55 protein-coding genes, 2 tRNA genes, 1 rRNA gene and 2 pseudogenes are annotated in these 49,247 nt (G+C 48.5%); 35 read left to right on the forward strand and 25 right to left on the reverse strand.

Translation table 11 applies throughout. The annotated features are described in order from the left end of the window. Positions 1-33: 33 nt before the first annotated feature. The 3 genes from DXB00_RS12470 to DXB00_RS16715 all read left to right on the forward strand — a co-directional run bounded on the left by DXB00_RS12470 (position 34) and on the right by DXB00_RS16715 (position 660). Positions 34-108 (forward strand) — tRNA-Glu (locus DXB00_RS12470). A 77-nt stretch (positions 109-185) separates the two neighbouring features. After that, positions 186-302 (forward strand): 5S ribosomal RNA (rrf, locus tag DXB00_RS12475). Between the two features lie 133 nt (positions 303-435). Then, positions 436-660: a hypothetical protein gene (locus tag DXB00_RS16715; protein ID WP_188886863.1), complete on the forward strand. Its 225-nt coding sequence runs from the start codon at positions 436-438 to the stop codon at positions 658-660. Here DXB00_RS16715 and DXB00_RS12480 read toward each other — a convergent pair. The 3 genes and pseudogenes from DXB00_RS12480 to DXB00_RS18300 form a co-directional block, all read right to left on the reverse strand. After that, a pseudogene (locus DXB00_RS12480) lies at positions 632-856 on the reverse strand (IS30 family transposase); the annotation flags it as partial. The gene DXB00_RS16715 and the pseudogene DXB00_RS12480 overlap by 29 nt on opposite strands. Positions 857-1,011: 155 nt before the next feature. After that, positions 1,012-1,185 (reverse strand): hypothetical protein, encoded by a 174-nt coding sequence (locus tag DXB00_RS18295; RefSeq protein ID WP_243022737.1) that lies wholly within the window; start codon positions 1,183-1,185, stop codon positions 1,012-1,014. 203 nt (positions 1,186-1,388) lie between these two features. Next, the gene (locus DXB00_RS18300) at positions 1,389-1,994 is read right to left on the reverse strand and encodes a DUF5906 domain-containing protein (RefSeq protein ID WP_243107222.1); all 606 of its coding nucleotides are present in this window, start codon (positions 1,992-1,994) and stop codon (positions 1,389-1,391) included. A 327-nt stretch (positions 1,995-2,321) separates the two neighbouring features. On the opposite strand from DXB00_RS18300, the gene DXB00_RS12490 reads away from it, so the two are divergent. The 5 genes from DXB00_RS12490 to DXB00_RS12510 are packed head-to-tail and all read left to right on the forward strand — an operon-like array spanning position 2,322 to position 5,937. Further along, positions 2,322-2,855, forward strand: a complete 534-nt coding sequence (locus DXB00_RS12490) for an RNA polymerase sigma factor (protein ID WP_158578365.1) — start codon at positions 2,322-2,324, stop codon at positions 2,853-2,855. Beyond that, positions 2,852-3,553 carry a hypothetical protein gene (locus DXB00_RS12495; protein WP_118730088.1) on the forward strand — a complete coding sequence of 234 codons (702 nt, stop codon included), beginning with the start codon at positions 2,852-2,854 and terminating at the stop codon, positions 3,551-3,553. The genes DXB00_RS12490 and DXB00_RS12495 overlap by 4 nt, the downstream gene beginning before the upstream one ends. Then, complete coding sequence (locus DXB00_RS12500) at positions 3,531-4,364, forward strand: hypothetical protein (RefSeq protein ID WP_118730087.1); 834 nt, start codon at positions 3,531-3,533, stop codon at positions 4,362-4,364. Before DXB00_RS12495 ends, DXB00_RS12500 begins: the two co-directional genes overlap by 23 nt. Continuing rightward, entirely contained in the window at positions 4,361-5,080 is a 720-nt protein-coding gene (locus tag DXB00_RS12505; protein ID WP_118730086.1) for a hypothetical protein, read from the forward strand. Before DXB00_RS12500 ends, DXB00_RS12505 begins: the two co-directional genes overlap by 4 nt. Next, positions 5,077-5,937, forward strand: a complete 861-nt coding sequence (locus DXB00_RS12510) for an ABC transporter ATP-binding protein (RefSeq protein ID WP_118730085.1) — start codon at positions 5,077-5,079, stop codon at positions 5,935-5,937. Before DXB00_RS12505 ends, DXB00_RS12510 begins: the two co-directional genes overlap by 4 nt. A 698-nt stretch (positions 5,938-6,635) precedes the next feature. On the opposite strand, the gene DXB00_RS18305 is transcribed toward DXB00_RS12510, so the two are convergent. The 5 genes from DXB00_RS18305 to DXB00_RS17380 all read right to left on the reverse strand — a co-directional run bounded on the left by DXB00_RS18305 (position 6,636) and on the right by DXB00_RS17380 (position 10,065). Continuing rightward, positions 6,636-6,908, reverse strand: a complete 273-nt coding sequence (locus DXB00_RS18305; RefSeq protein WP_118730084.1) for a helix-turn-helix domain-containing protein — start codon at positions 6,906-6,908, stop codon at positions 6,636-6,638. A 585-nt stretch (positions 6,909-7,493) separates the two neighbouring features. Further along, entirely contained in the window at positions 7,494-7,952 is a 459-nt protein-coding gene (locus DXB00_RS17370; RefSeq protein ID WP_243107223.1) for a Fic family protein, read from the reverse strand. Further along, positions 7,952-8,239, reverse strand: a complete 288-nt coding sequence (locus tag DXB00_RS17375) for a hypothetical protein (protein WP_243107224.1) — start codon at positions 8,237-8,239, stop codon at positions 7,952-7,954. The genes DXB00_RS17370 and DXB00_RS17375 overlap by 1 nt, the downstream gene beginning before the upstream one ends. Before the next feature lie 69 nt (positions 8,240-8,308). Continuing rightward, positions 8,309-8,791, reverse strand: a complete 483-nt coding sequence (locus DXB00_RS12525) for a hypothetical protein (RefSeq protein WP_118730071.1) — start codon at positions 8,789-8,791, stop codon at positions 8,309-8,311. Beyond that, positions 8,788-10,065, reverse strand: coding sequence for a glycohydrolase toxin TNT-related protein (locus DXB00_RS17380; RefSeq protein ID WP_243107225.1), 1,278 nt, complete (start codon positions 10,063-10,065; stop codon positions 8,788-8,790). Before DXB00_RS17380 ends, DXB00_RS12525 begins: the two co-directional genes overlap by 4 nt. A 421-nt stretch (positions 10,066-10,486) precedes the next feature. On the opposite strand from DXB00_RS17380, the gene DXB00_RS12535 reads away from it, so the two are divergent. Beyond that, entirely contained in the window at positions 10,487-10,792 is a 306-nt protein-coding gene (locus DXB00_RS12535) for a type II toxin-antitoxin system RelB/DinJ family antitoxin (protein ID WP_118730091.1), read from the forward strand. 53 nt (positions 10,793-10,845) lie between these two features. Here the strand turns inward: DXB00_RS12535 and DXB00_RS16720 are convergent, their stop codons facing one another. The 8 genes from DXB00_RS16720 to DXB00_RS16725 form a co-directional block, all read right to left on the reverse strand. Next, positions 10,846-11,514, reverse strand: a complete 669-nt coding sequence (locus DXB00_RS16720; protein WP_199677308.1) for a DUF4368 domain-containing protein — start codon at positions 11,512-11,514, stop codon at positions 10,846-10,848. 211 nt (positions 11,515-11,725) lie between these two features. Continuing rightward, complete coding sequence (locus DXB00_RS12545) at positions 11,726-14,689, reverse strand: S-layer homology domain-containing protein (protein ID WP_118730070.1); 2,964 nt, start codon at positions 14,687-14,689, stop codon at positions 11,726-11,728. After that, on the reverse strand, positions 14,686-15,039 hold the full coding sequence (locus tag DXB00_RS12550; RefSeq protein ID WP_117488292.1) for a glycosyltransferase: 354 nt from the start codon (positions 15,037-15,039) through the stop codon (positions 14,686-14,688). The genes DXB00_RS12545 and DXB00_RS12550 overlap by 4 nt, the downstream gene beginning before the upstream one ends. Before the next feature lie 159 nt (positions 15,040-15,198). Next, positions 15,199-15,828, reverse strand: coding sequence for a PrsW family glutamic-type intramembrane protease (locus DXB00_RS12555; protein ID WP_242988032.1), 630 nt, complete (start codon positions 15,826-15,828; stop codon positions 15,199-15,201). Then, positions 15,825-16,451: a histidine kinase gene (locus tag DXB00_RS17385; protein ID WP_243022729.1), complete on the reverse strand. Its 627-nt coding sequence runs from the start codon at positions 16,449-16,451 to the stop codon at positions 15,825-15,827. Before DXB00_RS17385 ends, DXB00_RS12555 begins: the two co-directional genes overlap by 4 nt. Beyond that, positions 16,438-16,800 (reverse strand): DUF4179 domain-containing protein, encoded by a 363-nt coding sequence (locus DXB00_RS12560; protein WP_118730069.1) that lies wholly within the window; start codon positions 16,798-16,800, stop codon positions 16,438-16,440. The genes DXB00_RS17385 and DXB00_RS12560 overlap by 14 nt, the downstream gene beginning before the upstream one ends. Further along, positions 16,787-17,335: an RNA polymerase sigma factor gene (locus tag DXB00_RS12565; RefSeq protein WP_243022728.1), complete on the reverse strand. Its 549-nt coding sequence runs from the start codon at positions 17,333-17,335 to the stop codon at positions 16,787-16,789. Before DXB00_RS12565 ends, DXB00_RS12560 begins: the two co-directional genes overlap by 14 nt. A 48-nt stretch (positions 17,336-17,383) precedes the next feature. Then, positions 17,384-17,593: a helix-turn-helix domain-containing protein gene (locus tag DXB00_RS16725; RefSeq protein ID WP_199677307.1), complete on the reverse strand. Its 210-nt coding sequence runs from the start codon at positions 17,591-17,593 to the stop codon at positions 17,384-17,386. A 316-nt stretch (positions 17,594-17,909) separates the two neighbouring features. On the opposite strand from DXB00_RS16725, the gene DXB00_RS16475 reads away from it, so the two are divergent. The 10 genes from DXB00_RS16475 (at position 17,910) to DXB00_RS12610 (ending at position 26,020) form a co-directional block, all read left to right on the forward strand. Then, on the forward strand, positions 17,910-18,056 hold the full coding sequence (locus DXB00_RS16475; protein ID WP_158578364.1) for a hypothetical protein: 147 nt from the start codon (positions 17,910-17,912) through the stop codon (positions 18,054-18,056). 700 nt (positions 18,057-18,756) lie between these two features. Further along, a complete protein-coding gene (locus tag DXB00_RS12575; protein ID WP_118730068.1) occupies positions 18,757-18,966 on the forward strand; it encodes a helix-turn-helix domain-containing protein in 210 nt (69 codons plus the stop codon). Between the two features lie 13 nt (positions 18,967-18,979). After that, entirely contained in the window at positions 18,980-19,867 is an 888-nt protein-coding gene (locus tag DXB00_RS12580; RefSeq protein WP_199697291.1) for a DNA cytosine methyltransferase, read from the forward strand. 11 nt (positions 19,868-19,878) lie between these two features. Next, positions 19,879-20,175, forward strand: a complete 297-nt coding sequence (locus tag DXB00_RS16730) for a DNA cytosine methyltransferase (protein WP_199697293.1) — start codon at positions 19,879-19,881, stop codon at positions 20,173-20,175. Then, on the forward strand, positions 20,162-20,896 hold the full coding sequence (locus tag DXB00_RS12585; RefSeq protein ID WP_118730066.1) for a PmeII family type II restriction endonuclease: 735 nt from the start codon (positions 20,162-20,164) through the stop codon (positions 20,894-20,896). The genes DXB00_RS16730 and DXB00_RS12585 overlap by 14 nt, the downstream gene beginning before the upstream one ends. A 17-nt stretch (positions 20,897-20,913) precedes the next feature. Next, complete coding sequence (locus tag DXB00_RS12590; RefSeq protein ID WP_118730065.1) at positions 20,914-21,819, forward strand: HamA C-terminal domain-containing protein; 906 nt, start codon at positions 20,914-20,916, stop codon at positions 21,817-21,819. Beyond that, positions 21,789-24,092, forward strand: a complete 2,304-nt coding sequence (locus DXB00_RS12595) for a DEAD/DEAH box helicase family protein (RefSeq protein WP_118730064.1) — start codon at positions 21,789-21,791, stop codon at positions 24,090-24,092. Before DXB00_RS12590 ends, DXB00_RS12595 begins: the two co-directional genes overlap by 31 nt. 460 nt (positions 24,093-24,552) lie before the next feature. Further along, positions 24,553-24,798, forward strand: a complete 246-nt coding sequence (locus DXB00_RS12600; protein ID WP_119215012.1) for a hypothetical protein — start codon at positions 24,553-24,555, stop codon at positions 24,796-24,798. A gap of 35 nt (positions 24,799-24,833) precedes the next feature. Then, a complete protein-coding gene (locus DXB00_RS12605) occupies positions 24,834-25,712 on the forward strand; it encodes a hypothetical protein (RefSeq protein ID WP_119215013.1) in 879 nt (292 codons plus the stop codon). 134 nt (positions 25,713-25,846) lie between these two features. Next, positions 25,847-26,020 carry a helix-turn-helix domain-containing protein gene (locus DXB00_RS12610; protein WP_199677306.1) on the forward strand — a complete coding sequence of 58 codons (174 nt, stop codon included), beginning with the start codon at positions 25,847-25,849 and terminating at the stop codon, positions 26,018-26,020. An 11-nt stretch (positions 26,021-26,031) separates the two neighbouring features. On the opposite strand, the gene DXB00_RS12615 is transcribed toward DXB00_RS12610, so the two are convergent. Then, a complete protein-coding gene (locus tag DXB00_RS12615) occupies positions 26,032-26,265 on the reverse strand; it encodes a helix-turn-helix domain-containing protein (protein WP_118730061.1) in 234 nt (77 codons plus the stop codon). A 192-nt stretch (positions 26,266-26,457) separates the two neighbouring features. Here DXB00_RS12615 and DXB00_RS12620 point away from each other — a divergent pair, with 192 nt between their 5' ends. The 9 genes from DXB00_RS12620 to DXB00_RS12660 all read left to right on the forward strand — a co-directional run bounded on the left by DXB00_RS12620 (position 26,458) and on the right by DXB00_RS12660 (position 35,085). Beyond that, positions 26,458-27,402 carry a helix-turn-helix transcriptional regulator gene (locus tag DXB00_RS12620; protein ID WP_118730060.1) on the forward strand — a complete coding sequence of 315 codons (945 nt, stop codon included), beginning with the start codon at positions 26,458-26,460 and terminating at the stop codon, positions 27,400-27,402. A gap of 23 nt (positions 27,403-27,425) precedes the next feature. Further along, a complete protein-coding gene (locus tag DXB00_RS12625) occupies positions 27,426-28,784 on the forward strand; it encodes an HNH endonuclease (protein WP_118730059.1) in 1,359 nt (452 codons plus the stop codon). 13 nt (positions 28,785-28,797) lie between these two features. After that, on the forward strand, positions 28,798-29,601 hold the full coding sequence (locus DXB00_RS12630; protein ID WP_118730058.1) for a hypothetical protein: 804 nt from the start codon (positions 28,798-28,800) through the stop codon (positions 29,599-29,601). After that, the gene (locus tag DXB00_RS12635) at positions 29,598-30,671 is read left to right on the forward strand and encodes a hypothetical protein (RefSeq protein ID WP_118730057.1); all 1,074 of its coding nucleotides are present in this window, start codon (positions 29,598-29,600) and stop codon (positions 30,669-30,671) included. Before DXB00_RS12630 ends, DXB00_RS12635 begins: the two co-directional genes overlap by 4 nt. A 4-nt stretch (positions 30,672-30,675) precedes the next feature. Beyond that, positions 30,676-31,833, forward strand: a complete 1,158-nt coding sequence (locus tag DXB00_RS12640; protein ID WP_118730056.1) for a hypothetical protein — start codon at positions 30,676-30,678, stop codon at positions 31,831-31,833. A 116-nt stretch (positions 31,834-31,949) separates the two neighbouring features. Then, positions 31,950-32,237, forward strand: coding sequence for a DUF960 family protein (locus tag DXB00_RS12645; protein WP_158578363.1), 288 nt, complete (start codon positions 31,950-31,952; stop codon positions 32,235-32,237). A 30-nt stretch (positions 32,238-32,267) separates the two neighbouring features. Next, a complete protein-coding gene (locus tag DXB00_RS12650) occupies positions 32,268-33,362 on the forward strand; it encodes an amidoligase family protein (RefSeq protein WP_118730054.1) in 1,095 nt (364 codons plus the stop codon). Positions 33,363-33,365: 3 nt separating this feature from the next. Continuing rightward, positions 33,366-34,304 carry a class II glutamine amidotransferase gene (locus DXB00_RS12655; RefSeq protein ID WP_118730053.1) on the forward strand — a complete coding sequence of 313 codons (939 nt, stop codon included), beginning with the start codon at positions 33,366-33,368 and terminating at the stop codon, positions 34,302-34,304. A gap of 226 nt (positions 34,305-34,530) precedes the next feature. Then, a complete protein-coding gene (locus tag DXB00_RS12660; RefSeq protein WP_118730052.1) occupies positions 34,531-35,085 on the forward strand; it encodes a recombinase family protein in 555 nt (184 codons plus the stop codon). Between the two features lie 42 nt (positions 35,086-35,127). On the opposite strand, the gene DXB00_RS12665 is transcribed toward DXB00_RS12660, so the two are convergent. After that, a complete protein-coding gene (locus DXB00_RS12665) occupies positions 35,128-36,726 on the reverse strand; it encodes a hypothetical protein (protein ID WP_118730051.1) in 1,599 nt (532 codons plus the stop codon). A gap of 235 nt (positions 36,727-36,961) precedes the next feature. Here DXB00_RS12665 and DXB00_RS12670 point away from each other — a divergent pair, with 235 nt between their 5' ends. The 5 genes from DXB00_RS12670 (at position 36,962) to DXB00_RS12690 (ending at position 41,122) form a co-directional block, all read left to right on the forward strand. Continuing rightward, entirely contained in the window at positions 36,962-37,354 is a 393-nt protein-coding gene (locus tag DXB00_RS12670) for a hypothetical protein (protein WP_118730050.1), read from the forward strand. 251 nt (positions 37,355-37,605) lie between these two features. After that, positions 37,606-38,976, forward strand: coding sequence for a hypothetical protein (locus DXB00_RS12675; RefSeq protein ID WP_147359219.1), 1,371 nt, complete (start codon positions 37,606-37,608; stop codon positions 38,974-38,976). 41 nt (positions 38,977-39,017) lie between these two features. Beyond that, positions 39,018-39,293: a hypothetical protein gene (locus DXB00_RS12680; protein WP_118730048.1), complete on the forward strand. Its 276-nt coding sequence runs from the start codon at positions 39,018-39,020 to the stop codon at positions 39,291-39,293. A 63-nt stretch (positions 39,294-39,356) separates the two neighbouring features. Then, entirely contained in the window at positions 39,357-40,769 is a 1,413-nt protein-coding gene (locus DXB00_RS12685; protein WP_118730047.1) for a tyrosine-type recombinase/integrase, read from the forward strand. A 47-nt stretch (positions 40,770-40,816) separates the two neighbouring features. Beyond that, positions 40,817-41,122, forward strand: coding sequence for a type II toxin-antitoxin system RelB/DinJ family antitoxin (locus DXB00_RS12690; RefSeq protein WP_118285876.1), 306 nt, complete (start codon positions 40,817-40,819; stop codon positions 41,120-41,122). Between the two features lie 327 nt (positions 41,123-41,449). Here the strand turns inward: DXB00_RS12690 and DXB00_RS12695 are convergent. The 5 genes and pseudogenes from DXB00_RS12695 to DXB00_RS12710 form a co-directional block, all read right to left on the reverse strand. After that, positions 41,450-41,526 (reverse strand) — tRNA-Arg (locus DXB00_RS12695). Positions 41,527-41,623: 97 nt separating this feature from the next. After that, entirely contained in the window at positions 41,624-41,986 is a 363-nt protein-coding gene (locus DXB00_RS18005; RefSeq protein WP_330427932.1) for an epoxyqueuosine reductase QueH, read from the reverse strand. A gap of 74 nt (positions 41,987-42,060) precedes the next feature. Further along, positions 42,061-42,189 (reverse strand): annotated as a pseudogene (locus DXB00_RS18010) (epoxyqueuosine reductase QueH); the annotation flags it as partial. A 35-nt stretch (positions 42,190-42,224) separates the two neighbouring features. Next, a complete protein-coding gene (locus DXB00_RS12705) occupies positions 42,225-42,857 on the reverse strand; it encodes a GyrI-like domain-containing protein (RefSeq protein WP_118730046.1) in 633 nt (210 codons plus the stop codon). A gap of 11 nt (positions 42,858-42,868) precedes the next feature. Then, positions 42,869-43,309: a zinc ribbon domain-containing protein gene (locus DXB00_RS12710; RefSeq protein ID WP_118481159.1), complete on the reverse strand. Its 441-nt coding sequence runs from the start codon at positions 43,307-43,309 to the stop codon at positions 42,869-42,871. A gap of 203 nt (positions 43,310-43,512) precedes the next feature. Between DXB00_RS12710 and DXB00_RS12715 the strand changes: the two genes are divergently transcribed. Together DXB00_RS12715 and DXB00_RS12720 are read left to right on the forward strand one after the other, a co-directional pair. Continuing rightward, a complete protein-coding gene (locus DXB00_RS12715; RefSeq protein WP_118361674.1) occupies positions 43,513-44,358 on the forward strand; it encodes an aminotransferase class IV in 846 nt (281 codons plus the stop codon). Positions 44,359-44,456: 98 nt separating this feature from the next. Further along, positions 44,457-45,314 carry an NAD(P)/FAD-dependent oxidoreductase gene (locus tag DXB00_RS12720; RefSeq protein WP_118730045.1) on the forward strand — a complete coding sequence of 286 codons (858 nt, stop codon included), beginning with the start codon at positions 44,457-44,459 and terminating at the stop codon, positions 45,312-45,314. A 57-nt stretch (positions 45,315-45,371) separates the two neighbouring features. Here the strand turns inward: DXB00_RS12720 and DXB00_RS12725 are convergent, their stop codons facing one another. Next, the gene (locus tag DXB00_RS12725; RefSeq protein WP_110435528.1) at positions 45,372-46,115 is read right to left on the reverse strand and encodes a YebC/PmpR family DNA-binding transcriptional regulator; all 744 of its coding nucleotides are present in this window, start codon (positions 46,113-46,115) and stop codon (positions 45,372-45,374) included. A gap of 700 nt (positions 46,116-46,815) precedes the next feature. After that, on the reverse strand, positions 46,816-48,660 hold the full coding sequence (gene recQ / locus DXB00_RS12730) for a DNA helicase RecQ (RefSeq protein ID WP_118730044.1): 1,845 nt from the start codon (positions 48,658-48,660) through the stop codon (positions 46,816-46,818). Positions 48,661-49,247 lie beyond the last annotated feature (587 nt).

The following is a 49,247-nucleotide window of genomic DNA, read 5'->3' on the forward strand; positions in this document are numbered from 1 at the left end:
GGAACCGAGAAATACCGGAAGTCTAACTGTTATGGCCCGTTGGTCAAGCGGCTAAGACGGCGGCCTCTCACGCCGCAAACGGGAGTTCGATTCTCCCACGGGTCACCAAATTTCTTCAAGAAAGATGTTGACAGTAGGCTGATGGTATGGTATAATAAAGCTGCACAGGAATGTGCAACGAAATAGTAGGTGTTAATGGTGACGAGGGTACACCTGTTCCCATTCCGAACACAGTAGTTAAGCTCGTTTACGGTGACAATACTTGGCTGGCGACGGCCCGGGAAGATAACTCAACGCCTACATCTAAAGCAGCAACGAAAGTTGCTGCTTTTTTGTTTTAATTATTTTTCTTGTGAGCTTGAAGTGAAGTTGGGTGTGCGTGGCAGCGTCTGTACCGGTATGCTTTTCGTAGTAATCAGCACGGGAGGCTTCGCCATGCAGTACATTCATTTGCCCTCTGGCCTAAGGCAATACCGCACAATTAAAGCAGCGGCGATTTGGCCGCGTCAAGTAAAGTTCGCAAAAGCCGCAAATTACAATATCAAGTTGAGCATTTCATCTGTTAGAATCAGTCTGGTGGCGGAAGACGATTCGCCCATAGCTCCACAGCCAGAATGTCATCATCGCTCTAATCTGAAATCCGCTTTCCCTTTGGTATAAAGCGTCGGATCAGGCCATTGTGGTTTTCTATTGCCCCTTTCTCACAGGATGTATACGGATGGGTAAAGTACACTTTCGTATTCGTTCCTGTTTCCAACTCTGCCAGCCGGGCAAACTCAGGATCGTTATCCGTTGTGATGGTACGGAATACCTTGCTGAAGTAATCCCCCAGTTCAGATTGCATCTTCTGAAAAGCAGCAGATTGATCACCTCAAGGCCCATAAATCCCCGAACCTGCTTGCCGCCGACATGGACATTGTTGGTGGCCTCCACGTTGTAAAGACGTTCGTTCTGAGCTAGCTCCGAGCTGAGCCGGTTTGCCGACATGGGCTTCTGTACGTTATCGTCGCATCATCTCGTATAGGCTTCATAGATTGCCTTGGAGCTGGCCTCGCTGTCGGCCTTGAAACGAATATAGCCCTCAGATTGCAGAAACTCGATCACATTGTTGCTACTGCGCTTGACCGTCTCCATATTCTCTCTGGCCTTGCCCGAAATGCTGAACTGATAGTTGTTCCCAATCAACCGGTGCAGACCCTCCAGACACCAGAGAAAATGCCCTCCTTTTCCTGCAATAGCTTATCCACCAGAAATGGATCATCCGCTCGGCCTGCGGGCCGGCCTTTGGTAGTCAGCATGATTTGGCGTCGGAAGAAGCCATCGGATTTGTCGTGCAGGGCGTTCAGCGCACCGTTTCCGAAGCAGAGGAAGCGCACATACAGCTGGCTCTAGTAGCTCTGGACGCCCTTGCGCGCCATGTCCATCTTGCACTCGGAGGTCACGATAGATTTGATATAGTTGGTCTTGGGCAATGCGCTCATGTCCATATCGTCATCCACCATCAGGAGCTTGTTTTCCAAATCCGCACGGCTGAACCGATTGCTCTCCACCTTCTGGATGCTGGTGGTATTCATGCTGTCCCCCAGCGGGGAGCGCATGACAAGACCGATGCGGCTTTTGCCCGCGCCGCCCTTGCCGATGAGCATGAGCATCTTCTGCCACTTGGTGGTGGGCAGCAGACAGTAGCCGAGAAACTCCTGCAAGGCGGGAATGTCCTCTGCTTGGAGCAACTCAGATAAGAATTTCAGCCAACGCTTCGACGCAGGTACGCTGGGATCGTAGGAGACGGTCAGGCGGTTGTTGCAGTAGCTATTGTCGGCACTGAAGCTGCCGTCCGTGAAAAACGTCCCGTTGGCAACATGGATGCGGTCCGTCTCAATGGGCAGCGGCGGCGAATAGGCTTGCAGCTTGATGCTGGCAAGTAAATTCGCAACCGTCTTGGAGAGATTGGCGGTCAGCACGCCGGAGATTGTCAAACTGGCAGATTGGGACACGGTGAAGTCAAACGTTTTTGCAAAAGCCGCGATACAATATGTGAGGTATCTTTTAAGGAAGGCATCCGCGAAGCAAGTTATCGTCTTGTATGTTAAATAGGTCACGACTTGCAGGGCGGTTGCTTTTTGCGTGAACTCCAGATAAAGCCTATTCTTTGGTTCCTAATGCGCAGTTTTGGCGCTCCGGTGTTAAAATATAAAAGCGCTCAAATAATGCAGTTGGAAACACACGCAAGGACCTGTTAAAATTTTTATAAAATATCTTTTGTATCTTTCATCCCTTTAGGTGCTCTCGTTCGTTATACTGACAGAAAAGGCGGTGAGGCGGTGGAATATAGCGATCATGAACTGGTGCGCGGGATCAAAGGCGGAGATAAGAGCGCACTGGAGCTTTTGGTTCGCCGCTGGTATCCGCGAATTTACGGATATGTTTTCAAATTGACCGGGCATGAGCAGGACGCTTATGACTTGACGCAGGATGTTTTTATCGCAATGATGCAGAGCATCGGCAGTTATACGCCGTGGCGGAAATTTGACAGCTGGCTGTTTACGATCGCGCATAACAAATGTATGGACTACTTTCGCTTTCGACAGAAAATCGTTCAGGTGGAAGACACCGTGTTCGACCGACCCGATCCGGCTGCCTCGTTTGAAGATATGGCAGCGGTCTCCATGTCCGTAAAAGCCGCGCTGGAGAAGCTGCCTGCCGCACAGCGGGAGGCAGTGATCTTACATTATTTCCATCAATTTACCGCAAAGGAGATCGCACAAATGACGAACACACCGCTGCCGACGGTCAAATCACGGCTTCGTGCCGCCAGAAATACACTCTCAGATAAACTGCGGGAGGACTTCGAATGAACGATCGAATGGAACAGGAAATCCGCCGCACCATTTTGCGGCTGCAAGCGTCCATGCCGGAGCCAAGGGACCGGCAGACGCCGGTCTTCACGCTGCTGCGGATCGCCGCAGGTGAAATAAACGGGGGCCTGCTGCTTGGGCTTTTCGCGGGTGCATTGATTTTCGGTCTGCTCAGCGTCAGGGCTTTGTCTATGCCGATGCTGACGATCTTCTGCACCGCGCCCATGCCGATGCTCCTGCTGTTCCACCGGTATGTGCTCGCCAGTAACCAGAACATGCGTGAATTGGAGGCTACATTTCCGTATTCCTATCCGGAGATGCTGGCTGCGCGGTCTGTCGTGATCTCATGCTGCATGTTCGGCGCTCTGGTGCTCCTTTCCGTGATGCTGCACGTTTCTGCGAGTGAGGCGTTTTTGCGGCTGGCGCTCTGCGGCGCGGTACCGAGCATTTATCTCTGCGCGCTGCTCCTGTTTTTGTCTGCTTCGCTCCGCAATTCGGAAGGGCTGTCCCTGCTTGCACTCGTCTTTTGGGCGGCGCTCTGCTTCCTCGTGACGGTACTGCCGTTTGACCGGCTTTTGCAGCTCTGCTCCACCGCTGCCTACGCTGTGCTGGCGGCTATCGGACTGATTTTATACGGCATTCTTGTATACAATGTTCAACGAAGGAGGGAGCATTATGACATGGCTCATATCGGATGAAGCCAGAAAGCATCGGGCGTTCCGCGAGGTCTGGGTCGCGTATCTCCTTGGCGGGTTGTACCTGCTGCTGGGGCTATACACGGAAATTTCGGAACAGAATTACAGCGTGCTCTATGATGCACGGCAAAAGTGGAATTTTGTTCAGCAGAATATCTATTCCTATGGCGCGACGCTGACGGCGTTTCTGCTTGCGGTCGGATTGCCACGGCTGGTCTGCTGCGAAAAGGAATACCGGACGGACGATCTTGTCGGGACGGCAGCGCTTGGCCGACGGTACACATGGAGGGCGAAAACGGCGTTTACGGTCCTCTATTGCGCGGTCGTTGTTTTCATCATCGGCGCAGCCAGTCTGCTGGTAAACGGCGGCGCGTTCGGGTTCGAAGGCGCCCTCTCCTCTGTTGCTGGATGCGTGTATTTTGCGGATACGGCGCTGCCGCCGATGTCCAATCTTGCGTACTGTGCGATCCAGTATGGCTTTCTGTTCCTGGGCGCGTTATATTTCGCCGGGTTTATCCTGATCGTCGCTGCGCTGACACGGCGGACAGCGCTCAGTCTGTTCCTCTGCGGCGGAAGCTATCTGCTGTTTTTCGCGTATTCCGCTGTCGGGCCTCAGCTGCCGGAGCTCCTTCGTGTGCCGATCGACGCGCTCTATCGGTTCGGCTTCGGTGGGTATCTGCTGCAGGAGAGCTATTCGTGGGTCTTTCCATATTTGTGGTCGGACGTATGGAAACCGGTCCTGCTGGGGATTGGCATGATCCTTCTGGAGTTTTTCCTCTTTTGGAGGATATGGAGGAGGAAAGCAAAGGCATGAAGGCTGATCTGATCCGCTGTTTCCGGAATCCGCTCTACTGGCTCGTTCTGGGCGCCGGGTTATCCGTCCGGGCTGTCCTCGCCTATTTCGATTCCCGATTCCGCAGCGATGCGTTCTGGTCCTTATCCGCAGAATTCTGGAATAAGATAGGCTCCGTAACACTCGGTTTTCTGGTTCTGCTCGTTCTGATCCGTCTGTTTTCCGCGGATCGTGAAACAGGAGTCTTTCCTGTCATCAACAGCACCGCCTATGGTCGAAGCACGCTGTTCCGGAACCGGTTGATTGCCGGGAGCATTGCCGCTTCGGCTGGTGCTGTGCTGTTAGCAGCCGGAAATCATGCGCTGTCAATTCTCATTTCCGGCAGGCTTCCCCAACCGGATGGTTGGAATCACGCATGGTTCCGCAGCACGGCGATCGTTCTCATCGGAACAATTGGATTTTTCCTCTTTGCAGCATTTGTATGTGACAGTCTGAAGAATCAGCCAGCGGCCATGTGCATCTGCGGAGCTCCGTTTGCGTTCAGCTATTTTATCAATGCCGATGTGCTGAAAAAGTTTGAATTCTTCTGGTTTGTCCGGTATGGATTTTTTGCAGAATGGATGCGTGGACGGAGAATCGGTGTGACCCCGGGAGTCTGGGGTGTCTGGTACGCGCTGTTATTGGGTGGATTATTATTGGCCGCCATCCATCAAAGAAAGGAGCGCAAGGAATTATGAAGCTTTCCTTCGAACATATAAGCAAGCTCTACGGCAATACGGCCGCGCTGCAACAGATCGACCTGACCCTCGGGTCAGGCGTCTATGGCTTGCTCGGTCCAAACGGAGCCGGGAAGACGACGCTGATGCGGATCATGACGGATCTGCTCGCCCCATCGACCGGACGTGTATTGCTAAATGGGCAAGACATTGCGGTCATGGGTGCCGCGTTCCGGAAAAAGCTCGGCTATCTGCCGCAGGATTTCGGCGTTTATCCGAATTTCACAGCGGAGCAGTTTCTGCTCTATATCGCCAGATTAAAGGGCTTGTCAAAGTTTGAGGCCAAGCGGCAGACGGATGATCTTCTGCATATGGTCGGTCTGGAGGACAAAAAGCAGAAAAAGCTGAAAGGTTTCTCCGGCGGACAGCGGCAGCGTGTGGGAATCGCACAGGCACTGCTTGGAGACCCCGAAATTCTGGTGCTGGACGAGCCGACAGCTGGGCTTGACCCGGAAGAACGGATCCGGTTCCGCGGTATCATCAGTGATCTTTCCCAGCAAAAGCTCGTTTTGCTGTCGACGCATATTGTATCGGACCTCGAAGCAGTCGCAAACGAAATCATTCTGCTTCGGAAAGGTGTTGTCCTCGGAATGCAAAAGCCTGCTTCGCTGCTGGAGCAGCTGAACGAGCAAGTCTGGCTCGTTACAGTTCCTGCTGCGGACGAAGCGGCACTCACAAAGCAATATACCTGCAGCAATGTCATGCACACAGACGGAAAAAGTGTGATCCGTCTGCTCAGCAAAAGCGCCCCTCGACCCGACGCAGTACCAACAGCACCCAATATGGAGGATATGTATCTATATTATTTCGGTAGATGATCGTCCGGATGATTCTGACTGGATCTCGGGTGCAGTAAAGTGCAGACTGTTTAGAAGGCAGCTTGCAAGTTTTTAGACCTGCAAGCTGCTTTTCTCCGTAAACTCAGAGCCGATTTTGCTGCCGAAAAATCTCTGGGAACAAAATTTGAGCGGTTGTTCGCAGCACCTCTCAGCAACTCATTTCGCGCATTTTCTGGTACGAAATCATTCAGTACAGAAAAATTACTGGCTCGTATTCGCGCCGTTCTCCACAACCACCGACAGAGAGGAAAAATAAGAATACAGCCAGTGGAAACTGTCAGCTTCAGAATTTGTTGATTGGCTATGAAAAAAGGCGGATCTATGTCGGAAAAAACGAAATCGACCTGACATTGGCGGAGTGAACCGCTCCCTGTCAATTAGACAGACGAAAAAACAAAAAGTTTTCTCCAGGACCTCATCTCAGAGGTCCTGGTTTTCATTTATGCAGCATCCAGCAAGCTGCGGTAATTCATTGGTGCGCCGTTACTTCCGGCTTAGACCGCTGATATGCCGGACGTTTTCTGCAGATGACAGCAAGCAGGCCGACAATATGTACCAAACGATAGAACCGATTCAGGTTCAGAATATCACAAGTCTCGGTTATTGCATACCCATCTTCGTGCATTTTCCGAACACAAATGTAGAGATATTCTTGTCTTACTCCGCTCAGCGCCACCTCATTTCGAGTTCCTCGAGTTTTTTAGCACTGCATTCTCCGTTTTCAATCTTCTGTTTCGGGCTTCCAGTATCCGGTTCTCGGCGCGCAGCTTCTCCGCTTCTGTCATCTCAGATTCGGCCTTACGCTTACCAGGCTTGTCTACCAGACCTTCTATGCCCTTCTCATTGTACTTTCTCACCCAGGAATAGATTTGCTGGTAGCTGACGCCGAATCGCGCAACAGCAGCAGCGTAGTCATTTTCATTCTCGATGCAGTAGCTGATAATTTCAATCCGTTCTTCGTATGTCGTAGTCCGTACTTTTTACAGATTGCTGCCTGGCTTCCTTCTCCGTTGAGTGGATGATCTCTTCCGGTATCCGTTTTGACATAATAATGCTCCCCTTAGTGTAGTCTCGAATTTTTGTTATTTCGAGTGTCTACTCTATGGGGAGCATATCAGCCTGTATTCTTATTCTTTATTCTTTTTTAAGCCTTGGTGTTCGAACCACACCAGACCATAAATTTGGCAGGGCACATCTTAAAAATGTCGCCTCTCGCGGGGCAAAACTGGAATTCTGATAAATCGAGTTTTGCAGCCTTTTCGTTCTAAAAGCAGCGCATTATATGTGAAAACGCCACACTTTCGTGCGGCGTTTTCGGCGTTGCATCTTTCATCAACACATTTTGGTGCGCCCGGTGCGATTCGAACGCATGGCCTTTGGAGTCGGAGCGGTGCTGTATGAGGTATTCATCCTGCATTTCCCGCTAAAACAGCGCAAATATTAGACATTTTTCACTATTTTTATACGTTTTCTATGCCTGTTGCAACCACCTGTATTCACCGGCAGTAGCCTGACAGTAGCCGCAATAGCTTCGGCTATTTTTCGACCGGTGGCAGGAAACCCTCGACCTGCTGGCGGTATTCGGTCTGCTCCTCGCGGAAGAACCGCTCCAGCAGGCTGTAATCCTGCTTTGTCTGCGCGGTATTCAACGCATGATAGTATTCTGCTTTGCGGCTATCATTTACCACAAAGGGGATAATATCGTTTTTCAGGCATTCCTTAAACAGGATCAGCCGCCCGGTTCGTCCGTTTCCATCCTGGAACGGGTGGATAGCCTCATAATCTGCATGAAACTTTGCCAATCCGTGCAGATCATGTTTGTCTGCTGCATTGTATTCGTCCAGAAGTGTCGTCATGCGTGCGTGGACATCCTCCGGCAGCGTAGTTGTAATATCCGATACGATATTCCGGCGGTTCTTGTATTCTCCGATCAGATAACCGTTTGCAATGTTCTCAAACACGCCGCTTTTCAGCTTGTAATGATACCGTTTCATCAGTCATGCGAAAGCGGCTCTTGATAGGTTTTCAGCATTTCATTGAACATCAGAAAGTGGCCGGTCATTTCCTCGATGTCTTTTGCGCGAATCAGCGCATCTTCCGACGTCAGGGTGCCGGTATCGAACAGAGATGCCGTCTGCTTTTCCGTTAATGTGCTGCCTTCAATTCTGTTGGAATGATAGGCGAGTGTTCTCTGTGCGAACGCGTATACGCCGCCGTGGTCATTTTTCTTCTGTTCGATCTGAAAACGCCGAATAAGCTGCGCGGTAAAACTTTCTGCCATAGTTATCTCTCCTGCTGTGCCAGATATCTGCTTTTATTATACCCAATCTGTTGCTGCTGTGCAAGGTGCTTAGCGATGCATCACCTTATACAGCAGGTCGAGGCAGGCATCGGTTTCGCTGTCAAAGACGGTAACATCACACTTTTCGCCGTTCACGGCGAAGAATACCTCCCAGCCCTGCGCTGTCCATTCCATGGAATAGCAGTTCGTACCGAAATATCCGGCGCTGAAGTTATACAGGTCTTCGGGTACTTTCAGATAGACCAGAATGGAATGCAGCTTACGGATAGTTAAATTCGGCAGGGTTTTATCAATATCGCAATAATGTGTCATGCGATAGAGCAGATTATAGCAGGCATCGGTTTCATTGGAGAATACCTTAACAGCACACTTGCTGCCGCGTTCAGTCGCATATACTTCCCAGCCTTGCGAGGTATGCTCTATTGTTTCACAGGCACCCAGTCGCATATTATTACCCAAGTCATAGGCACTGGCAGGGACTTTCAAATAGTGGAAGATCGCACGGAGCTGGTTTTGGTTCATTGCAGTCATTTAATAACCTCCTCTAGATAACCGTTTTCGATTAGTTCTTTAATATTAGTTGGCAGGCGGTACTGTATGCCGCCGCCTCGTTCGCCAAACGCCGGAGCGATTCTTCCTGCTTCTACATTTTCAATGGGTTTGATCACTCGATAAACATGATAGACATTCTGATTTTTATAATAGGGCAATGACCGCATTTTATATGGTGTACCTTTGGGTGCGGTAAAATCACCACCTGGTCCGCCATAGCGGTCGATTAAAGCACCGACATCAAGTGTTTCTATATGCTTTGTTCCTGCCACAAATCCATTATCCGGTGCGTATTTAGGATAGTCAACATGACCGCTTTCATCAAGGTATTTGGTATCACGGACAATCAGAGCATCTTCTGGCAGGTTGATTTCCACAGCGTTTTGAGCCGCTGTATTTTCAAACGCCGCCACATCATCAATCATCGCCGGAGCATATTTCTGGGCTAATTCATACGCGCTTACAGTGATTGAGGCAACACCGAGTGAATTCAGCCAGTGTTCAAGCGACAGCGGTTCATCCGGCGAAAATGCGCCCTTTACCATATCAGCGGTGCCCAGAGTCAGCCAGTTTACGATATTATAAAGTGAGGGATCTTTTGTCATCGCATCTGTGCGCGTTTTTAATCCCTCATAAAGACCGCTGACTGTACCCATAGTGAGCCAGTCAAGAAAGCCGCCGAGTGTTCCACGACCAATACGTTCCTGCTGGGCGGCAACAAAACCGTTCAGCAGTGCTTTGGCATCAGAGGGAATGCGCAGCAGTGCATCATACCAATTCGCATGATTGTCGGCGCTGGGTGATGCAGCAACAGTGGGCTGTTCCAATGCCGATGAAGATTCGTAAACCGGAATTACGGCACAGCGGCAGTGCGGGTGCAGTGGCGGAAGCAAGTCCTGCTGAATCAATTCATTCAGCGTAAAAGTTTTGTTGCTGAATGAAAGACAGGTATTACAAAGTCCCTGCTGATGTTCGACAATATACTGAAATTTGTGATAGCCGGCTTTGTCAAACTGATGCAGGAGATAATACCAGCTGGCTTGTATATAGGCACCGTCAATATCATCGGCTAATCGCTTGGAGGCTTTATCCCATACAAGAAGCAGTTCTTTTGCCATTTGGTCGGCAGTGCTGTTCTGACGTATGCAAATTGTGGATTGATTCATCAGCGCCTGCGTGGTCTGCTCATTGAATGAAGTCAGATCAGAATTTAGCTTGTACCGCAGACCGGTGGGAATATCTTCTGTGCCCATGATGAACAGCTTTGTGTATGCATTTATCGTATCATAAAGCTGTGCTTCGAACAAGGCTGAACGAGTACAAAGCTTCTGCCGTACCGTTTTTCCTTTTCGCCTTGCGGTGCGGGCAGAGATTCACGTTCTTTCCGTGTCAGGAGCGCATGAAATGCTGTAGAGGGGGAAGTGTCCTCGTCGATGTGCATATGTCGGAGAAAAAACCACGCTGTCTGTTCCCGAATTCGTCTGCTGGTGCTCTCTGCTTTCCGAAACGCGACTGTTTTAATTGCCTGCATGAAGTCCTCCGTTCAAGTCCCTTCTATTCTGGTGATTGATAGAATAGGACGAGATCCGGAACTTTGCAAGGTCATCTTTTGACCACCACCGTTTGACATACAAAGAAAACTGTAATACAATCGCACTACAAGGAGATGATTTTATGGCTATGGATGCAACACTTCAGATCCGCATTGACAGTGCAGTAAAGGAGCAGGTAGAAGCGCTTTACCGCAGTATGGGCACCTCGTTCGCTGAGGCTGTACGGATGTTTGCGCAGCAGAGCCTGCAGGAAGGCGGTATGCCATTTCGTCCGTCGCTTCGTGCATGGGATGATATGAGCGAAACGGAAATCAGTGAAAAGCTGTCGCGCAGCAGTGAGGATATTGCTGCCGGACGCATCTCTGCGCAGTGCGATATGGACGCTAAAGTAAAGGAGCTGCTTCAGAGTCGTGCCGCAAGGATATAAGATATCTTACACCTCAACAGCCGAGCGGGACATTACGGAAAAGCTGATGTATATTATGCAGCAGTATCGGGATACCGTAGTATGTTACGCGAAATGACGTGATTTTGTATTCGGTTGATGAAATCCACAGCTATGTGTACATTCGCAGTGTTTGCACACGCGGTCGAAATTTGGATTTGCATCTGTCGGAGCAGAGCGAAAGCATAGAGTAAAACGAAAAGAGCGGCAAGGCAGCTCCCGATAAGAAAACATCGTGAGGAAAGAGAGAACGGTATAGCTTCGGCTGTACCGTTTCCTCTTTTTTTCATTGATGCCGTGACTTTTGACATTTCCAAGACCCCGATACCCTTGTAGTAAATATCGATCTCCTGCGTCCGATTCTTGCCCTTCAGGTCGCTGGCCGCATGGACGATGATTTTCTCCACGAACTCATGGAGGATGCAGGGCGTGAGCTCCGGGATATCCGTGTACCTCTCCACAACGGAGAGAAAACGATCACCATCCGCCGATTTGCTTTCCTCCAGCTCCACTTCTTTCCGAAGGGAACTCGTCAGCCCCTTGAGGTCCCGTTCTTCCTTCTCATAGTCCGCAGAGAGCTTCTGAAAGCGTTCATCGGAGAGCTTGTCCGAAATGTTGTCCTCATAGAGCCGCTTGAAGATAGCATCCAACTCTGTGATCCGCTTTGCAATATTCCGGTCGCGCTGCCGCAGGTCACTGTCCATGACCAGCCTCACAAACTCGTCCTTGCTGCGGGAGTCGAAGGAAACGATCTCCCGCGGGAGTCGCTGATGGCTGAGGCGCAGATGTGCCGGAGGGTGTTCTGCCGGGAATAGCGAAAAGAGAACAGCGCAGCTTTGGGGCGAGATGCCCGTCCGCTGCGCTGTCCGATGTTCGCTTACGGGGTCATGCCATGTTTAGCCGTATGTCAGCCGGTCACTTCTTGCAGCGCCAGAGGAAGGTCACGATCTGCGCTCTGGTGCAATCCACATTGGGGCTGAATGTCGTGCTGGTGGTTCCCTTGGTGATGTTCTCCTTGACCGCCCACAGTACCGCATCAGCATAGTAGGCGTCAGACTTCACATCGGCAAAGGGATTGGCTGTACCCGCTGCCGGGGACTTCTCGGAACGCCACAGGAACGCGACGATCTGGGCGCGGGTGCAGGTCATGTTGGGGCTGAACGTGGTGTCGCTGGTGCCCTTGGTGATGCCGTTTTCTACCGCCCACAGCACAGCATCGTAGTAGTAGCTGCCCACAGGAACGTCGGTGAAGGGCATGGCGCAGGGTTCGGGTTTGGGACTGCCAGCGGCACGCCACAGGAAGGTCACAGCCTGCGCACGGGTGCAGATGCCGTCCGGGGAGAAATGGGTATCATCGGTTCCCTTGGTAATGCCGTTCTCCACTGCCCAATCCACAGCATCCTCATAATAGCTGCCGGTGGCTACATCCACAAACACGCCGGTCTGGGGGTTGCCGTTGGCTTTCGTAAAGATGACCTCGATGGTATGGGTTCTGCGGACATTCTCAAAGGTGTAGGACTTCACCGCGCCGATGCTCTTGCCGTCGATCTTGACGTTGGAGATGGCATAACCCTTATCCGGGGTGATGGTGAAGGTCCGATCTCTGCCCTCACGGACGCTGACATTGCCGGAGGGAGAAATGGAGCCGCCAGCCCCGGCAGTTGCCTTGATGGTGTAGTAGCTGTAAGAATGGCCGCTGCCATTATAACGCCAGTGTGCCTTATAGGTTCGGTTGCCAGTGCTGCCCGTGGGGATGGTGACGGTCATATTGTTCTCGCCGTCAAGCCCCGTGCCGCTCCAGCCGGTGAAAGTATAGCCGGATTTGGTAGGATTCTTGAGGGTGAAAGCCACCGTTTCGATGGTGTAGGTGTTGGGATTGCCCTCCACAGTGCCGCCGGCCAGATCATAGGTAATCGTGTACTGGTTGACTGTCCACTGCGCCGTCAGCGTGGTTACGACCTCCGGAACGCTTTCACCGGGGGCGTACAGGTTTCTGTCGCTGCCAAGCCACATAAAGTAGCGGCCTGTATTTCCGTCCGGGCGGGTCAGGCCGTCGGACGCAGGCGCGGTAAACTTGCTGCCGTTTTTCACAATGATTTGAATAGTATCCGTGCTGCCGCCCAATTTGCCGCCGCCAAGATCAAGGGTAACGGCCTTCAGCCCGTCAGAGCCCGGTGAGCCGGGGTTCGGGACTTCAAGGACGGGGCGGAAACCGAGGTCGACGTTCTGATACGAGGACGAGTAGTAATACCAGTGGCGGGCCGAGTAGTACCCACGAACCGCACGGAACCCACGCCCAAAGTTCGTAGTATCCTGCCCCCACGAATACACCTTATTCCGGTTTTTGATATATCCGTCGTCCTTATCCAGTACCCTGTCCCATTCGTTGCTTTGGGGCGTGCCGCGTTGGGACTCACCAGAGCCTGTATAACGACTTCCCACAGACGGCGCACGCAGCGTATAGTCCACGCCGCTGGCGGCATAGTCCTTGCCGAAAATCAGATTTGCGGTATTCAGGTCATCCCAGTTTATTTTATGTGTTACATTGTAGTCCGCAATAAACAGGCTGTGGGGATACTTATTCTGCTGTGCATACTCCTCGGTGGTTGCCATTGCTGATGTGAGCTTGTAGGCGTCCACTGTCCCGGCGTAGGTAAAGGGGACATAACGCAGCGTATTATCCGGCAAATTGCTGTTCGCCGTGCCGGGAATGCCCGCGCCGGAGAGGTCAAAGTAATAGGTGCTGCCGCAGGTGAGGGCAAACTGTTCGTCCACCTGCTTTCCCGCCGTCAGCGCAATGTTTGTAAAATTGCTTGCGTAATCGGTTTTGCGGTCGCCGTTATACTGTTCGCTGAAAACCTTCAGGGTATAGCTGCCCGGTGCAAGGTCGGATGGGATTTCGATTTCAACCGTTCCTGTTGCTTCGGTGGGCTGTGCCACTCTGCCGTAATACTTTGCGCCGCTGTTATCCGCAAGGATGACGGAGATATATTCATTTGTCCCTGTGGTCGCCCCACTGTAATGCAGCGTAAGGGGATCACCGGGGTTGCCGCTGGCGGTTGTTTCCGTTACGGCAAAATTGCGGCTATTATCTAAAAGCGTCAGCTTCCACTCGTTTCCGGTGTGTTCGGAAATCGGGGTCAGCCCTCCGTCGGGCTTTCCGTCCACAGCGGCAGATGTGAAGAGGACAGCGTTCAGATTTAGGTTAAAAGCGGGACGAACACCAAACTCATCGGAAGTATGGTACATGCCATCGTCGAGGACTTCACCGTTACCATGCACAACGGCAGCACTGGAAGATAATTTGCATGGGGAGCGCAGCCACCAATGGTACATCGCCCAATTTGTATGTTCTTTATTCACAATTCGCAGATCCTGATTTACCGCATGCGCTTCCGCTATGGAAAGCGGCCAGAATACAGCGTTATCCACCTGCGCTCCTGCTACACAGTCGGTATTCTCTCCGTTGTAGCTTCCGCTTGCAAGCGTCCGTTTCTTTACGGCAGCATTTTCTTCTGTCGTCAGCTTTGCTTCAAGCGCGTCTATTGCGGTTTTCAACTCACTCGGTGCATATTCGCTGCTATAATTAACGCTGTCAAACGCAGCTTCTCCCATAGTGCCTGCCGCAAGCAGGGTCATATCCCCCTGTGCGCCGGCAACGCCGCTTCCGTCATAGCCGATTACACGCCATGCAGCGGGATTGTTTCCATGGTCTTGCCCAAAATATACGGTCGGTGCGGCCTCTGTGTTTACATTTTTATTCAGTGCGTTTGTGCCAAGCTGTATCGCCTTTCCTGTATCCGCCGCAAACGCCACGGTGGGGAGCATACACGCCGCCATGCAAAGGCAGAGCAAGATACTGAGTATTCGTTTTTTCATTGGTTTTCCTCCTCCTGTTCGTGTCGAGTGGGCTTGTCCGCCCCGTCTTTTTTCTGATTTTCTCTGTTTCTGAGCCGGAAGCACAGCGCGGTGATGACCACCGCCGCTGCAAAGGAGACGACTGCCACCAGCACATAGCCGCCTGCGTCCTCCCGCAGCAGCATTGCGCCGAACACGCCCCATGCGGCGGTTTGTCCCGGCCCGACGACCGCGCCCGCTGTCTGCATCAGCGCCGCGCACAGCAGCATACACACTGCGGAGAGGCTTATTGCCTCGCGCCGCTGCCTCCGGCGGGTGTTTTCCTGCACCCGTTGCTTGACGAGTGCGACCCGCCTTGCGGTATCGTACATTCCGCTTGAACCTCCTCTCTGGATTTTTTGAAATGCGGCTTAAAAACCCCTTCACTTATATAGGTACAAAAAATCGAAAAAACTCTCACCCAAAACGCAAAATTTTTCAAAAAAATTTGAGAGCCGCCAAAAGGCAGCTCTCAGGGAGTGGGTATTCGGTTATTTCCTCCGCGATAAGCGGAATGCAGACCATCTTCCCGCCGCCACCAACAGCACCGGCAGGGCGTAGGCGATGTACTGCGCCGCACCGCCGTAGGCGATGAGCAGATTGTATATGGCATGGAATGTTATCGCCGCGCCCAGCAGCCCGCACGTGCCTGCGATCTTCAGCCACGTCCGCCGCCACGCATACGCAAGTCCGCCGCCTACGATCAAACCGCAGAGGACGTGCATGGCTCCCGTGCCGAAGCCACGGAAGAAGATGAAGGAAAAGCGGTCTGCGCCGTTCTGAATGAGATAGCACACGTTTTCAAAGGTGGCAAAGGCGAGAGTGACTGTTATTGCGGCGGCCTTGATTTTATCGCCCTCCGGCTCGAACACCAGAAGATAAAACACCAGCGGCAGCAGCTTCATCGTTTCCTCCACCACCGGCGCGATCTCCGCCGTGGCGGCAAGGGCATCCGCCTGACACACCGCCGCAAGGAAGGTGTTGATATAGGCCGAGAGCAGACACACCCCCATCCCGGCAATGCAGAACAGGAAAAAGCGGAGCTGCCGCCTGCCCATGCACAGGGCAGCCACCAGTAGGGGAGATACCATGCAGAGGAAGATGTTTTCGATGTAGGTCACGCTTCCACCGCCTTTCTCGTGGCGGGCAGCAGCCCCAGAATCGCAAGCGTCAGCAGCATATCGCACCAGAAGGTGGGGCTTGCCGGTGAGGTATCCGGCCAAAAGCAGCCCACCGTCCACAGCAGATATTCCGAACCGGCAAAGCACAGCACGCCGATGTGGAAAAACCGCATATTCCGTGCCGTGCCTGTCTGTCCCTTGGCGTAGACCAGCCCCCGAATGGCGCAGTAAGAGAGAACGATCATCATGCCGCACCAGATCAGGTTGGAGAGAATATCCCCGAAGGTGCAGTAGAACACCAGCAGCGGCACGCCGAAAGCAGGCGCAAGCCATGCCCTGCGGCAGCGGAAGCTGCGCTCATCTGCTCCTGCCAGCGCTGCTTGCAAAATGCGCAGGAAAATTACGCTGGCCACCCAGCCGAACTCCGACACATAGAAAACGCGCGGTGTGGTATCGAACAGCAGCAGATACAGCGTCCAGTAGAGCGCACCGAGGGCAAAGCAGCCATAGAAGCACAGCAGCAGAAAATACACCTGTCGCCCACTTTTTCGGTAGGAGATACCCGAGAGCAGCGCGCCGACAAACGTGGTCAGCAGTTGCAGCAGGTTCTCAATCAGCTCCATGCGCATCCTCGCTTTCCCTGTTCTGCCCGTCTTCACAGCTCATCTGTCGCAGCCGGAAGCACAGAACCGTTACGCATACGCCGAGTAAAAACGCCAAAAGTCCGATGACGATGTAGCCCAAAGCCGCGCTGCCGCCGTACATACTGGCTGCCGTTTCAAAGCCCACATAATCGCCTGTCTGGATTTTCGCGGCAATGCCGGGCATGGCGAGGGACGCGCCGATGAGCAGCACAAGGCACGCCGCCACCGCGGAAGCCATGGTGATCGTATTGCGCCGCAGCCGTTTCTCCCGCTCCATTTTGGCAATGCGCCGCTTTGTCTCCGCGACGCGCTCCTCATGACTCCGCATTTGTGATTCCCTCCCGTTCTAAGAGCCTTCGCAGACTTTCTTTTCCGCGATACACCATGTTGGTGATCTGCTTCACCGTTTTTCCTGTGACCTCCGCCGCCTGCGCGTAGCTCATGCCTTCAAAATAGGTGAGGTACAAAACCTCCCGGTAGTCCGGGTTCATTTCATCCATGCAGAAGTGCAAGACGCGGTTTCGCTCCTCCGTCTGTATGACCTCCTCTGCCAGCAGCCGCCCCTCCGGCTCGCCGGTCAGCGCATCGAGGCTGAACAGCGGCTTTCGTTTGCTCTTGTGGCGCAGCGCCATGTGCCGCGCCGCCTTATAGAGATACGCCTTGAAGCCGCCGTCCCGGATGCGGGGCTTTTTGGTGAACAGATAGGCGAAAACATCTAGCATCAGCTCCTCCGCCTCGTGAACGTCGTGCAGATAGCCGTCGATATACAGGGTCAGCGGGTCGCCGTATTTTTTCATCAGGGCATTAAGCCCTTCGTCGTCGCCGCTCAGATATTGGCGGTACAAAGCCTCGTCGCAGGTCATAGCGTTCACTTCCTTTTTGCGGATGCTTCAAATGCAGCCGGGTGTCCGTCAGGTGCTTGTCCTGCCGGAATCGCGGTGCTGCTTCTGAAAGCGCGGGTCGGACGGCTTTTCCACGTTTTCCGGGATCGCCCATGAACGCCCGAACCGGGACGCACCAGGGATCCGCCCCTCGGCGCAATACTGATTGACCCGCCGCTCCGACACGCCCCAACGGTAAGACGCCTCCCGAATGGAGATATAGTCCTTGATCCCGTTCATTACCGCACCTCCGCATGGATAATACTTAACATGATACATTGTATACGAATATCCGAAGAAACACAAGGTGTCCGGCGAAGTGGGCAGCGAAAGGTTACGGATAGGAGCGACATTTTTTTGAAAAAGTCCTCCGAAATCTGGCCAAAACGCCCTGTTCAGATTGTAGTATGGGTAGAAGGAGAAATACGGGGGTACGAAGTAGTCAGCAAGCACAGCAAGCGAGTACCCGCTTGCGGATTTTGAGATTTTCAGGTCCCTTGCCCGAACAGTCAAAATTGCTTGTTGGGGCGCGGGTCTCCGGTGGAGACCTCAAAGCGTGAAGCGCTTTGAAGCGCCGACCGCCGAGCGTCAGAAGGCGCGGCGGGAGGAGCAGGACTACGCCGCCGTGCGCCGGAACGTGGAGGAGTTCCTGTCCCCACCCCGGCAGGCGCCGGCACGGCAGAAGGATATGGAGCTGGAATGACCCCTGGGACAAACTTTTTGCCGCGATCTGCGTTTTCCCCTGGGTCTTTGCCGAAACGTCAGATATAATGAAGATACAAACGATTTTGAAGGAGGCGAACCCCATGACAAGAGGCGAGGCATTGCCGCTCTTTTTTACTGTTCTGTCTACCATATAGTAGCCTGCACAGTAGCCTCAATTTTACTCCGTTAAAGCAACCCTTGAAAAAGTAACAAAAAACCGCCCGTTCCAACGGAACAGACGGTTATCAGTGGTACGCCCGGTGCGATTCGAACGCATGGCCTTTGGAGTCGGAGCGGTGAGCTTTGAGAGCTAACGTTCGAATTTACGGTGAAAAGTATATGAAAATAAGGGATTTACGGATATTTTCGCCTTGTGTGACAGGGTGGATACCGCTGCTCAGAGTCGCCCGGTCGCCTGAATAGTCGCCTCAGGATAGGTTGAGGTTGTAGCTCTTTATATCTCATGATAAACTGTCACACCAAGAAAATCAACATTCATATTCTTTAGTAGTGACTTAGATTTGGCTCAGTGTTTAACTGAGAGAAAAACGTATGCAATCCGTCGATAATTTAATTTTTGAATTGCAGATCAGTCAATTTGATGTTATGATAAATATCACAAGGGACTATATTGAAAATATAAAATAATTAATTTATATTCTAAATTTATGTATTGATAAAATAAAAGGAGTACCCTTATGACAATATCAGAACAGATTAAAGTGCTTTGCGTGCGCTGCAATATCAGTGTCGCAGAGTTGGCAAGGCGTATGGGGACTACCCCTCAAAATTTTAACTCAAAAATGAAACGAGAGAGTTTTACAATCTCTGATTTAGAATATCTGGCAGAAACATTGGGGTGTTCTTTTGAACGCTATTTTGTCCTTCTAGATGGAGAAAAGGTTTAATGGGAGGATATGCATGAATTTATTACGTTTTAAAGATAATGCCTCAAATCGGGACGTGATTTCCCTATTTTCTGGTGCAATGGGGCTGGATATTGGCCTTTCAAAAGCTGGCCTCAATATCGTAATTGGACAGGACTTTGATCCTTCTTGTGTCGCAACTATGCGTGCCAATGGGCATAAAGTTTTGGGTGGTGACATCCGTAAAATTAATGAAGCAGATTTATTGGAACAGACTGGATTGGCACAGGGAGAGCCTTTCCTGATTTGCGGGGGACCACCCTGCCAGCCATTTTCTACTGCTGGTAAGCGGCTGGGGATTAACGACCCGAGGGGCAGTCTATTTATGGATTTTATCCGTATGATTGACTATATTCGTCCCCGTTTTTTCATTATGGAAAATGTAAAAGGGATTATGTCTGCTCCGTTAAAGCATATGCCACTTGCAGAGCGTGATAAAAACGATCCTAAACAGCATTTAGGAACTGTATTAGATGTTATCCTCTCTGAATTTAACAAATTAGGATACAAAACAGTGTATGGGATTTTGGATGCCGTCAATTATGGTGTACCTCAATTCCGAGAACGGTTTGTGTTAATTGGAAGTCGGGACAATGAAGATATTTTTCTGCCATTCCCGACGCACTTTCAGATGCACCAAGACTCGCAATACCGCTGGCGTACCTTGAATGATACAATCCGAGATTTGGAAAATAATTGTGGGGAATGTGCTGCCTTTAGTAAAGACCGCCTTGCATATCTCCGTCTTGTCCCGGAAGGCGGAAATTGGCGTGACCTACCGGAAGATATTCGGGAAGAAGCATGGGCGGTGCCTATAGCTCCGGCGGCGGAAAAGTTGGTTTTTATCGGAGATTATCTTATAGCCAGCCTTCACCAACTTTAGTAACCTCGCCAGTGCAAAAAGCAACCATGATGTGTCATCCGACCCAAGACAGGCCTTTGAGTATCCGGGAATATGCCCGTATCCAGCAGTTCCCTGATGATTGGCGGTTCATAGGGACAAGCGTGGCAAAATACAGGCAAATTGGCAATGCTGTACCGGTTGGACTGGCATTGGCATTGGGAAATGCTGTACTTTCTGTTGCAGATCAATCCGCTGAAATCCGCACAAAACGTTTTAGAGGAACAGACATCCATCAAAAACTGAAACAAGCTATCGAAATAGGAGGAAACTATTATGCCAATAAATAGCAATTACAATGAGGAAGCTATCGTAAAAGCAATTGCAACTGCATTGGATAATTTTTACACTAACTTAATCGGCAATATTGACAAGCTCAACATCAAAAAAGTTATGAAGCGCAAGAATCCGTACCTATTCCGGGCGAAGGCTATGAATGGGGCTGCACAAATTATTGACGCAATCCTCGCTGCCTTTGTCTCATCATCCGAGGAAACAATATTTGGAAATGTTTTCTTTGAACCTATTGCTACCGCTGCTGCACAAGGACAGAAAGCATTGGCAGAAGGCGTTGACATTATGGTGGAGCGCGACAATACCATTTATGCTATCGCTGTAAAATCTGGCACAAGCGTTTTTAATGCGGACAGCCGCAAGAAACAGGAACAGAATTTCATGGCGGCAAGCAAACTGGCGCAGCAGGCGAAGAAACGCTTCGTCCCGATTGTTGGTTACGGTTATGGAAAGAAGAAAGCTTCCAACCGCGGGCTTCCCAAGTTCTATATGGAATTGGCAGGCAAGGATTTCTGGACGGAATTAACCGGAGATGAAGAATTCTACATAAAGCTAATCCGTTTCATGGACAGGCTGCCAGAGAAATATGTGGAAGAATTCGATGCTTCCTATCAAAAAGCTTCAAACCGGCTCGTTCGTGAGTTCACCCAAGAGTTTTGCTTTGAGGATGGTAGTATTGACTGGGAGAAGCTTGTTAAATTCAACTCTGGAAATTAACATCGGAGGGATAAGGCATGAGAGATGCACTAAAGAATGCTATACATAATGCAATTTTATTTGAATGCAAATTGCCGCATCAAGAAAGTGGCGTAGATAAATCGTGCCTTTCTTCCCAAAATGATATTTGTTTCAGTAATTCTAACCCCCAAGAAGTTTCCAAAATTATCTATAATGGTATTGTGGAATTTGCAATCAACGAATATGAAATTGATTACACTGCTTTAGAGCGTGAACAGCGAAAAGCTATTCTTAGCCGTATCCGTTATAACCCAGAAGCATCTGAGGATACCAAGCTGAAGTATGGTTTTTATGGTGAAGTACTCTTGGATTTAATCTTGCGTGTGTTTTTAAATACGAGTGTTCTTGCCGCACGAGGATATTTTTATTCTCCTATTGAAAATAGCGAGGCTAAAGGTTTTGATGCTTTTCATTTAATGGAAAGAGAAGGAAATATTGACTTATGGTTTGGAGAAGCAAAATTCTATGTGCAATATAAAAGCGCAATAACCCCTGTGATGGAAAAATTAAGCACTTCACTTTCTGATGGATATTTGAATCGAAATTTACTTGCAATCATAGATGAGCGCCTCCATATCTCAACACACAATGAACAACTTGAAAACTTGTTAAATTCATGGGAAGAAAATCCGGATATTAATCTGTCACAAGAAATAAAGAATAGAGGAATTCGGCTAATATACCCTATATTTATTGCTTATCAAAAAAATAGAACTGATCAATATCATCAGAGCATAAAAAAGTGTATTGAGCATATTGCTTCAGAATATACACGGCTTAATATTATTGTACCCGCTTCGTTTGACTACCGGTTATTTTTTATTTTTTTACCACTGTCGGAAGTTAAGCAAATCAAGGAGAATGTGATAAAATGGATAGACTCACGAGAACCGCTAATATAATTAAAGCGTACTATTCATACAAAAAGAATTCAGATGCTGCAACTTTTGTAAAAGAAGTATGTGGCTTTTTTGACTTTATAAAAAATGAGCCTATCTCTGAAGCGGATATGAATTTCCTTATATTTTTGGCTAATGAAGCGGGGATCCCGCAATATTTTGACTTGTTCAAAGATAAGTTTACAGATTGCCGTATATCTGATGAAAATATCAAAACACTTACCATAAGTGCTCTATTTCATGATGCCAGCCTTATTAGAGGAAATAGCAAATTACATCGGTATCAAAAGAATGTTCTTGACAGTTTTAAAATCGGGCAACAAAATCGTTTTGTTTTGACTGCACCTACTTCTTTTGGGAAGACCTTTTTGGTATATGAAATTATACAAAAGATGGAGTATCAGAATGTCCTTTTGATTTTTCCGGCAATTAGCCTTTTATCCGAAAATTACACCCGTTTATGCAAGTTGGACACATTTCAATCATATAAGATTCATTCCCTAAGCGAAGAAGAATTTAGTCTATCCGAAAGAAACATCTTTATTTTTACACCCGAACGGTTCTTGTCGTTTATGGATTCGCATCAACACCTTCACTTTGATTTTGCCTTTATTGATGAGGTTTACAAAATTGATAACAGTTTTATCATTGATCCGGAAACATCTGGCGAAAACGAACGTGATACCGCGTACCGTTTAGCATTGGAATTTATTTGTAATTTGACAAGCGATATGCTATTAGCTGGTCCATATATGGCACTTCCCCGACCCAGTACACAGCAGCATAAATCGTTTAATAATTTTGCGAAAGATAATGGGTTTTCTTTTTTACGTTACAATCAATTTGAAATTGTTTCAAAGGAATACACAACAGTAAAAGGTAAACGTCAATATCATATAGATGAAATCCCAGTAGAAATTGGTTCTATAAGTAAAGGGCAGAAAATTGCCAATATAATTAAATCGTTAAGTACGCCTAAAGAAAATACGATTATTTATTGTGGCAGAAGAGCCGATACAGAAATGTATGCCAGAACTTTATTAAGGGATCAAATGCTGATTTCTTCTTTTCAAGAAACTTGTTCAGGGATAGAAAGTTCTACTTATGAAATATTTTTAAATCATTTGGAACACACATTTGGCAATGATTGGATTGTATTAAAAGCATTGAAAGGCCGGATAGGTATCCATCACAGCCTTATCCCCAAATACATCCAAAAAGAAATTATAAATTTATTTAATGAGGGGACATTACTATGCCTCTTTTCGACTACGACTATCACTGAAGGCGTAAACACTTCAGCAAAAAACATAATTATTACATCAAACAAAAAGGGCATAAAACCTCTACGGCAATTTGATGCTAAAAATATAGCTGGTCGTGCGGGTAGGTTTTACCAACACTATTCTGGAAGAGTTATAGATTTAAATAATAATTTTGAGGAAATTGTGAATGGACAACCTGAAATACTGGAACATAAAAACTATGATATAACTTTCCCGAAAACGGATGTTGATTACCAGATAACAAAAGATAAATATTTATCTGAAGTTGAACGCCAAGATAAAGAAGATATCCAAGCTCAGATTATTGCATCTGAAATCCCATCAGATGTATTTGATTGTTTCCGGGTTGTTGGACCAAAAGATAAATTAACACTATACGGTTATATTTCAAGTGTGCCATGGTGGACTATTGAAGATATTAAACGTGTTTCAATAACATTGGCAGGCAGCAATGCACACCGACTATATTGGCCCGGATTTCAAGCCATTATGGATATTATCTTGCCCGTTGTACGCGAAGAAAAACTTAAACAACTTATTGCAATACGAGTGGGACAGAATCAGTACTCATTGATAACAAGTCTATTGAGTTCATATCTTTCAGGTGGTTTTCTTTCAATGGTACAATATTATGTTGGGCGGAACGATAATCCAAAAACAAAGGATGAAGCAATGCGGCAAGTAGCTGACTTCGTTTACAATGTCTTTAAGTATCATTTAGTAAAATATCTCGGCCTTTTTGATGTATTCTTCCGATATCAAATTTCAAAGTCAGAGAATATCGCTATGGAAGATGTGGCTGGATTGGGGTTACTTCTTCAAAAACTTGAATACAATGCCCTTTCTCCCAATGCACGTAAAGTAAGTGATTATGGAGTTCCGTTTAAACTGATAGACTGTTATGATAGTAAAACGCCGTATGATAAAGGGCAATTTGACGCTTATGAACAGCGCATTGATCGAGAGATAAGTCGACTATTTAAAGAATAGTTTATATACCTGTTGCTACTTCAGAAATTGCCCAATCTTTTGTCAAAAACAGGTGTTTTCAACAGCAAAATTTCATTTTATCTACTGACTGTGCCCGCCGGTATAACACACTACGCGTTACAAGTATCAAAGATAAAAAATAATATTATTGCTTTTCCATCAATATAAAATTCAGAAGCAGAACCACTTTTGCCATATAAGTCGAAAGGTGGTTCTGTGAATTATACTGCTAAAGCTATTGCAATAAATTCTCAAATCCTTTATTGCTGAGAGTAATACTCATAATTATTGTAGCAAATCAACATAATTTTGTCTATTGAACTTCCAACAACTACACACAAAAATACTTGAAATATAGCTAAAATAATGGAATAATGCCTGTTTAATCTAATTTATGGGGTATTATTTTTTTACAACCTTTCAACAGAAGTATAAATACTTTTGCTGGGAGGTTTTTATTTTGGGCAAGAAGGTTCGTAAGTATAAAAATGTAGAAATCGTGTTAGAGCCGGATGGTTTCTCCATTCATACCATAGAGTTCTCTCGTAAGGTATCTCAAACCGAATGGAAGCAAATCAAAAGCGATTTATACGACTATAATGAGCAATACTCTGAAAATATCATCCATCCGGATGGTTTATATCATGGCTGTCATATCTGTACGCAATATGCAGAAGCAGGTATACGCATTCGTTTAGACATATAAAAGACAAAAACGAAACAAAAGGTCACTACATTCGTATGATTATCAATCCACGCAGATTGATTTTTATGGACACGACATATCTTGGTATCCTACCCAACGAAGAAGAAAGTATTGAGCTGCTGGAGAAATGCTTTCGAGAAGTGCTGAAAAAGTCGCCGTTTGATGGTGATATTTCGCATTATTATCTTTCCAGAGTGGATTTGTGTACCAATATTCGCTGCAGTAATAAGAAAGTATTTCGTGAACTTGTTCGTGTGCTACGAAAGACTGCTACCCCAAAGAAGTATCAGCGGTTATTCTACCAGAATAAGAACAAAAAGAAGGCGAATCAGTACAATAAACATTATATTCGCCTTGCCTGTGGACAGCAGGAGTTGGTAATCTACGATAAGACTTATCAGTTGATTGAGAATAATCTGGTGATCGACTATGAGGATCTTCCTGCAGGTGTGCTGCGTGTAGAGGTTCACTATGGACGCGATAAACTGCGGAGTATTGAGAATAAATACAAAGCTGATGACCCGCTCGATCTCCTATGGCTGCTGATGCAGGAAAGTGAGGAGCGAATCCTGCAACTCGTTGAAAAATGTTATCCTGACCTGCCTTATCTGAGCTATGAGGATGGCCAGCAGGCTATTCAGAATTCATCATTACACGCTGATACCAAAGAGCAGATGCTCACACTTCTGGACCAAATGCAGCGTAAACAGACGATTGATAAGGCAGTGCAGTATATGGAGAAGAAAGGCTACAAGACAAAGAGCTTATTGAAACGCTTTCAGTCGCTTGGGTTGAATCCTATTCCGCTGCGCAAAGGGTATGCGGCTAAAAGAATGCCAAGCCTGCTGTATATCCTAAAATCAGTCGGAACACAGCCGGTGAAAATCGAACTTGCGTATTGGAAGCAGAAATAGTCCATATAAAGGGCGTTCTTGACTTGTTTGCGCTTCGGAAAATTGCAAATTATAGCAGTTAATAACGAACATTAGAATAAGTATACTCGAATTACGGTGAAATACGATTTTCGCTCTGATTTAAGGAGATTTTTATGATGTACGATGAGATTTTAACTGTTAAGGAAACCGCCGTCCTGCTCAAGACAACACGCCAGCAGGTTCGAAAGATGATCGCAAACGAAGAACTCCCTGCCGTGAAGGTTGGCAGGGAGTGGAGGATTCCATCGGCAAGTATACGCATGTTTATCGAAGAAAATCTCGGATAAATTTGCTATTGTTAGTGTTGGAAATCAAGGAATTTATATACCGGCGTATCGAGTGCTTGCGCGATTCGCAGGAGTGTTGTCAGTGAAATTGGCTTATACATTCCGGCAGCTTCAATTTGACCAATATATGAGGTTGCAACGCCTAGCTTTTCTGCTAGTTTTTCCTGTGTATATCCTTGTAACTTGCGATAATACGCAATTTTAAGCCCTATTTGCTTGTATTCCTGTTCAAATTCATATTTCATTGGGTGCACCTCATGGCTCTATTCTACCGATTATGTGCTCCATTTCATATTCTATAAATATATTGCAATTATAACTGTATAAGTTACAATTAAGAATGTAGAAGTTGGAAATATATTTTTTAAGGAAGGGACAGTAGGTGTCCACCCTTTATGATATACTATGATTAACAACGATGCGGAGGTGAGAATAGAATGAAAGATGCATCGTCAGCGAAATCTTGGCGCTTATTGGACATTTATTCACGACTTGTTAATGGCGAGCAATTGAAGAAATCGGAATTGGCGCTGCAATATCAGGTTTCTGAGAAAAGCATACAGCGTGATATGAGTTCATTGCGTGATTTTATGGAAGAACGAGATCTGTCACAAGAACTTATTTACGATACAAAGCAATCAGCCTATCATCTGATTGCTCGTCGCAAGCATGGTCTTTGTGAGGGCGAAATGCTAGCCGTCGGCAAAATATTATTGGATAGTCGCTCCCTGCGAAGAGATGAAATGCTTCCGATGTTGGAGCGTTTAATCAATTGCTGCATTCCAAATGCCAAACGTAAGCCCATTAAGGATCTGCTGCTGAATGAGGAATATCACTATATTGAACCACAACACGGGAAGCATTTATTCAATCTTTTATGGTCTTTGGGCCAAGCAATCCAGGCTCATCAAGTGCTTCGCATCCAATATATGAAACAAGATGCTTCATGCGTTAAACGTGAGATTGAACCTGTTGGATTGATGTTCTCCGAATTTTATTTTTACCTTGTGGGTTTTATTCAAAATATCAATAAGGAACAGTCTTTTCAAAATCCAGCAGATACATTCCCTACTATTTATCGTGTTGACCGCATCAATGAGCTGTATGTGCTGGATAAACACTTTACTCTGCCATATAGTAATCGGTTTGAAGAAGGCGAGTTTCGTAAACGCATTCAGTTCATGTATGGAGGAAGGCTGCAAACGGTGCATTTCCGCTATGTTGGGCCATCAATCGAAGCCATACTGGATCGTTTGCCTACGGCTGAGGTCAAACCGTCTTCAGATAGAGGATGGGATGTTTCTGCTGAGATATTTGGTACAGGTATTGAAATGTGGATTCGTAGTCAAGGTACATATGTTACAGATTTTCAATATCAATAGCAACAATATAAGGGGATGTAAAAATGAGCGAAAGTACACTTGAGCGTTTAGGATATGGAATGATTGGCGCTGATAATCATGCGGTTTCACGTGAACAACGCATCGCGCAAACACCGGTAAGTAATGTTCTTTGGTCCGGAAAACGAGGTTGTTCTCAATGTTATCCAACGGATGATTACTCCCAAAAGGTACTTGCGCAATATAATCGTATGTATGTTTCCTATAATCTCTCGGCCGAACCTGATTTTAGCTTTTGTTCACAAGCGAGTGTGAAAATTAGCAATATGAGTGCTGATCGAGCAAAAAACTTCGGCAGTGCGGAAAAACGACTATTGAATACAAGTTGGGCCAAGGAAAGAGAAATCAGTAATTTATCTCAATTTGAAGAATACAGAAAAAAGAATAATTTAACATGGCACGAGTGCAGTGATGGTGTCACTATGCAATTAGTTCCCAACGAAATCAATTCACGTTTTGGACATTCGGGCGGCGTGGCAGAGCATAAGGAGTTTGACAACTCGATTGATATTACTTCTTCACGTTCGATTCAAAAATCGATAGCAAAGACTAAATTATATGCTGGGCAGGGCGCTGTTATTGTCTCGCAAAGTCTAGAAAAATCTATCGAGGCAGGAAAGGGAGCCGCTCTTGTCGCCTGCACAGTCTCTAGTCTAAATAATATCGCACAGGTTGCTTCGGGCGAAAAAAGTTTTGAAGATGCGGCCAAAGATATATTAACCGATACTGCAGGTAGCTTTGCTAGCGCTGCTGGTATACAAATGACACAAGACTTGGTAACGCAGTTTGCACAGAATATGGGAGCCGAACAATTAGCCAAATTTGCATCTGCACCTGTCCCAACTCAGGAGATTGCTATGGTTGTTATGACTGCTACGACTATTGAGAGATATCTTGATGGTAATATCTCTGCTGAAGACTGTGCTTTTCAATTGATTTCTAGCGGTATGGGCACACTTGCATACAGCCTTGGCGCATCAATAGGTGGGCCGATTGGTGGTATACTCGCTTCAACTGTCATGACACAAATTACAATCACTATTGAGCGGTATCGACAGGAAAAGAAAATAGAAAAAGCGCGTGATGCAGAAATTCGGCATGTTTTGTCTTGGGCACAGGCAGAAATGGCATGTCAACAGGACAATTTGCGTGATTATGTACATGAAGAACTTGGTCGGTGGGATACTGCCATCGATAGCGGATTTCAAACGATTATGGACGCAACCATGGCTAATGATGCTGATGGCATTGCAGCAGGACTGGATACCATTATGAATCTGTTTGGCACACAGGTAAAATATAAAAGTCTTTCTGAGTTTGAAAAAGATTTTTTCTCGGATACATCTACGGTTCTGACACTTTGAATAGGTGATGGATATGATACTAGAAGCAGCATTTGGATATTCTATCTGGCAGATGGTTAAAGCCAACAGCATAGATGAGAAAACATTAAAAACCTTGGAAAAGGCACATATGACCTATCAGGATGCATTAGCATCATTCGATCAGCATAAAAGTGATGCAGACGGGAAACTGGTAAAGCTTATTAATCGCAAAAAGGCTATGCTGAATAATCATATGACTAAGTTTATCAATGTTTATCAGCAGATCCAGCAGATCGATTTTCGCCCTGGAGAAGGTATTCTGGAGCTGGACCGCAGCAGTTTTACCGTTAATGATGCCGGTGTTATTCGGACAATGATTACCACTTCAATGCATCCAATGAGCGATAAAGAGATGGCTGTCAAATGGCTTATGGGAGGTCTGGGTACCGCAATTTTAGACGATTCCAAACGCAATGCTGCCATCGCGGATAATCAGCGGCGCATTGCCAATACGATGAAGACACAGCTCAAAACGATGGAGATCGCGGTAGATGCAATTGGCGCACGCGCAGATCAGATTTCTAATCTGTTGTCGAAATTCGGATTGCTATTTGGGAAATCGATTAGCGCCACGGTTCAGGTCATTCAGAAAAATGGAACAAATCATCGCCGATATGATCATGATGACTGCCAAGTTTTAATGACCTGCGTTAATTTCGCCAAAGCAATTAAAGACATTTTGGATGTCCCGATTTTATCTGCCGATGGCTCTGTAACCGAAGCATCACTGCAGGCTTTTGAGCAGGGCACATCTCTGTTGCATGAATTTGAAAATCAAGTGAGGTATTTGCGATGAAAAAGTTTTGTGTATCTAAGGATTGTAATGCGTGTGGTGAATGCATTCTCCAAACCGATCTTTTGATTGAGGATGCAGCTGGATATGCTGTTCCGGTTGCAGATGGTTATATTAAAGCTGAAAATTTAGAGAAGGCACAGGCAGTCGTTGCTGCATGCCCGGCTCATGCGCTTTCGATTGTCGAACAGGCGGATATCGTTTTGGATGCGGATAAAATGGGGGCTGCTTTGGAAAAGAAGCTGAAAGCGATCGACATTCCTTCGGTATCGAGTTCAGAGCTGCGTTTTGACGAAGATGATTACCAGGTATCTGCCGGTTATGCTGATGGTGAGTACGATTATAAATACTCATCTTGGGACAAGGCTGTTTCTGCAGGCGCACAGCGTTTTCGTCAAGTATTCTGGAGCCGAAGAAGCGATTATGTGCTGGCTTATCTGTCGCAGTATAAGTCCAAGGTACTGCGCCCGTATTACGATTTTAGTAATCCTGATAAAACCTATTACGCACAATTCAGCAAAAAGATTGAAGAAGTTCTCAAAGCAGCCAAGGCAGAACTTTCGGCAGCAAGCGAAAACGACTCGGTTCTTTCTGTTGATTTTACAGAATTCCGTCCTGAGAAAAGTAAGGATTTCCAGACCAGTTTTGCTTGCTCTATGGACTATATTGGAGATGCCAGCTATGTCAAAGAGTTTCTCGATGACTTTGAACGCGATTCGTATAATCGGCTGAGTAGCTATGAAGATGAAATCTGCGCAGAAGGGCGTGAAGAGTATGCTGGACATGGTTGGCTGGGGGACAAATACAAAACCATTTATCGTTTCAAGGATGTTAACGAGACTGGCAAAAGGTTAGTTGATCATATCGGATCGAAATTATCCGTTTGCGGTGTCAGTGAGGGTTATCACTTGCGCTGTATTGATGATATTGCCGATGATCAGGTTGAAAGCGCAATTAAGCAGTACAGGGAAATCGTAAGCAAAGCAATCGATCACAAGGTTGCCATATATCGAGAAGCAGTTCAAAAATGTGCAAAGGGGGTCAAGGCTGACGCCGATCGAAAAAGAACTTAAAATTTTGAACGATAAGAAGAATTTACATAAGGCGAATCCTGCAAAAACGCTTCGATATATCCCGGTATCGAAAAACATAGCTGATCAAATTTTTCAATGTGTTATGAAAAATTCCTGGCAAACCAGAACATATCTGGAAACCCCTACATATATAGCGTATCTTCAGGGCCCGGATGAAAACAATCCAGAAATAGGCGATGCCAACATGGCGATTGAAAGCACGGTAATCTGTGCAGTTCATAAGAAAAGCGGAGAGCAAACAGAAATCCCGCTTACACATATCCTCGACGAAAAGTGGAAAATTCGTTTTAATAAAACAAGTTGCTGTACGCAAGGTGACACTCTATATATCACAATTTCTTATGGAGAATTCAGTCCAACACGATTCAGAAGCCGGGATACTATGTGCAAGATTTTGGCTGTTGATTTATCTACATCAGAAGCATACTTTTTGGAACCGAAGTTTCAAATGTTTGAACCTTCTCGTCGATTAGACGAGGTACATCTTAGCATTACCGATGACCAGCTAATCGTTTGTGTATATGACTCTGGCCTAAGCGAGGCGGATTTGGATGAAGATGAAACTTTACAGAATCGCGCGTTTGGGGTTCATTTAGATTCAGCTGAACATATATTTGAATTGAATCCTCCTGTGGAGTTCTGCGATGTTTTCGCATATCAGCATCATGTACTATTGCTTGGGCGCGATGGTCAAATTTATAGATATGATATAATGGCGCAAAAGTGTATACCTTATGTTGATTTCAAAGGGCATGGAATTGATGAACTGGAATATTTTCCGATCATATACAAAATGCTTCAAATTGAAAGGGGATACCTTTTGATTGCGAGATATGGTGATCGGTATCAAATGTTCCGTTTGGCCAAGAATTTTGAAGTGCTATATGATTTTTCTTCAGTTTTTGTTGCCAATAATCGAATAATCGCTATTGATGATGAAGGGGATTATTGCACTATCGACCAATATGCTTTGCAAACAGGCGAACGGATTGAGAATAGTGCACTGTATGAGTTTCCTGAAGAGAGCAGTATCTCTGAAAATTTTTTGTTATTAGGCGATTGGCTTTACCAAGCTATTATAGATTCGACTACAGCATATACACTGAGTTTGAAATCTTCTACTACTTGGAAACATATCTAATACCGATTGTGTAATTTTCTCCGTATTTGATGACAAAAGAAGTATATATTATATCTATAGAAGCACCCGGAAATATTCCGGGTGCTTTATTATTTCATCAGAGAAGGAGTACGAAAATGTTTGAAAATCAAAAATTCTTGACACATGGTATCACAGCACAGCTACCATTATGGATGATCAATATGTTGTGGCTTATGATACTGACCATGGAGGTATCCGAGAAAGACTACTTGCAGGTATTCACGCTGACGAAAGCGCCGACCGGTCAGCACATCGTCCACGAGCAGGAGCAGCCGCCGTACCGTTACGAGCTCGATGTACCGTGTGACGATGCCGTAGATGCGAAGGTGTTCGTGATTGATGATTTGACGCATTCTACTATGCTGCTTGCCGAAGAGTATTAACATTCACCAAACGAAATGGAGGAACAACCAATGAAGGAAACGAGAATTTGTGCAAACTGCGGTGCAGAGCACCCGATCGACGAAATGTTCCAAGTAGAGAATGACTGGATCTGCGAGGACTGCGCCGACCGGTTGACCGTAATCTGCGACCACTGCAACGAACGGATTTATGAGGAAAATGCCGTCGAGGATGACACGCACATACTCTGCGATCACTGCTTTGATGAGTACTATGTTCGCTGCGATGACTGTGGGCGTATTATCCACCGCGACCGCACGTACTGGGACGGTGACGATAACGCTTACTGCGCGTCCTGCTGGGACGAGCACTGCGAGGTCATCCACGAATACAGCTATACGCCCGACCTTGTATTCCACGGCAAAGGCCTGCGGCATTTCGGCGTGGAGCTCGAAATCGATGACGGCGGCACGGTTAACAGCAACGCGCAAAAGCTGCTCGACATCGCGAACGCCAACGCCGAAAATCTCTACATCAAGACGGACGGCAGTCTGGATGAAGGTCTTGAGCTTGTTACCCATCCAATGACGCTCGAGTATCACTTGAACGAAATGCCGTGGGCGGAGGTGTTGCGTAAAGCGCAGAGCATGGGGTACCTCAGCCACGCGGCCGGAACCTGCGGACTTCATGTTCACATCTCCCGCTTGACGTTCGGCTGTACATATGAGCAGCAGGAAGCTGCGATTGCCCGCCTGCTGTACTTCGTCGAGAAGTTCTGGGCGGAGCTGCTGCGGTTCAGCCGCCGCACGCAGTCCCAGATGAACCGCTGGGCGGCGCGGTACGGCATTCGCCTTACGCCGTCCGAACAGATGAGCCATGCGAAAAATTCCTGCGCTGGACGTTATACGGCGGTAAATCTTACGAACGCGGATACAGTAGAAATCCGCATGTTCCGCGGCACGCTCAAGCTGAATACCCTCAAAGCCACCTTGCAGATGGTCAACCATCTCGTCGAGGTGGCTGTTTCTATGTCTGACAATCAGGTGCAGGACATGAGCTGGTTCGACTTTCTGGACAACATCACCGAACCCGAACTTATCCAGTATCTCAAAGAGCGCCGCCTTTACGTTAATGAACCTGTTAATGCCAACACGGAGGAGGCTTAAAATATGTGCAGTTTGTTTGGTTTAATCGACTTTAAGGAGTGCCTGAGTACCCATACGAAGAACAAAATCCTGAATACCCTCGCAAGAGAATGTCAGGTACGCGGCACGGACGCGACCGGTATCGCGTACAATTGCAACGACCGCCTGCGTATCTACAAGCGTCCGATTCCCGCTCGGAAGATGAAAATCCACATCCCGCACGGCGTCCATGTCGTCATGGGGCACACCCGCATGACCACACAGGGCAATGCGCAGTTTAACCAGAATAACCACCCGTTCCTTGGTCATGTTGACGGCCGCAGCTTTGCGCTCGCGCATAATGGCATGCTGTGGAACGACAAAGAACTCCGTATAGAAGAAAGCCTTCCGCTCACGAGCGTTGAGACAGACAGCTACATTGCCGTTCAGCTTTTAGAGAAAAATAAAACCCTCGACTTCGGCAGCCTGCAAGCCATGGCTGAGAAGGTCGAGGGTTCTTTTGTGTTTACGGTACTGAATAAGGACAATTCTATCTGGTTCGTGGTCGGAGACAATCCGCTCTGCATCATGTTCTATGATGGCTTTCTGATTTACGCCTCGACGCAGGAAATTCTGTGCAAGGTTATCAAAAAGCTGAGATTGAAAGCGCCCACTGATATTCTGGAGCCACAGGAGGGCGAAATTATGAAAATCGACCGGAATGGCCGTATCACTACAGGCACTTTCACACCGCATACGACATTCGAGCACTGGTGGCGCAAATATCCCTTCTATCGCAGCTATTATGAGGACACGCCGACAGGCTATGATGACCTGTTTAGCGTGGCGAAGGCATTCGGCGTAACCGCCGATGAGGTGCAAGCACTTCTCGACTACGGATGTTCGGAGGAGGAGATCGAAGAGATGCTCTACGATCCTACTCTGTTGCACGAAATGACCGGAGAGTTGTTATACGCATACTGAGAGGAGGTGGAAACATGAATGCAGGAAAGATTATCCGCGATACCTTAGTCCTCATCGGCCTGTTGGCTGATATTCTCGACGAGGATTAAATGAACTGCTCTAGAAGTGTTTCAATAGGGTACACTCTATTGAAATGGTAAAAAGATGTGGCAATAGGGTCGATTTACGGCTTTTGAAATATGTCAGAATGTAGAGTGACCCTATTGCAAAGAATGGAGTGAAAAATTTGAAAATAGGCTACATCCGCGTCAGCACGGAGGACCAGAACACCGCCCGACAGGAAGTCCTGCTGCATGAGCTTGGCGTTGACGAAGTATTCATCGAAAAGGCCAGCGGCAAGAACGCCGATCGCCCGGAACTTACTCGAATGATGAATTACGTCCGTCAGGGGGACACCGTAATTGTTGAGTCCATTAGCCGTTTCGCTCGCAATACCCGCGACCTGCTTGACCTTGTGGAACGGCTGACCGAGAAGCAGGTGGAATTTGTCAGCCGTAAGGAGGCTATCGACACAACCACGCCCACCGGCAAGTTTATGCTTACCGTATTCGCGGCGGTCGCAGAGCTTGAGCGCGAATATATCCTTCAGCGCCAGCGAGAGGGTATTGCCATTGCCAAGACACAGGGCAAATACACCGGCCGCAAGCCACGGCCCTTGCCGGACAACTTCGAGCGAGTGGTCGCTCGCTGGCGTGCCGGAGAGATTACCGCGGCTGAGGCTATGCGGCAGACAGGGCTGAGGGCAAATACGTTTTACCGCAGATGTAATCAACATTCTTAAAATATTGGTGGGAATGGTGGGAAAATGCGCTATTCCCACCATTTATTCACTAAATACATGGCCGGAGAGAAATAACTCGGGTGGAAAAAGTCTTTCGGCTTTATTTAGAAGCTTATCATAGTAAGATACAAAAGCTCTTTGCCTCAAGGCAAATTCCAACACCATACATTCACAAAACAGTTTATTCTTGTCTCCCATAATATCACCGTCTGCGAACATTCGGGTAGGTGTAAAATGTAGATTTTCCCGTTCAACAATTTCCTTAAGCTTTGCCCGTCGTGCTTGTTCAGTCGGTTCGCAATTTATATACGCCGATATATAATTTTCGCCTTTTACCTTATCATCAAGAAGCGCATTAACTCTTGCTGTTAAACGATTTTTGGGAGGCAAATCACTATCATGCAAAAGGAGACTTGCAAGAGAATCAAGTATAGGATTTTCTCGTTGGTTCAATTGTGGAGTAAGCCATGAAGGAGCATTCATTAAACAATGATAGATATGATAGCGAATTAATCCACCTAAATCATCTATAAAATCGTTTGGACTTTCGCTGCAATTAAAATCATAAGGCTTTTGAACATTGGTGGCATAGAATGAAAAGCGATTATACTTTGACAATGCATAAAATTGGAACTTAGCATAGTCGAGATTTTCAGGTGGCAATAGATCTAGAAGGTGGTTAAATAGAATAATGTTGCATTTTTTTCTTGATGCTGTATTGGGATTCTGTTTATCAGGATCAACATCTTGCAAATCATTTTTACGTGATGTGGGTACACAAAATTTATATGTTTTTAATGTACCTTCGGCTAGTTTCGTTGTATATGTAGTAAAAAGCACCCATATCCATAACGCAACGGGAACTTGAAGCGAATCCTCCTCTAAGAGTAAATGTATCCAAGGCAATGAATTTTGTATAACTTCGATAGTGGATTTCAGGTAATTCCCGTAATCACGACAATATGCTTTTTTACAACAAGCCTCTACATAGTAATAGAACAACTTGGCTAGTTTTTGTTCATCTTCTGTATATAAAATATTTGCCATTCGCAAGGCATCGTTCTTTTTATGATGTAATTTACGGCAGGTGTTCATTGGGAGATGCACACCTTGCCTGACAAATTCTGTTCGACGTTCGAGAGCTGCGTTTATTCTGTCGATATTATGATGCCACCTGCTCCAGCTATCGTATAACGTGTTAGTAGGCATAAAGCCATGTTCACGAATAAACGGAGTGTTTTCTCGCAGTTGCCGTGTACCAGGTGTATCTTCTGGTGACTCATCTGGTAACTCACGCCCCCAAGCATCCATTAAATTAGGATACGCAGGATTGGCCAATGAACGGGAATAATTGAGGAAAAGAAAAACGCGATCACAGATTAACTTAATAAATAATTCTTGAGAAAGTTCAACGCTCTCAATATCGTTGACAAACAATTCTTTATCCCAGAAGTGACTAAAATCTTGATAGGCAATTTGCGAATGGAAGTCATTCCACTCATCAAACATTTTCTGACGAATTTCGTCATTTGTAATGACATCATGTGGAGCCCCCTGTCCTGACGTTCCACGGCGCCTGTGAAACAGGTACTCGAGGTGGGGGATTTGTTGGACTAACTGTTTGACATTTTGTGGAAGCATAGTATTCCTCCATTTGGATTAATTCTGATTCGATGTTTACGTGCTGAAAAATCTTTGTACTTTGCGAATAGATAGGCCTGTGATTTTCGCGTATAATTATTACCGTGATCACTTGAAGCGCTCACCCAAAGCCAACGCTGGTTTCAAGTAAGGCGTGGCTCTAAAGTGAGCACTCACCCTAGGGTACGTATCAACCCAGAGCGCGCTCGTCTATAATCCTAAGGAGGATTATGAGATGATAAATTCTATGAGCGAAATCGTTGATTCTGCGGCTCCGGCAAACGCGCAGGAGGAGCAGAATCGTTCCACACCTCTCTTTCCCTCTCGTATGCCGTTGTTCTATGAAGACAAGCCGCATAAGGGCAAAAAAAGAAAGAAAGGGAAAAAGCACAAGAAAAGTAAACACAGCAAGCAGAGTAAGAAATCGCGCGGAAATACCAGTAAGAACGATATTACTGCCTCTGTTATGAAGCAGGCGATGGACATGAGCTATCGCTGCGGCATGGCTGAGTTCAAAGTCGATCTGCTGGAAAAGATGATGAGGATGGGCGTGGCCATTAAGCGTGGTACTTTTAACGACTGCTTGGTAAACACCGGGCTGGAGCTGCTGTCCGATGGTGACAGCTGATGAACTTCACCGTTGCAGGTACCAGTCTGCTTAATAATGGCGAAGTCATCGCCAATTTTGTGCCGCGAATTCGCGGCGTATATTCTGCCGAACCCGAGGAGCCGCCTTGGCTGCTCCTCGAGGTAACGCGAGAAGGTGCACCGACGCAGACTATTGTCTGGCCTGCGGAGCAGCTAGACCAGTTGAACCTTGAAAAGTTAATTTTCGGTTGCATTTCGCGCGATGCACGTGGTCGGAGCACTAGAAATCTTGTGGCAACTTACCTGCGGATGCAGCTGTCACAATGCGACCTTCCGCGCGGTCAATACTTTGACCAGACCGGCTGGCAGCAGATTGATGGGCGGCACCATTACTTCCCTGATCCGGCCCCAGAAAACCGGCTGGCAGAACCGCCTGAAGGCGGTTCTCCGCCCTATCTGATTGCCGAGGGAGCCTCAATCTTCCGTCTGTCTGTTGATCCAACGCTTTCGGTCGCAACCGCAGTCGAACAGCTGATAAGGACATTTGGGCGGCATTTTGATATATATCTGCCCGTGTGGGGATATTCGCTGTTCTCGGTTTGCCGTTCGTTCTTACAGGACAGCGGCTTACCAACAGCATGTATCCTGTACCTGATAGCCACACAGGATTTCGGCAAGACAGCAACAGCAAAGACCCTCTGTCAACTGTTCGATGATTCGAGTGGGTGCATGGCTGATGTCTACGACGCTGGCAGCACAATGTCCGCGATGGAGCGTGCATTGATGACCACGCGCGACCGTTCGGTACTGCTGGACGACATCTATATCGGCACCAACAAGGCGAAACAGCGCGAGCGTCTTGCAAGTGCGGCCGCATTACTGCGGTTTGCAGCGAACGAAACCAAGCGCACCAAAACCCAAGGTTCCACGAATGTTTATGTCAGTTGTGCCGCTGGACTGGTCGTCACGGGTGAAATCCCCATGGAGGCATCCTCGGACGTAACCCGTTGCATCATCGTGCGTATTCGTGAGAAATTAGCCGGTTCCAGTAATCCGGTTGATTTGGAGTCGCTTCGTCATACTGCAGCCACGGCTATGCAGGGGTTTCTTGCATGGTTTGGCGAGCGCTATGAGGAATTCCGCTCTCGTATTAAGAGCGAGATGGAGTCGCAGCTTGCCGCTGTGAAAAGCGCACCGAACGAGCGCGTGAAGAAGTCGTTGTTCGAGCTGTACTGGCTGCTTTGTCGGTTTTTTGACTATGCCGAAGCAGTTGGCGCAGTTTCAGCAGTCGCGAAAGGGGAGTTTGTCCGAGCGACTGCGCAGGCATTGACTGAGGTTTGGCACAATATCGCTGAGGAGCTGCGCCGTATCGAAAACTGCCCGAAAACCATTCGGGCGGCGATCATAAGCGGAGTGGAACAGCAGGCATTCAGCTACTCTACGCACAAGGGCTGCATTTGCGTTAAGCTCCCTGCGCTGACGAAGTATCTGCAAGAGCTGTATCGCCGGAGTGACCTCAGTGAGCAGTATGTTGCAGCACGGCTCCGCCAATACAACTTGCTGTCCATCGATGCCAGCAAGAAGTCCACCAAGAAAATCTATGGCAAACGTTACCTGTGTATTCCCATTTCACGCCTGAAACTGGGTTCACATCAAGTGTAACGCTGCCATACAAATTATTCAATACAAGGAGGCGCAAATTTATGTCTAATCCTGCAATTACATTAGTACCGCCGCGCCGTTACTACGACACGGCAACCATCGCTGAGACTCACCGTCGTCTGCAGGCGGACGGCCATAACATCTCGGAAAACATGCTCCGCGGCCTTGTCCGTCAGGGCGTTCTTCCGGCGGTGAAACTGGGTCGTAAGGCATTGCTCTACTACCCGAACGTCATCAAACTGCTGACCGAGGGCAACAATGATGTTGCGGCAGATGATATTCGTCCGTCGTACATTCCGCCGAAAATTTCGGTATAAGATGCAGTCTGCGGTGCGTCCGAGCGGCGCACCGCATTATTCTACACGAAAGGAGAGGAAAATGTGCCAAGCATTACAAAAAAGCACAACAAAAACAGCTTCAGTTTCAAGATTACCGTTTCCTGCGGTTACGATGAGGCATACCGTAAAAAGCGGCACTACAAGGTCTGGAAGGCACCGGAAGGCTGGTCAGAGCAGCGTGCCGAGCGAGAGGCACAACGCATTGCGTTCGAGTTTGAAAAGGCAATCAAACAGGGTTACCAGCCGGACAACCGCAAGACCTTTGCGGAGTATGCGGCCTATGTTATCGACCTGAAAGAGCACACGGGTACCAAGCACAGTACGATTCAGCTGTATATGCACCTCTGTGAGCGTATTCTTCCTGCAATCGGACACATCAAGCTGACTGAACTGCGTCCGAACCATTTGAACAAGCTGTATATCAGCTTACAGGAGGACTGTACGAAGCACACGCTGGATAACGCTCGTGCCAAGGTTGATTTGGGTGTGCTGATCAAAGAACATAAGTGGTCTCGGGCCAAGGTGGCGAGATTAGCGCATCTCAACGGCGTAACGATTACAACGGCCTGCCGCGGGCAGGTGATTCGCAAGACCTCGGCGGACGCGATCGCTGCCGCGCTGAAACTGCCGACGGCGAGGCTGTTCGATATTATCCACAATACCGATCACCTTGCGGTGAAAACCGTGCTGCAGCATCATCGTTTTATCTCAACGGTACTGTCGCAGGCGGAGAAAGAAATGCTCGTTCCGTATAATGCCGCAAGCCGTGCAACACTGCCTCGGGCGAAGAAGAAGCCGATCAACTACTTTCAGCCGAAGGACATTCAGCGCATTATACAGGCGCTTGAAAGCGAACCGCTGAAATGGAAGACCATCACGCACCTGTTCATTGTCACGGGTGCGCGTCGAGGTGAGATTATGGGCCTGAAATGGCACAATGTTCATCTGGACGAACGATACATCAAGATTGAAGACAATCTGCGTTACTCTAAGGCACGCGGTATTTATGTGGAAACGCCCAAAACCGAGGAGATTCGTTTTGTTGCAATTCCGGAGGAAACTGCTGAATTGCTGCGTGAATACCGTGCTGAGCAGGAGAAGCTGCGCGAGCTAAACGGTGATCGGTGGCAGAATAACGAAGGTTTTCTGTTCACGCGGGATGACGGTCGTGTTATGCACCCGGACAGCCCTACGGCGTGGCTGACGAAATTCAGCCGTCGGCATGACCTGCCGCATGTGAACCCACACGCCTTTCGGCATACGGTTGCCAGCGTGCTGATTGCGAATCATACTGATGTTGTGACGGTTTCCCGTCAACTTGGACATTCCAATGTAACGACCACGGAAACCTACTACGCACATCTCATTGAGGAGTCGCGCGTCAGGGCGGGTGAGTGCATTGCCGATGTTATGCTGCGCGGTTACGATGGGAAAGGAGAAAAGTTATCCTCTTGACACACAAAGAAAACTGCAATACAATCGTACTACAAGGAGATGATTTTATGGCTATGGATGCAACACTTCAGATCCGCATTGACAGTGCAGTAAAGGAGCAGGTAGAAGCGCTTTACCGCAATTTGGGTACTTCGTTCGCTGAGGCTGTACGGATGTTTGCACAGCAGAGCCTGCAGGAAGGCGGCATGCCGTTTCGGCCGTCACTTCGTGCGTGGGATGACATGAGTGAAGCAGAAATCAGCGAAAAGCTGTCGCGCAGCAGTGAGAATATTGCTGCCGGACGCATCTCTGCGCAGTGCGATATGGACGCTCAAGTAAAGGAGCTGCTTCAGAGTCGTGCCGCAAAGATATAAGATATTTTACACCTCAACGGCCGAGCGGGATATTACGGAAAAGCTGATGTATATTATGCAGCAGTATCGGGATACGGCTTTGGCAGAACGGTGGGACAACGCCTTTGCACTTTGCTACAGGAGAATTTGACTGCATTTCCGGCTAAGTATCCGTTATATGACGTGGAACTGTGGAGTAAAACGAAAAGAGCAGCAATCGCTGCTCTTTTTTTCTATCATAACCCCCTAATCAGTCGCCCCGACGGTCGCCCGAGAATCTGCAACAATTTATACTTCGCCAAAAAGTAAAGAAAAACCGCTCATTTCAACGAAACAAGCGGTTTAACATGGTACGCCCGGTGCGATTCGAACGCATGGCCTTTGGAGTCGGAGTCCAACGCTCTATCCAGCTGAGCTACGGGCGCGAGTACATGATATAGTATACCAGTCTTTCGTGCGTTTGTAAAGCGGTTATTGCGGGGTATTTCGGTCGGATTGTGCCGAAACACCCCGATTTCCGTCTTACGTCTGCGCGTCGTCCGGCTTTTTCTTCTTTTTGCGCTTGCGATAGCGGTCCTCCTCGGAGAAAACACAGCCGCAGTAATTCTGCATGTACAGGCCAAGCTCACGCGCCTTATCCTGTCCCTCGCGGAAGCGCGGCGAAAAGTCGCGGTGCAGATACTCGACACCGTATTTTTCGGCCATTTGCTCGCAGATCTGACGCATCAGCTCGTGATTCTGGTACGGGCTGACAAACAGGGTAGAGGTAAACCGGTCGTAGCCGTGCTCGGCGGCGTAGCGCGCAGTTTCCTCAAAGCGGAGCGCATAGCAGGTCGCACAGCGGTTATCCCAGTTGGGATAGACAGCTTCGATGAACTTTCGCAGACCGTACTCGTCTCGATCTCCAGCTTGAGATCAATGCTTTTTGCATACTCAACGAGTGTATTCTTGCGCATTTTGTACTCTTTCATCGGGTGAATGTTGGGATTGTACCAAAAACCTACCGGCTCGATGCCCTCCTGCCGCAGCGTGTCGATGCACGCAATGGAGCAGGGCGCACAGCAGATATGAAGAAGTGTTCCGGACAAAAAATCAAACCTTTCTGAAAAGTATTCTTGTTATTTCACGCCTTTTTGATCGGGTGGCGAATGACGGTTTTGCGTTTCTCCGGCGCGGTTTTGCGCGGATCGGAGATATAAATCTCGTGGTGCAGCCGCTCGGCGGTGAGGTCGTTTGCATAGCCGTTCTGCGCGAGATACTCGTCCATCACCGCAACAGACGCAGGTTCGTCATCATAGGAGCCAACGTGCATCATCTGTACGCACAGACCTTCCTCAATCGTCAAAAACTCGGCTGAGGAGCAATCCAGATGTTTCTTTTTTGCTGCCGTCTGTACGGCCCAGTCAAAATCCGTCTTGGTCACAAAATCCGGCAGACGAATGACGGAAATCCAGTGGAAACCGGATTTATCCGCATAATTTACCCCGTCTACATCATCCTGCCGCCAGAAACCTTCCAGCGGCGGAACAATATATTCAAAGAAGCCTGCGATTTTATAATCGGTCTTATAACTCATTTTCAGCGTGTAGGCCACGGCATACAGCACGCTGATGGCCTGCTGATATGCACCGCCGTCCTCGTTCGGGTCGCCGGTGCCGCGCACGGCAATGTAGTTCATTGGCGGCACTGCGGTAATCTGCGGCTTGCTTTTCGGCTGATAGAGTTCCTTGTACTCTTTTTTGAAGTCAAACGGCATAGCGCTCTCCTTTATTTCTTCCAGTGCTTGAGGGTCGGCACAATGGCTTCCATATGGGCGCGAACCTGCTCTGCAGGCCAGCTTTCGGTTGCCATATGCGTTACGCAAACGTCAATCAGCTGCTCTTTCGTGGTGTATTTGAAGGTTCCGTCGGCATAGCACCACATGCAGTAGTCCTCGTTAAAGGAGCCGTCCGGCTCTTTACTGGTGATGGAATCTTCAAGCGGCATGCCGCAGCATTGGCAGATCAGCTGCCGCGGAGAGCCGAGAAGCGTATTGATCGACACGTTAAAGAACGCGGAAAGCAGCTTGAGCGTTTCGACATTCGGCGTGGTTTCGCCCGTTTCCCAGCGGGATACCGCCTGTCGGGTGACAAAAATTTTTGCAGCCAGTTCGTCCTGTGAGAGACCTTTTTCGGTTCTGAGATGATATAAAATATCCTTTGTATTCATAATCGAACACCTCCGTGAGGTAAGTGTATCATAGGATCTTTTTACGGACAAGCAACATGCGGTTGCGGTATCGGATAGCGCCTGTCAGCAACCTGCCGGTTTAATTATTATACCGCGTTTCCGGCCTACTTGCAAACCCTGTCGAAAACCGTTATACTGAGATTAGATTGACCCGGAATTTTGATCAAAGGAGGCATATTCCCATGAAGGATATTGCATACTATAACGGAAAAATCGGCCGCATTGACGAGGTGCAGGCGCCTATCACTGATCGCGGTTTTTACTTCGGCGACGGCGTTTACGATGCGGCGATGGTCAACAACAAGAAAATCTTCGAGCTTGAGGATCATCTGGACCGCTTTTACAACAGTCTGAAGCTGCTCCGCATCGAGCCGCCGATGCAGCGTGACGAGCTGACAAAAACGCTGAACGAGCTGGTGTCTCAGTTGGATTCGGATGCGCCGCATATGCTGTACTGGCAGTCCACGCGTGCAGTGGCACACCGCATGCACGCGTTCCCCAAGGGCGGCAAGGCCAGCCTGATGGCATTTTCCGAGCCGTGCGGACTGGACCGCCAGGATCATCCGTACAAGCTGATTTCGGTCGAGGACACGCGTTTTCTGCATTGCAACATCAAAACGCTCAACCTTATTCCGAACTGCATGGCAATGCAGCAGGCTGTTGAGGCGGGCTGTGACGAGGTCGTTTTCCACCGCGGCGACCGCGTGACCGAAGGCGCACATTCCGGTCTGGCGATTCTCAAGGATGGCGTGTTCTGTACGCCTCCGGCGGATAATCTTATTCTGCCGAGTATTACGCGCAAGCATTTTCTTACGCTGTGCGACAAGCTCGGCGTGCCGACCCGCATTGCACCATTTACTGTGGATGAGCTGAAAAACGCAGATGAGGTGATGATCCTGTCCACCGGCACGCACTGCGTCGGCGCATGCGAGTTGGACGGCAAGCCGCTCGGCGGCAAGGATCCTGCACTGCTCGATAAGCTGCAGAAGGCGTATCAGCAGTGGTTTGACGAGAAAACCGCAAAATAATGGAGAATTGAAAATGAATAATTGAGAATTAAGTTATCGCGCATTGCGTGTATCCGTCATTTTCCATTCTCAATTTTCAATTTGGAAAGGACAAAAGAATGCCCAACATTGTTATCATTGGCGGTGGACCGGCGGGACTGAGTGCTGCGATTTACGCGGTACGCGCCGGCATGCAGGCAACCGTTCTGTATAAGGACGGTGGTGCGCTGGCCAAAACGGACAAGATCGAGAATTATTTCGGCTTTATTGAGCCGGTTTCCGGTGCAGAGCTGCTCGAGCGTGGACAGAAGCAGGCCGAACGTCTGGGTGCAGTTTTGCGGCAGACCGAGGTAACCGGTATTGAGTATGCGGCGCAAGGCTTCACGGTTAAGACTGCGGACGGCGTGTTTGACGCAGATGCGGTCATTCTGGCAACCGGTTCGCCGCGTGCAGTGCCGAAAATCGAGGGCGTAGCCGCATTTGAGGGCCGCGGCGTCAGCTACTGCGCCATCTGTGACGCGTTTTTCTATCGCGGCAAGGACGTTGCCGTGCTCGGTCAGGGTGAGTATGCGCTCGAGGAAGCGCGAGTGCTGCTGTCGGTGGCACGGTCTGTTACGCTGCTGACGAACGGCAGCGAGCCGCCTGCCGACCTGCCCGACGGTCTGCGCGCAGAAACGCGAAAGGTAAGCGCGGTCGAGGGCGATGAACTGGTGTCGCGCGTGGCGTTTGCCGAGGGAGAACCGCTGCACGTTTCCGGTGTGTTCATCGCCTACGGCACCGCAGGCAGCGGCGATTTTGCCCGCAAGCTGGGCGCGCAGCTGGACGGCACGCGCATCAAGGCGAACGCCGACGGCTCGACGGCTGTGCCCGGCCTGTTTGCGGCGGGTGACTGCACCGGCGGTCTGCTGCAGGTGGCAAAGGCCGTCGCAGACGGCGCCGAGGCTGCAATGAGCGCGGTGAAGTTCGTGAGAAAGTGAAGAAAGCACCGCATACCTCGGTATGCGGTGCTTTTTTATGCGGTTTTGACCGGGGCATTAACCCTCGTAATCATCCTCATTCTCCCAGTTGTGCCAAACTGCCTGCACGTCGTCGTTATCCTCGAGGTTGTCGAGCAGCTTGCGCATCTGCGCCATATCCTCTTCCTTCTCAAGGGTGATGTAGTTCTGCGGAACCATCTGCAGCTCAGCCTGTGCGAAGGTGTAGCCTTCCTTCTCGAGTGCCTCACGAACGGTGGAGAAATCATCCGGAGCGGTGTAGATTTCGAAAACGCCTTCCTCAACGAGGAAATCCTCAGCGCCTGCATCGAGCGCCTGCATCATAACAGCGTCCTCGTCCAGACCTTCGCTCTCCATAATGATAACGCCCTTCTTATCGAACTGCCAGGATACGCAGCCGGAAGCGCCCAGACCTGCGCCGTACTTGTCGAACAGGTGACGAACGTCCGCAACGGTGCGGTTCTTGTTATCTGTCAGGGTCTCAACAACGACTGCAACGCCGCCTACGCCGTAGCCTTCATAGTTGTTTGCCTCGTAATCGACCTGACCGTTTGCACCGGAGTACTTATCGAGCGTGCGCTTGATGTTATCGTTCGGCATATTGTTGGCCTTGGCCTTTGCAATGCAGTCGCGCAGGCGAGCATTGAAATCCGGATTAGCGGAGCCGCCTTCCTTGATTGCGATTGCCATTTCACGGCCGATTTTGGTGAAAATCTTTGCTTTTTTTGCATCGTTTGCGCCCTTGCGCTTTGCGATGTTATTCCACTTGGAATGTCCCGACATGATGAGTGTCCTTCTTTCTTTTATATCATCTAAAATATTAACTGTATAACACGCAGAACAATTTTAACAGGTTTTTCGCTATTCTGCAAGTCCTGCGAGTATATTTTTCGCGTTTGCGGTGCAGAATAGCATTGCAAACGAAACGAGGTGAGCCAAATGAGCAAGCAGAACAAGAACCGGAACCAGCAGGGTCAGCAGAATCAGCAGCAGAATCAGCAGCAGAATCAGAAAAACGATCAGCAGAACGGCTGATATTTTTTCCTGAGCCGATGGGTGTGCCTGTCGGCTTTACTTATTTTCAGCGGGTTGCTGACGGATTGAGAATGAGTTCTGATCTTTGGCTGAGAGACCCGCCGCACCTGCGGCGGCGGGCACAAGGGTGGACACCAAGGTTTCCACCCTTGTGAATCCCGTTTCCTTTATTTCTTAGTCTGGCGCAGATCAGAGACCGGCGACCGCTCCGAAATAGGGGAACGGCAGAGGATTTTTACTTCCGTCTCTTTTTCAACTTATTCGCAGTGCCAGATACTTTGCTGCTGCACATGTGGTTTACTCTACGCAGGCGCAACACAAGGTGAATTGCCCGAAGGGCAAGAGAAGGTCCCCGGGGGGATAACAATGTTGCGCAACTCGTTTGCGCGGTGGTTGCGGATAGCACCTGCGGATTTAAGGCAATACCGTTTTTAATTCTCAATTTGCTTTATTTTCCAAGGTTTCCATCCCGGTATTTCTGAATCGCTGCCAGAAACTCCTTGCCGTACCGCCTTGCTTTTGCGTCGCCTACGCCGCGGACGGACAGCAGATCGAACTCGCTCGATGGCTGTTTTGCGGCCATATCAGCGAGTGTTGCGTTGGAAAAGATAACGTACGGCGGCACGCCTGCGCGTGCTGCAAGGCGGGTTCGTACATCGCGGAGCGCATCGAACAGCTTTTCATCCACATCTTCCACAAGAGCCGCATACTGTTTGGCTGCTGCCGGCTTTTTCTCCTTGGGCAGCTTGACGCGGAATTCGCCGCGTCCGCGCATGAGCGCGTTACCGGTGCGGGTGAGCGCGAGCACGTTCATGCGGTCCGGGTCGGCGATGAGGTGTCCGCGCTCAAGCAGCATGTCGATCAGCCGACGGACATACACGGCGGTGCTGTCCGGCATGATATTATAGGTGGAAAGTGTATCCAGATGGAACTGCGTGATTTTTTCGTTCTTACTGCCGGTCAAAATGGCGGAAACGACGGTTTTGCCGAACGCACGGCCGCGTTCATCCAGTCGGTATACGCACGAGAGGATTTTTCGTGCGTCCATGGTTGCATCCACTTCCTCGAAATTAGTGTCGCAGCTGCTGCAGTGTCCGCACGATATCGGCGAATTTTCACCGAAATAGCGCAGAATGTAATGCCGCAGGCACTCGGTCGTGGTGCAGTAGAACGTCATCTGCCGCAGGCGTTCGCGGTCGCGCGCGATGAGCTGCTGACGGGTGGCCTCGTCAATGGTTTCGTCCTCGGCTTCGTGGCTGCGCTCAATCAGAAACTCGGCCATGCGCACATCTTGTCCGCTATATAATAGAATACAGTCGGCAGGCTGACCATCTCGACCGGCACGGCCGGCCTCCTGATAGTAGCTCTCCATATTTTTCGGCATATTATAGTGGATAACGAACGATACGTTGGACTTGTCAATACCCATGCCGAATGCGTTGGTAGCGACCATAATGGTCTTGCGGTCGTACAGAAAATCGTCTTGATTCTCGCGGCGCTCCTCAGGATCGAGACCCGCGTGATAGCGGGTGGCGGGCAGACCACGGCTGAGCAGCAGATCGCAGATCTCCTCCACGTTTTTGCGGGTGGAGCAGTAGACGATGCCGCTTTTATCCTTGCGCTCATTCAGCAGCTGCAGCAGCTTCATGCCCTTGGAGGTCGGCTGTTCGACAGCAAAATACAGATTTGGACGGTCAAAACCGGTGGTTTTGATGAATGGTTCGTGCAGACCGAGTGCCTGTACAATGTCGTCACGCACCTCAGCCGTTGCGGTTGCCGTAAACGCGGAAACGAGCGGCCGATCGGGCAGTTCGGCAAGAAAGTCGAGGATTTTGAGGTAGCTTGGACGAAAATCCTGTCCCCATTGAGAAATACAGTGTGCTTCATCGACTGTGACCATCGAAATCGGTACGCGCTTGGCAAATTCGAGAAACGAGGGGGCGGTCAGGCGTTCCGGCGCAACATACAGCAGCTTGTACTGTCCTCGTCCGGCGAAGTACAGTGCATCGCGGAATTCCTCCGCACTCATCGCACTGTTGATGCACGCGGCAGGCACACCTGCCTCCACGAGTGCACCGACCTGATCCTTCATCAGCGAAATGAGCGGTGAAATGACCAGCGTCAGACCGGGGAACAGCATAGCAGGCACTTGGTAACAGATGGATTTTCCCGCACCGGTCGGCATAATGCCGAGCGTATCCCGGCCGGAAAGGATGGCGCGAACCAGCTCGTCCTGTCCCGGGCGGAACGAATCGTAGCCGAAATATTGTTTGAGAATGTCCTGTGCGGTCATGGTCTGCTCCTTACATATAATAGTAGATATAATTGCCGGCGGCTTTCCAGTATTTTGCGCAGAAAGTCGAAATACGACCAGCCTTGTGCAGCGGCAGAAATCATGATCAGGCAGTTCTGCGTTGGCGGTAAATTGTCGTCGTACCGCGCCGCATCGTCAGGCCGCTGCCTGACAACGTACACGCCGGTGAACTGTTCGATCGGGTGTTCGGCTTTATTATAGTATCGTGCAATTATCTTATCACGTTTTCAGAAAAATCTCAATAGTTTGAAAAAAGTGCTTGACATTCGCTGTCGGATTTGGTATTCTATTAAAGCTGTCTCTCAGAGACAGGCGCAAAACCGAAAAGTTTGATTTAGAACCGATTGAGGTTCTGAAAAAAAGAATTTGAAAAAAGTTCTTGACAAATGCTTCTGGTTTTGATATACTAAATAAGCTGTTGATGAGCGGTTAAGAACAACGAAAAGTTGTGAAAACTCTTTGAAAACAGCAGATTGTACCTTGTAAATTAAACAACGATGTGCTTAAACTTTTGTTCAAAAGAACGAAGGTTGTAGTGCGAACCTGAAATTTCGAGAGTTTTTTAC

This window comes from Butyricicoccus sp. OF10-2 (assembly GCF_003481925.1).
Classification (GTDB): Bacteria; Bacillota; Clostridia; order Oscillospirales; family Butyricicoccaceae; genus Agathobaculum; species Agathobaculum butyriciproducens.

Coding starts and splice junctions, on each gene's coding strand:
- DXB00_RS16715 (WP_188886863.1), top strand. CDS start 436: ATGCAGTACATTCATTTGCCCTCTGGCCTAAGGCAATACCGCACAATT.
- DXB00_RS12495 (WP_118730088.1), top strand. CDS start 2,852: ATGAACGATCGAATGGAACAGGAAATCCGCCGCACCATTTTGCGGCTG.
- DXB00_RS12500 (WP_118730087.1), top strand. CDS start 3,531: ATGACATGGCTCATATCGGATGAAGCCAGAAAGCATCGGGCGTTCCGC.
- DXB00_RS12505 (WP_118730086.1), top strand. CDS start 4,361: ATGAAGGCTGATCTGATCCGCTGTTTCCGGAATCCGCTCTACTGGCTC.
- DXB00_RS12510 (WP_118730085.1), top strand. CDS start 5,077: ATGAAGCTTTCCTTCGAACATATAAGCAAGCTCTACGGCAATACGGCC.
- DXB00_RS17370 (WP_243107223.1), bottom strand. CDS start 7,952: ATGAAACGGTATCATTACAAGCTGAAAAGCGGCGTGTTTGAGAACATT.
- DXB00_RS17375 (WP_243107224.1), bottom strand. CDS start 8,239: ATGGCAGAAAGTTTTACCGCGCAGCTTATTCGGCGTTTTCAGATCGAA.
- DXB00_RS12525 (WP_118730071.1), bottom strand. CDS start 8,791: ATGACTGCAATGAACCAAAACCAGCTCCGTGCGATCTTCCACTATTTG.
- DXB00_RS17380 (WP_243107225.1), bottom strand. CDS start 10,065: ATGGGCACAGAAGATATTCCCACCGGTCTGCGGTACAAGCTAAATTCT.
- DXB00_RS12535 (WP_118730091.1), top strand. CDS start 10,487: ATGGCTATGGATGCAACACTTCAGATCCGCATTGACAGTGCAGTAAAG.
- DXB00_RS16720 (WP_199677308.1), bottom strand. CDS start 11,514: ATGGACAGTGACCTGCGGCAGCGCGACCGGAATATTGCAAAGCGGATC.
- DXB00_RS12545 (WP_118730070.1), bottom strand. CDS start 14,689: ATGAAAAAACGAATACTCAGTATCTTGCTCTGCCTTTGCATGGCGGCG.
- DXB00_RS12550 (WP_117488292.1), bottom strand. CDS start 15,039: ATGTACGATACCGCAAGGCGGGTCGCACTCGTCAAGCAACGGGTGCAG.
- DXB00_RS17385 (WP_243022729.1), bottom strand. CDS start 16,451: ATGGAGCTGATTGAGAACCTGCTGCAACTGCTGACCACGTTTGTCGGC.
- DXB00_RS12560 (WP_118730069.1), bottom strand. CDS start 16,800: ATGCGGAGTCATGAGGAGCGCGTCGCGGAGACAAAGCGGCGCATTGCC.
- DXB00_RS12565 (WP_243022728.1), bottom strand. CDS start 17,335: ATGACCTGCGACGAGGCTTTGTACCGCCAATATCTGAGCGGCGACGAC.
- DXB00_RS16725 (WP_199677307.1), bottom strand. CDS start 17,593: ATGAACGGGATCAAGGACTATATCTCCATTCGGGAGGCGTCTTACCGT.
- DXB00_RS12575 (WP_118730068.1), top strand. CDS start 18,757: ATGACAATATCAGAACAGATTAAAGTGCTTTGCGTGCGCTGCAATATC.
- DXB00_RS12580 (WP_199697291.1), top strand. CDS start 18,980: ATGAATTTATTACGTTTTAAAGATAATGCCTCAAATCGGGACGTGATT.
- DXB00_RS12585 (WP_118730066.1), top strand. CDS start 20,162: ATGCCAATAAATAGCAATTACAATGAGGAAGCTATCGTAAAAGCAATT.
- DXB00_RS12590 (WP_118730065.1), top strand. CDS start 20,914: ATGAGAGATGCACTAAAGAATGCTATACATAATGCAATTTTATTTGAA.
- DXB00_RS12595 (WP_118730064.1), top strand. CDS start 21,789: ATGGATAGACTCACGAGAACCGCTAATATAATTAAAGCGTACTATTCA.
- DXB00_RS12605 (WP_119215013.1), top strand. CDS start 24,834: ATGATTATCAATCCACGCAGATTGATTTTTATGGACACGACATATCTT.
- DXB00_RS12610 (WP_199677306.1), top strand. CDS start 25,847: ATGATGTACGATGAGATTTTAACTGTTAAGGAAACCGCCGTCCTGCTC.
- DXB00_RS12615 (WP_118730061.1), bottom strand. CDS start 26,265: ATGAAATATGAATTTGAACAGGAATACAAGCAAATAGGGCTTAAAATT.
- DXB00_RS12620 (WP_118730060.1), top strand. CDS start 26,458: ATGAAAGATGCATCGTCAGCGAAATCTTGGCGCTTATTGGACATTTAT.
- DXB00_RS12625 (WP_118730059.1), top strand. CDS start 27,426: ATGAGCGAAAGTACACTTGAGCGTTTAGGATATGGAATGATTGGCGCT.
- DXB00_RS12630 (WP_118730058.1), top strand. CDS start 28,798: ATGATACTAGAAGCAGCATTTGGATATTCTATCTGGCAGATGGTTAAA.
- DXB00_RS12635 (WP_118730057.1), top strand. CDS start 29,598: ATGAAAAAGTTTTGTGTATCTAAGGATTGTAATGCGTGTGGTGAATGC.
- DXB00_RS12645 (WP_158578363.1), top strand. CDS start 31,950: ATGTTTGAAAATCAAAAATTCTTGACACATGGTATCACAGCACAGCTA.
- DXB00_RS12650 (WP_118730054.1), top strand. CDS start 32,268: ATGAAGGAAACGAGAATTTGTGCAAACTGCGGTGCAGAGCACCCGATC.
- DXB00_RS12655 (WP_118730053.1), top strand. CDS start 33,366: ATGTGCAGTTTGTTTGGTTTAATCGACTTTAAGGAGTGCCTGAGTACC.
- DXB00_RS12665 (WP_118730051.1), bottom strand. CDS start 36,726: ATGCTTCCACAAAATGTCAAACAGTTAGTCCAACAAATCCCCCACCTC.
- DXB00_RS12670 (WP_118730050.1), top strand. CDS start 36,962: ATGATAAATTCTATGAGCGAAATCGTTGATTCTGCGGCTCCGGCAAAC.
- DXB00_RS12680 (WP_118730048.1), top strand. CDS start 39,018: ATGTCTAATCCTGCAATTACATTAGTACCGCCGCGCCGTTACTACGAC.
- DXB00_RS12690 (WP_118285876.1), top strand. CDS start 40,817: ATGGCTATGGATGCAACACTTCAGATCCGCATTGACAGTGCAGTAAAG.
- DXB00_RS12705 (WP_118730046.1), bottom strand. CDS start 42,857: ATGCCGTTTGACTTCAAAAAAGAGTACAAGGAACTCTATCAGCCGAAA.
- DXB00_RS12710 (WP_118481159.1), bottom strand. CDS start 43,309: ATGAATACAAAGGATATTTTATATCATCTCAGAACCGAAAAAGGTCTC.
- DXB00_RS12715 (WP_118361674.1), top strand. CDS start 43,513: ATGAAGGATATTGCATACTATAACGGAAAAATCGGCCGCATTGACGAG.
- DXB00_RS12720 (WP_118730045.1), top strand. CDS start 44,457: ATGCCCAACATTGTTATCATTGGCGGTGGACCGGCGGGACTGAGTGCT.
- DXB00_RS12725 (WP_110435528.1), bottom strand. CDS start 46,115: ATGTCGGGACATTCCAAGTGGAATAACATCGCAAAGCGCAAGGGCGCA.
- recQ (WP_118730044.1), bottom strand. CDS start 48,660: ATGACCGCACAGGACATTCTCAAACAATATTTCGGCTACGATTCGTTC.